Raw genomic sequence first — 57,671 nt, 5'->3', positions numbered from 1 at the left:
GTATTCAAGATAATGGCATTGGAATTCCTGAAGAAAACCAAGGGAAAATATTTATGTTAGATTATTCAACGAAAGTGCAAGGTTCAGGTGTAGGGTTGGCTTTAGCAAAATGGGTAGTTGATAATGCCAAAGGAAGTATTTGGTTTGAAACCGTTGAGAATGAAGGAACTAAGTTTTTCTTTACTTTGCCTTTAGCACTTTGAGAAGATGAAGGAATTACTTCATCTTCCCTCTTTTTACCAAATAAGCTGAAAGTATTTGCTCAAAGCCTTCAGCGATGTCTGCTTCAATAAAATCAATTTTATATTGTCCACAACGAAGTTTGAGTTCTTTATAAAACTGATGTAAGGTTTTTTGATACTCCGCTTTTACTTGTGCAGGATTCAGTTTAATACTCTCATTACTTTCTAAGTCGATAAACTCATAAGGTCGATCATCAAAATCAAAATCTGATTCTGTCTTTTTGTCTGTAACATGAAAAATCAATACTTCATGAAGATTATGCTTTAGGTGTTGTAAGGAAGAAAAAATCTTTTCAGCATTTTCAATATCATCAAACATATCGCTGAAAAGAATGACTAACGAACGTTTGTGAATATTTTCAGCAATTTGATGAATCACCGATGCCACTTCCGTTTTTTTATGTTCTTTTGGTTTTTGAAGTAAGTTTTGTAAATCCAGAAATATTTTATGAATGTGTGATGGCGTCGATTTTACCGGCGTTTGAATCTCAACTGACGATGAAAAAGTAATCAAACTAATAGCATCTTTTTGCTTTTGAAGCATATAAGCCAAAGCCGCCGCTGCCATAGTAGAGAACACAATTTTCCCATTCGTTTTTTCAGGATAATACATCGAAGACGAAGTATCAATAATTAAATGGCAACGTAAATTTGTCTCTTCTTCATAGCGTTTGGTATAAATTCTATCTGTTTTAGCAAATACTTTCCAGTCGATATGTCTAGTACTTTCGCCATTATTATATAAACGATGTTCTGCAAACTCAACTGAAAAACCATGAAATGGCGATTTATGAAGACCTGTAATAAAACCTTCTACCATTTGTTTGGCTAAGAATTCTATATTTCCATATTGGCGTATTTGAGCTAAATCCATGATTTTATAATTGTTGATTGAACTAATTATTTACTCTTTTTCGGAGGAATTATTTTTGTTTTTTGTGCCTCTTTTGCTACTTTTTTAGCTTTAATTCTTTGTTTTGAAAGTCTTCTCAAATAAGAATTTACCTTTAAACGTCGATGTTTGAGATTTGGGTATTTGCGTTTTTGCCAATTTTTTTTGAGGCGATAATAACGATGATACTTTAATTTAGTTTTTTGATAGAATTTAGGTTCAAAATGCGGAGGAGCAACCAACCTCAACGAATCATAAGGTTCAAGCATGATGTCTCCATCAAAACCAACTACTTTCAGGCGAACTTTGGTAAGACCTTTGTTCGTCATTTTTAGCCATTTTGCTGGATTTTCAGTTAAATCAATAATTCTTCCCGGTTTAAAAGGTCCTCTGTCATTGATTCTAACAATCACAAAACGCTTGTTAGCAAGATTTGTTACTTCAACCATCGTTCCGAAGGGCAAAGTCATGTGCGCAGCAGTATATTGATTTCTTTGAAGTATTTCTCCTGTTGAAGTAGGTTTTTGATAGAAATACTGAGCATAGAAAGAGGAAATTCCATAAGATTCATCTCCTAATTTTTGTGCATGGCTAACAGAACAGAAAAGGCAGAAAATTATAATAATTCCTAGAAGTGGTTTTGACATTTTGTGTGATTTAGTGGATTAAATTTAGGGGCTTTCTACACATTATCTACCAAAACTGGAATACAAAACTAGCCTTTTTCGGGAGAAATAAAAATATAAATTTTAGTGCTTATAATTTTGAAATACAGTAATTAAGCACAAAAAATAAAGTATTTTACTTTAAATGGATTCAGATAAAAGGCTTTTAAAGCTAATCTGTTATAAATCTTCAAAACTTAGTATAGAAAGGATAAACGATGAAGCAGAAATTATTTTTTATGATTAACTTTTGAAACATTCAGAAAATTTATATTTTTACCAATCCGTAAACCCTAAATTGTCATAGCACAGTGGAAGAAAGAGAAAGAGAAGAATTGTTTTCGAAACGTATCAGAGCAGGAAAGCGAACGTATTTTTTTGATGTGAAATCGACCCGCTCAAACGACTACTACATTACTATTACTGAAAGTCGCCGTTATCAAAAGGATGATGGATTTGCTTACGAAAAACATAAAATGTTCTTGTACAAAGAAGATTTTGATAAATTTGTTGAAGGGCTACAAGAAGCTGTTGATCATGTGAAGCATGAATTATTGCCAGATGTAGATTTTACGCAATTTAATCGTGAAGATGAAGATGCTGTAGGTGGTTTTGGTAGCGATTTGAAATGGGAATAAACTAATTGAAGAATTGTATAAGCCTCTGAATTTTCAGAGGCTTTTTTGTTGTTGTAGGATTAAACTTGTAACTTTGCTCACATAGAAAAGCTCAAACAGACCTTATAATCTGCAAAAAATAGTTAAAATGTAAAAATCCCCATAAGTCTTCCTTTTTGAATGAAAATTCAAATTTAGCTGCATTGTCAGATTCATTATTCCCAAATTTTCAAGAAATGAATTGATAAACTTAGAAGTAGAATCTTCGATTTCTAAAGTTTAACACACAATAATAAGCAAGAGTTATGTTATATTCTATTTGCATGTTTAGTCTTGAGGTATACTTGATATTATAAATCTTTGAAATTAATAAGTAGATAAATGGGTCTTCAATGTGGAATCGTAGGTTTGCCTAATGTTGGTAAATCTACTTTATTTAGTGCAATTTCTTCAAATAAGGCGGAAGCCGCTAATTATCCTTTCTGTACAATCGAGCCTAATGTTGGCATTGTAACAGTTCCTGACGAACGTCTTAATATTTTAGAACAATTGGTAAACCCTCAAAGAGTTTTACCAACGGTTATTGAATTTATGGATATTGCGGGTTTGGTAAAAGGTGCATCGCAAGGTGCGGGTTTGGGAAACAAATTCTTGGCAAACATTCGTGAAGTAGATGCTATCTTGCACGTTGTTCGTTGTTTTTCTGATGATAACATCGTTCACGTAGAAGGAAGAGTAAATCCTGTTTCGGATAAAGAAATTATCGATTATGAATTACAATTAAAAGATTTAGAATCTGTCGATAAAAAAATTCAAAAAGTAGAACGTGCAGCCAAAGCTGGCGATGCAAAATCTAGAGCACAATTAGCCATTCTTCAACAATATAAAGCTACTTTAGAAGCTGGTAAATCTGCAAGAACTGTTCAAGGTTTAGAGCCTGATGCTAAATTTGAAGCAATCGGTGATTTATGTTTATTGACCGATAAACCAGTAATTTATGTTGCTAACGTAGATGAAGCTTCTATTGCAAAAGGTACAAACGAGTATGTAGAGCAATTGAAAGCTGCTGTAGCTGAAGAAGGAGCAGAGGTTGTAGTAATCTGTGCTGCTTTAGAAGCACAAATTGCTGAAATGGAAGATGAAGACGACCGTCAAATGTTTTTGGAAGAGTATAATTTGACTGAATCTGGTTTAGATAAACTAATCCGTAGCTCATATTATTTATTGAACTTGATTACTTATTTCACGGCAGGTGTGAAAGAAGTGCGTGCTTGGACAATCCAAAAAGGTTGGAAAGCTCCAGCCGCTGCGGGTGTTATTCACTCAGACTTTGAACGTGGTTTTATCCGTGCGGAAGTAATTAAATTTGCTGATTACCAGCAATATAAATCTGAAAGTGCTTGTAAAGAAGCAGGTAAATTATCAGTAGAAGGAAAAGAATACGTTGTAATAGATGGTGATATTATGCACTTCCGTTTTAACGTGTAGTAACAATATTTAGTGATAGAAAAAGCCTTCCAACATTCATTGGAAGGCTTTTTTTTATTGATTCTTAATCAAAGTATAACCTACTAAAGCATCGGCTCTTGTTCCAATTGAACGATGGTATATTAAAATTTCATACACATTTTCAGTTTGTGAATGTGTGCCTTCTAATTCGGCTTCGCTGATATTTCCTTCATTATCTTTAGTCACGTACAAATAATTGTACACTCCTTGTTTTAACTGAATAAAGGCTTCATAAGCGCCACTTTCTGGTACATAGTGCATTTGGTTTACTTCGGTTAATTTCCAATCATTAAAAGCTCCGTTAATGAATACTTTTTTGTTTTCTAGGGAATCTGTTTTCAATAAAAAACTTACTCTTACATAATCCGATTCTGTATCGCCACGATTGGTTTCATAATTATCTATGACGTACATTCCGTTGAAATCATTTGTTGCTACATAAGCCAAACCATTTTGTGGTTTTTCTGGACGAACCTCTATAATACTTTCTTTTTCTGCCTGAACAATTCTAGCAATATTGACTAATTTTTGTTGCGTGCTTCTTCCATCAAACATTCTAAATTCATTACTGCCTTCTAGTTGATTTTCTCCTTCAAAAAACTGATAATCCATTTTACGATTGTAAGCGTCAATCATAAACGGTTTTAGATTTGTTAAAGTCTTGTTGTCTCTAAAATTCTGACGGATTACAATTTTCAAATCTTGCTTAGGGTCAATGATTTCGTAGCCACTATAATTTACACTGAAATTTACTTGTTGATGAGTACGTCTTTTCTGAACATTGTTCGGGAAAGTAACATTGCCAGCAACACCCACACGATTCTGGAAAACCATAAATCTACGAGTAAGCACGATGTCGTCTTCATTTCTATTTTTGTAAACCATTACTAAGTAGTTACCTGCTAATTTGGTCTTAGGAATTTCTACAGCAAAATGGGTGTATGGAATTTTAGTAGCAAATGAATTTCTATAATCGTTAATTGGAAAATCGTTGAATTCCGTCAAGTACTCAATGTCATTCAAAACAGAAGGTGTCCAATCTGCATTACAATGAAATACCTTTACTCTGAAACTCTGAAATTCAGGGGCTAGACAATCAAATTCTAGTTTTAAAATTTGATTTTCCTGTAAATTGATTACAGGTGGGTTTAAGGTTTCTTGAGGTGTTTTTGTAGCACTTAAAGAAGGATATAATTGAACAGTACGAATGTAAGGTTCATAAGTATGATTATCGTAAATAATCTTTTTAGACTCGTATTGTAGAGCTTTCTTTCTTTGCGCAAAAAAGGTAAATGGAATCAATAATAAGAATAAGATGGTTGAAATTTTCATAAAGAATAGCGAATGGATTGAGCGTCTAAGTGATAAAGCAAGATGTTTCTAATAACGAAAGGGGGATAAAATTATTCTGAAAGTAAATGAACAAAGGTTTAAAATCAAAAACGCAAATAAAGCAGTGGTTACCGTTTATTTGCGTTTTTAGAAAATTATTACTCAAAGCTTGAAGTCAATAATTAAACTTTACTGAAGTACACTTTCTGTTTCTTCAATCTCTAACATTACAGCTTCCCAAGTATCGCTTGCTTCTTCTAAAGAATTGAGAATCTTTTGGTATGCAATGTTCTCTTTTTTCAAAGTATCGGCATTGTTAAAAGTAATTGGGTCGGCAAGGGTTTTCTCTTTTTCGACTTTCTCTGCTTCTAATTTTGCGATTAAGCTTTCTGCATCAGTCAATTTCTGATTTAACTTCTTTAGGTTCTTTTGGGCTTCCTTTTTGGCAAAATCATCTAAAACGGGCTTTTTCTCTACAACTTTCTCAACAGTCTTTTTCGGAGAACCTTCTTTTGGAAGTGTTCCATCTATTCTACGTTGTTCCATCCAAGTTTCATATTCATCATAAGTGCCTGGATATACTTTAATCTCTTCGTCTTCAATATACCAAATCTTATTAGCAATTTCAGAAACGAAGAACCTATCGTGAGAAACCACTACATAAGTACCTTCGTACTGTTGTAAAGCTTGAATCAAGATGTTCACAGACATCATGTCCAAGTGGTTAGTAGGCTCATCGAGTAGCAAAAAGTTAGCCTCCGAGATTAATACTTTAGCCAAGGCTACTCTTGATTTTTCACCCCCTGAAAGTACTTTAATCTTCTTGAAAGCATCATCGCCTGAGAACAAGAAACAGCCCAAGATACTTCTTAATTCTGTTTCTAACTTCCCTGTTCCTGTCATTTTCAATTCATCCAACAGGGTATTGTTTACGTCTAAGCTTTCTAACTGATGCTGTGCATAAAATGAGTCGATAACATTATGCCCCAATTTACGTTCGCCTTCAAATTGCTCTGAACCATCAATGATTCTCAACACCGTAGATTTACCTTTACCATTGGCACCAATCAAGGCAATTTTATCTCCTCTTTCGATAACCGCATTGGTGCTAGTAAGAATCCTTTTTGGTCCATAAGCCTTTGTAATATCTTCCAAGTGCATGATAAAGCGACCTGGCTGAGTACCAAAGTTGAACTTGAAGTTTACTTTCGCATTTTCATCCAAAACGTCATCAATCAATTCTAATCTTTCTAAGGCTTTTACCCTTGATTGTACCTGACGAGCTTTAGTAGCTTTTGCTTTGAAGCGAGTAATAAACTTTTCAGTTTGCTTTATTGCTTGTTGTTGGTTCTCGTAAGCACCTTTCTGTACTTCATTTCTCAAAGCTTTTTCTTCCATATAGTAAGAATAGTTGCCAGAATAAGAAACCAACTTCGAACCCGTTACTTCAACAATTGTAGTAACGGTGTTATCTAAGAAAAATCTATCGTGAGAAACAACAATAATTGCTCCCTCATAAGTATTGATATAGTTTTCTACCCATTGAATAGACGGTAAGTCCAAGTGGTTGGTAGGCTCATCTAGCATCAATAGCGAAGGACGTTGTAAAAGCAATTTTGCTAACATTACACGCATTCTCCAACCTCCAGAAAACTTCTGTAAAGGCTGTGCTAATTCCTCGGTGCTGAATCCTAAACCTTCCAGAATTGCTTCTGCTTCAGATTGGATGGTATATCCGCCTAAAGCATCAAATTCATCTTGAAAACGAGCCAGTTTATTGACATCATCATCTTCAAAATTGGTTTCCATCTTATGTAAAACCTTATCGATTTCAGCTTGTAAGAAGTTCTGTCTTTCAAAAGCTTGCATCGCCACTGAAAGAATAGAATCGTCACTCTGATATGAAAGTAAGTCTTGATTTAAAAAACCAATAGTACAGTCGCCTGACTTAGAAATACTACCACCATCGGGTAAGTATTCACCATCTATTATACGAAGTAAAGTAGATTTACCAGTACCATTTGCCCCGATAAGACCGATTTTGTCTTTAGGCTTAATATGTAAGTTCGCCCCATCATACATTGGGCGAGAACCGAAATAAAACGAAAGATTATTGATAGATAACATACTACAAAGATAATGAAAATTGCCGAAAGAGCCGTCAATTGAGGTTATGGAAAGATGAATGAACGATATTTATCGAATTATCTCGAAAATTCACATCGTCTTTTTTAATGTTTTGTAATGTATTTTATTAATTCTGGGAGTCGTGTTGGCAATTCAAGCAGTCGGGTCGTTAATTCTAAGAGTCATGTTGGTAATTCAAGCAGTCGGGTCGTTAATTCTAAGAGTCGTGCTGGCAATTCAAGCAGTCGGGTCGTTAATTCTAAGAGTCATGTTGGCAATTCAAGCAATCGGGTCGTTAATTCTAAGAGTCATGTTGGCAATTCAAGCAGTCGGGTCGTCAATTCAAACAGTCATGCTACCAATTCACAGCTTGCAGTCGATAATTCAAACAGTCAGGTTGCCAATATAAATTTGTTTTTTTACCAATAAAAAAGGATGGCTTTAAACCATCCTTTTTACAATTATTAATTAAGCTTTGCTTTTCCACCACCTAAATAAGGGCTTTGCAATAATTTCTCTACACTTTCAAAGGGTACTTTAGTTTTATTGTATCCAAAGGTTGTTGCTAGTGATTGTGTTTTGTTATTATCGCCCATTACCATATCAACATCTTGCATTGTCATCTGACTAGGGTGTTCATAACCACAAGCATGAGTAATCTCCAGAATTTCTTTGTTCAATGTCTTTACATAATTGTAAAAACGCTCGCTTTTAAGCGCTGGGTCGATTCCACCTTGTAACCAAGGACTTGAAGTAGCCACACCCGCTGGACAACGATTGGTATGACAAACCTGTGCCTGAATACAACCGATAGACATCATTGCTTCACGGGCTACATTGATTACATCACAACCCATAGCAAATGCCATCATTGCTTTTTCAGGAAAACCTAATTTACCAGAACCAATAAATACAATTTTATCTGCCAATTCATACTTCTGGAAAATCTTATAAACCCTTGTAAAACCATAATTAAAGGGTAAAGAAACGTGATCTGCAAAAGCATGAGGTGCAGCACCCGTTCCACCTTCGCCACCATCAATTGTAATAAAGTCTGGACCTTTTCCAGTTTTCACCATATACTGTGCAAGTTCTTCCCACATCTCTAATTTCCCTACTGCCGACTTAATTCCTACAGGCAAACCCGTTTTACTAGCCATTAATTCAATGAAATTAACCATTTCAGGAATGCTAGAGAACTCTGAATGAAATGCAGGAGAAAGAGCATCTTTACCCATCGGGATATGTCTGATTTCAGAGATTTCCTTTGTGATTTTAGCAGCAGGTAACATTCCACCTTTGCCCGGTTTTGCACCTTGAGAAAGCTTTAGTTCCAATGCTCTGATGAATTGATTTTCTGAAGTCATTTTAATTAATTTCTCCATTGAAAAATTACCATCATCATCTCTTACACCAAAGTAAGCAGTACCAATATTTACTACCACATCAGCTCCATATTTATGATATGGCGAAAGTGAACCTTCGCCAGTGTTGTGATAACAGCCAAATTTTAAAGCTCCTTTATTTAACGATTCAATGGCTTTAGCAGACAAAGAGCCATAACTCATTCCTGAAATATTTACTACAGAATATGGTTTATAAGGACGCTTACGTTTATGGTATTCACCAATAGTTTTTGAACAAGGCACCGCACTTGGGTCTTTTTGATTGGGATGATTTGCCGAAACTTTATGCCCAAGCATGGCATGTTTAATAAAAATATAGCCTGCTGCATTAAAATCTTGGTCAGAACCAAAACCTTGTAAATTGTTTTCTTTCTTAGAAGAAGCATACACCCAAGCTCTTTCACCTCTGTTAAAAGGAAGTTCTTCACGGTTGTTGGCAACGATGTATTGTCTGAGTTCAGGACCAATTTTTTCGAGCATATATCGAATATGACCGACCACTGGAAAGTTATGTTGAATGGTATGGCGATTTTGAAGAATGTCACGAAGTGCCAAAACGAGTAAGGCAATTGGAATAATGAACCACCAAGAAAAATTGGAAAAAATACTTATGAGAACCATAAATGATGAGCGTAAATTAGAATGTTAGAATTTTGTAAGAAAGCAAAATTAATCAATAGCAAAGCGCATTAACTTTTAAGGAGAATTACGCTTTGCAATCATTTAACTAAATAAGAAGATTAATGTTGTATAGAAATACCCAAAAAAAATTAAGGAGCGCTTGATAAAGAAACGCCACCTGAAACAATCATTTTCATGGCATCGGAAGCAGGAATATTCAATAAAGTAACATTGGCACTTGGAACAACAAAGATTTCACCAGAGAAAGCATAAGAATGTGGGCAGTAAACTAGCACAGCATCTTGAATATCTAAAAAACCTAAATCTGTTTGTGTGATGAAACCTAATTTTTGGATGCCATTTTCTTTGTTCAAAATAAATTTTACGGGTTGGTTAAACTTCTTTTTATCGCCAACAAAAGCACCGATGAGGTCTTTTAAAGAAAAGTAAATTAAACCCACCAAAGGAAGTTTAGAAACTCCTTCTTCCAGAATTTGAATCAATGGCAAAGAAATGAACGTTGAACCTAAAAAGCCAACAATCATGATGATTGCCACCATAATGACTAAGCCAGTTCCACGGAAGTAAAAGTAAAATTCTTGGTCTAATGAATTCAGCAGGTTGAAAATGATGTAACCTGTTATGTAAACAGGGGCGAGTAAAAATAAACCTTTTACGAAATAGCCAAAAAGGCTGGCACTAATACGTTTGAATCTGAAAGACATTTTATTAAAATTTATATGCTCAATGGATGCTTGGTTAACGTTTTACTAGATAGCTGGGTTCTTTGATTGAAAAGAAACAGAGACAATATTTTTCAATTTCTCACAAAAGTAAGTATTGATTGAGATTCTACTACAGGAAAGTATTTATTTCATAAGGAATATACAAAATCTTCATTTATTAATCATCCTGAATTCAGTAAGTTTGGAGAGATTTAGGGGATAAATCTAGTGATATTTCTGCTTTTTACTCGAAAAAAGACTTTCATCGAACAATTATTCGTAATTTTGCCGACCTTGAATTAGTATAAATTCATTCAATTTTTAGAAAATAATCTCCAATTCATTTATGATTTACGAATATAGCTACCTGCAAAACTTTATTAAAAATGTATTTCTTTCGATAGGTTGCTCTGAAACAGATGCCGATTTAGCTTCGAAAGTATTAATTTCTGCTGATTTAAGAGGAGTAGATTCTCATGGAACAGCAAGACTAAGTGGCTATGTTCGTTTGTATGATAATGGAAGATTAAACCCAACACCGAACATTAAAATTATACATCAAACTCCTTCAACAGCGGTAATTGATGGCGACAAAGGCTTAGGTTTGGTTGTAGCACCTTATGCGATGAAAATTGCAATGGAAAAAGCGACTAATGTAGGTTCAGGTTGGATTTCAGTACAAAACTCAAATCATTTTGGTATTGCAGGTTATCATGCAATGATGGCTTCAGACAATGATATGATTGGTTGGGCGATGACCAACGCCGCTCCATTGGTAACACCTACTTTTTCAAAAGAAAAGCTTTTAGGAACTAATCCCATTGCGGTAGCAGTTCCAGCAAAGAATAATCCTGCTTTCGTAGCTGACTTTGCCAGTACAGCAGTAGCTTATGGGAAAATGGAGATTTTACAAAGAAAAGGTTCACCTGCACCAATTGGTTGGGTACAAGATAAAGAAGGAAATCCTACAGACGATTCAAATGCCGTAAAAAATGGCGGCGCATTATTACCACTCGGTGGCGACCGTGAACATGGTTCGCACAAAGGTTATGGATTAGGTGCTATTGTAGATATTTTTTCAGGCGTATTATCTGGTGCAAACTTTGGCCCTTGGGTTCCTCCATTTGCAACCGCAGGTTTTATGACAGCAGGTGAACAAGTAGGAAAAGGAACAGGGCATTTCTTGGGAGCAATGAGGATTGATGCTTTCCGTCCAGCAGAAGAATTTAAAGCAGATATGGATAAATGGATTGACCGTTTCCATGCAGCCGAAGCTGTAGAAGGCAAAAAAGTATTAGTGCCGGGTGATCCAGAAAGAGAAATTGAAGCAGAACGCAAAGCCAATGGCATTAATCTTTTAGAACCAGTCGTAAAAGATTTACAAGCTTTAGCAGACAGATTTGGAATAGCGTTTTAAGGATAGCGGTAAAATGTTTTATCTTTAATGGTGATTTTAGGGATTCATTAACAATAATTATTGTATTGTAACTTTATTGAAAACAACATTATTTATTTAAGAAATATGAACACAATCATCATTGAACCAAGTTCTCAGGCAGATTATCAGCTTTTTATAGATTTGGCTAAAAGGTTGAAAGCTAAATTTAGAATTAGTGCTAGTGAAATAGACATAACAGATAATGTTTCGGATGAAAAGGCTTTTTATGCGTTAGCAGGAAGCTTTGATTTACCAGAGACAAGCGATGAATTGATAAAAATAATTGAAGAATCAAGGACAAATAAAGATATTGATACTTCATGGGCAGAATAAAGTATTTATTAGACTCAAATATTTGTATTCATTTTATCAAAAATGATTTCAATATTCCTGCTAAAATTTCTTCTGTAGGGGTAGAAAATTGTTTTATCTCAGAGTTGACTATCCTTGAGTTAATGTATGGAATAGCCAATAGCACTTCCACAAAGAAAGAAGAAAATCGACTTAAATTAAAGCAGTTTACAGAAAGTTTTCAAAATAGAGTTTTACCTATTAGACCTGTATTTGAACTCTTTGCAGAACAAAAAACTAGATTAAGAAGAATAGGAACTCCCATCAGTGATTTTGATTTGTTGATTGGTTGCACAGCAATATTAGAAGATTGTGTACTTGTAAGTCGAAATGTAAAAGAGATGATGAGGATTGAAGGACTAGTCTATGAAAATTGGATAGATTAAAAAGTACTATAATTCTAAAAACAAATCATTAAAATAAAAACAATCATTTTAAAAGAACGCTTGCGTTTATTTCATTATCATCACAATGCAACAAAACAATAAATTATTACGCTACTTCTTTCTCGCATTCGCTTTATTTGCGACAATGTTTTCATATTATATTTGGCAAATCACCAAAACGCCTAATTATGAAGTAGATGAAAAAAAAGGCTTTGCCCTTTTGATTCCAAAAGGAGCAACTTTTGAAACCGTTTGGGATTCTTTGAGTAAACATAAAATTGTTAAAGACGAATTGTCATTCAAGTTTTTAGCAAAATTATTGAAGTATAAAGACAATGTTCGTGAAGGACGTTACGTCATTAAAGCAGATATGGGGAATTATGAAGTAATCAAAAAACTTCGTTCTGGAAACCAAGATGCCATTAAGCTTACTTTCAATAATATTCGTTTAAAGAAAGATTTAGTTCATAAAATCGGTAATCGTTTTGAATTTGATTCTACCGCTTTGGCAACAATGTTAGAAGACACTGCCGTTGCTAGAAAGTACGGATTTACCAAAGAAACAATTATGTGTATGTTCTTGCCAAATACTTATGAAGTATATTGGAATACAAGTCCCGATGAGTTAATGAATACCATGAAAACTTGGTATGATAAGTTTTGGACAGAAGAACGCAAGAGAAAAGCTACAGAAATTGGTTTAGACCCAATCAGAGCGCAAATCATGGCTTCGATTGTAGAGGCTGAAACGAAAAAAGCAGATGAAAAGCCAAGAGTAGCAGGTGTTTACATGAATCGCTTGAATACCAATATGCCTTTAGGAGCAGACCCAACCGTTATTTTTGCTCATCAAGATTTTTCTATTAAAAGAGTAACGAAGGCATTGTTACAAATTAATTCACCATATAATACTTATCGTGTTGTTGGTTTGCCTCCTGGCCCAATCAACTTGCCAGATTTAGCATCTATTGATGCCGTTTTAAATTATGAACACCACAAGTACTTGTATTTCTGTGCGAAAGAAGATTTCTCAGGCTATCATAATTTTGCAGAAACCTTTGCTGATCATCTTAACAATGCCCGTATTTATCAAGAAGCATTGAATAAATTGAATATTAGGAAATAGCTTTTAGCTGTGAGCTTTGAGAGCTAAGCTATTTAACTCAAAGCTCGTTGCTCACAGCTAACTCACAGCTAATAAAAAAATTAAGCAATGTATCAACACGATTATCAGTACAGAGTAAGATATGCCGATACCGACCAAATGGGTTATGTATATTATGGAAATTATGCAAGACTTTATGAAATAGGTAGGGTAGAGGCATTGAGAAGTTTGGGCTTTAGTTATAAAGCAATGGAAGATTCTGGCGTGATGATGCCCGTTTATGAAAATACTTCAAAGTTTATTGCTCCTGCTTTGTATGATGATTTGCTGACTATTCGTACTACCATTAAAAACCTTCCTGCCGCTAGGGTAGTTTTCTTTTACGAAATTCTCAATAGCAAAGGCACGTTGGTACACAAAGGTGAAACTACTTTGGTCTTTGTAAAGATGGAAAACAATAGACTTACAACGGCCCCGAAAGAATTGTTAGACCGATTGAGTACATTTTTTACTTAATCGGTCATATAAAATTGGAAATGCTAGAAAAAATAAAACATACAGAACTCTATTACCGTTTTCGCCTTTTCTTGAAGACCTATCATTTAGAAAATGCAGCAAAAACTGTATATCAAGTATTAGAAGTATTAATCAATAAAATTCTTCAGTTTGATATTGATGTTCGTGCGGCGGCTGTGGCTTATAATTTTACTTTAGCGATATTCCCTACGATAATTTTCCTTTTCTCACTCATTCCATACATTCCTGTTAATCATCTTGATTTAAAAATTATTGCGTTACTTTCAGAAGTATTGCCCAAAGGAATTTTCCACGAAGCACAAGAAACCATTATTGAAATCGTAAGTAAACCACGTGGAGGAGTACTTTCATTGGGTTTTATCTTTGCTTTATATGCTTCTACAAGTGGAATGATGGCTTTGATGAGAGCTTTTAACCTAACGTATAAAACCTCTGAACAACGTGGTTTTATTAAAGCAAGGCTGATTGCAGTGATGTTAAATTTCCTACTCACTTTTGTGTTGATTGTAGCGATAGGTTTCTTGATTGTGGGTCGATTGATTGTAGATTTCTTGTTTGATGAAGGAATCATGAATCGAGATTTTACTTTTTACGCCTTACAGTTACTTACTTATTTGGTAATATTTTTAGTGTTTTTTATTACCATTTCCATCATTTATTATTGGGCGCCAGCCATTCATAAAAAATGGAAATTTATCAATGCAGGTTCTATCACGGCTTCAATTCTTACGATTCTTCTCTCAAATTTGTTTTCTTATTACCTCTCAAATTTTGCAACGTACAATAAACTTTATGGTGCAATCGGTACTTTTATCGCCTTAATGGTTTGGCTTTATTTGGTTGCTTTAGTTTTGATTTTAGGTTTTGAAATCAATGCAAGTATTGCTGAAACTTTATACGGGTCAACCGAATCTAAAAAAGCGATTGAAACTGAAACATAATTAAACAAGTATTTCTACAATATGAAAAATCCTGAAAACCTACCTATTGTTACTGTCATAGCCCTTTGTTACAATCATTCAGCATTTCTGATAGAATCTCTTTCTTCAGTACTTCATCAAACTTATAAGGCAATTCAATTAATAGTTGTTGATGATGCGAGTGAAGATGATAGTCAACAAAAAATACTAGCTTTACTTCAAGATTTTCCAGCAGTTCAATGGTTTTTTAATGAAAAGAATATTGGAAATTGTAAATCATTCAATCAAGCACTTTTATTGGCTAAAGGGAAATATATCATTGATTTAGCGACAGATGATGTCTTAGAAAATACCAGAATAGAAAAGCAAGTAAAGTATTTTGAATCATTGAGTGATTCGTGTGGAGTAGTTTTTTCAAATGCCATTTTTATAGATGAGCAAGGAAATACTTTGAGAACTTTATATGATGATGAAAACCAAAGTATTCCTGAAGGAAATATTTATTCAAAATTAATAGAGCAATCTTTTATTCTGCCTTCTACAATGATGATAAAAAAAGAAGTATTGGATAGTTTGAATGGCTATGATGAAACATTAGCGTATGAAGATTTCGATTTTTGGATTCGTTCATCAAGAAATTGGGAATATGCTTACTTGCCAGAAATGTTGACTTTTCAAAGAAAAGTATCATCGTCACTTTCTTCCAGATTTATTCAAAAAAAGAATCAATTAGTTGTTTCAACGGTAAAAGTTTGTGCCAAAGTACAAAGTTTAAATCGTAACGAAACTGAAAATGAAGCCCTAGCTAAAAGGCTTTATTTAGTGTTAAAACAATGTGCTTTTACTGAGAATTTTGAAGCAGGTGAAGAAGTAATTAAAATGCTAAACCAGCTAAAAGGACATACTTTTAAGAGTAAATTACTTTGTATTATCATTAGATTTAGTATTCCATTGAACTTTGTTTATCTGAAATTTAATACATTTAGACTTTAATCAGCCAATACTTTCTGATAAAACGCTATTAATTTTTTAGCTTCACTTTCCCAATTATATTGTTTTTGAATGGCTTCTTTTCCTAAATTTCCCATTTCTTTCGCTTCTTTTGGGTTTTGAATAAACCAATTAATAACTTCAAAAATCTCTTGAACACTTTCAGGGTTTACTCCAAACCCAGCTTTTGTGGAATTAATTACCGATAAACAATGTTTAAAATTTGAAGTAATTACAGGCAAACCAGACGCCATATATTCAAACATTTTGGTAGGATACGAGATTTTATAATCACCAATATCTTTGAGTAAAGCGATTCCAACAAAAGCATTTTTAGCAATTTCGGCTGCTTCTTTAAAAGACGTCATCCCATATTTTAAAACATTTTCTTCTAAATCATATTCTTTTATTAATACTTCTAGTTTTCTTGGGAAATCATTACTTGAAAAATATCCAAATAAATGCAATTTGATGTTTGGATAAAGCTCTTTTAATAGATAGATTGCCTCCAAGAGTTTTTCAATACATCGATTATTTGAGATTTGTCCGATATAAAAAACTTCAGGGTTTGTAATGTTGAAATGGAAATAAATAGTTTCAAAGTCGGCTTTTCGAGGAAAATTTAAAATGACTTCGTGATTTTTTATAATGTTGGGATAACTCGTCAGATAAGTATTTTCAGCAAAAATTAGGTTGAAATGTTTTGAAGAAAGTTTGTCGAAATACGAAAACAATGATAAAAGAATGTTGTTTTTCTGCTTTGTTGGAAGTTTTTTATGAAAATCTTCGTAGATGTCAAAAACAACTTTTGTCTTGAGTAAAGAAAATAGATAGGCAATCGGGATTAACTCAATCACATGGATATGAACGACTTTGGGCTGAATTTTAAAATACCAAAATAGGATTTTTGGAAAATTAAAACAGATTCTTTTCCAAAGTTGTGGGTAATAATTGATGTGATAAAAATGAGCTTTAGATTCACTGTCTTTTAATCTAACAGCTTGAATTACATAGACTTCGTAATGTTCAACTAAAGTACTTACTTCTTTTATTACCCTTGGTGAATAATTACCAGTAGCAATATGCAGAATTTTTGTTTTTTTATTTGAAGGTTTAGTGACGAACATTTTATTATTTTAGGTACAACAAATTAAACAATCTGATAAAACTGATGGCTGAATTTATAAAATTATACGAAAAAGGCACCGATATGAAAAAAATAAATCATATTGTTGATTGCCTAAAAAACGGAGGAGTAATTATTTATCCAACCGATACAGTTTATGGAATGGGTTGCGATATTCATAATACTCGTGCTGTGGAAAGGGTTTGTCAAATCAAAGGAATAAAACCTAGTAAGAACAATTTTTCATTTATTTGTAATGATTTAAGCCATATTGCAGATTATGCAAAAGTATCAAATACTTGCTTTAAATTAATGAAAAAAGCTTTGCCAGGTCCTTTTACTTTTGTTTTGGAAGGGAATAATAAAGTGCCAAAAGTGTTATCACAAAGTAAAAAAACAGTTGGTGTCAGAATTCCTGATAATGAAATTCCGAGATTAATCGTAGAAGAACTTGGAAACCCAATTGTTACTACTTCAATTTATGATGATGATAGTATCGTGGAGTATTCAACCGACCCAGAATTGATTTTCGAGAAATTCCAAAATCAGGTAGATATTGTTATTGATGGAGGTTATGGAAATAATATGCCTTCAACCATTGTAGATGCCACCAATGATGATTTTGAAATTATTCGTCAGGGATTAGGAGATTTATCTATTTACTTATAAAATGTTGGCAATTGAAGACTTGCCAACATTTTTGTTTTTTAAAGCTTTAAAAACTAGTTTAAGCTTCTTCTGAGACACTTCTTTTATGTTTCCATCTTCTGTGCGACCATAAGTAAGAAGATGGATTTTGTTTTATTGAAGCGTCTAATGTTTGAACAAAACGCTCAAGAATTTCATTAGGACTGAGATTTTCGTAAGGAGGACTTGCTATTTCTGAAAGATTCATATCATAATATCCTCTCTTTTTTCTGACAAATTCCATGAAAATAACAGGATAATCAAATTTTCGTGCAATACGCTCTGGTCCAGTAAAAAAAGCAGAATCTTGATTCAAAAAGTTTGTCCAATAGGCAGATTTCAAATGACTAGGAATTTGGTCAGCCGCCAAACAAATAGCTCTGACTTTGTCTTTTCTTTCAATTGTTACTTTTATAGTATCTTTTCTTTCAATTAAAAAAGCACCAAAACGATTTCTGATTTGATAAGTAAGATTATCAAAAAATGGACTACTGAGTTTTTGATAGACAACATCTAAATCAACACCATTTAAACTAACAGAATGAATAGCCCATTCCCAATTTCCTTGATGCCCGCCAACAAAAATGATTGGAATGTTATTGTCTAAATACTTTTTCACAACTTCTATATTATTTACTTGCACTCGTTGTGTTACTTCTTCTGCCGAAATACTTAAACCTTTAAAGAATTCGATAAATACATCAGCTAAGTGATGATAAAAACCTTTAGCAATTTCATTGATTTCCTTTTCTGATTTTTCGGGAAAGGAATTTCGAAGGTTTTCTAAAACGACTTTTTTGCGATATTTAATTACTCTAAAAAGCAAAAAGTAAGCAAAGTCAGAAATGCGATAAAGCATCCAAAATGGTAAAGCCGCAAGAATCTTGAAGAAAAGCATATTAACTTTTGGTAATTTGTATTTTTTCTTGAAAAATAGAATGATTTTGGTATAAAAATTTGAAATTAAATCATTCTGCTGTATTTTAGGGAAATGATAATTGATTTACAATATTTACCCAGTCTCGAATATTTTGTGTGTTTACTTCAGCACGACACAATTGTTATTGAAGCACACGAATATTACGAAAAGCAAAGTTACCGAAATCGTTGTATAATTCAGACAACTAATAAGATTGATACGCTGTCTATCCCAGTAAAAAATGGAAATTCAAAAGTATTAATTCGAGATTTAAAGATAGAGTATCATCAAGATTGGATTCGCCGACATTGGGGTGCTATTCATTCTGCATACGGAAAATCACCTTTTTTTGAATATTATTCAGAATATTTTAAAAATATTATTGAAAAAAAGCCTGACTTTTTGTTCGATTTGAATTTAGAATTGCTGTCAATTTGTCTGAAACTTTTACGTCTCGAAAAAAAGATTATATTTACAGAAAAATATGAAAAAAATGTGGAGAGCGATTTTAGGAGTAAAATTCATCCCAAAACAGATTTTTCATTGAATGGTATTTATAATCCAATCGCATATCGCCAGAACTTTGGCAACGAATTTGTACCTAATTTATCTATCCTAGATTTGCTATTTTGTCAGGGAAGCCAATCTTTAAAGATACTTCAAAGCTCATTAGTAAATGAACAAACAACAATAAATTAGTGTTTAGTATATAATCTGGAAGAGATTTACAGAAAGTAATTTTAAAGAAAAACAGAGATTACCTTCAGCCTCAGTGTAAAGAAAATTGGATTATTCCATCATTCTTACCAACTGAACTCTGAGGTTTTATAACGCTATAACTCAAAAACTCTAAGCATGGAGGCAAAATTTTCAAACAGAGTAAAAGAGGTTATCTCACTCGCACGTGAGGAGGCAATCAGGCTTGGGCATGATTACATCGGGACGGAACATCTTATTTTAGGTATGATCAGAGAAGGCGAAGGCATTGCTCTTGATTTGATTAAAAAATGTGGCACTAGCCTTGATGATTTGCGTGTTACTATAGAACAAGCTACAAAGAGTACGGTTAGATCTACGTACACTATCAAAAACAAACAAGATATTCCACTTTCAAGACAATGCGAAAAAGTGTTGAGAGTCACCTACTTGGAGGCAAGAATTTTTAAAACTAACCTTGTCGGAACGGAACATTTACTAATGGCAATCCTTAGAGATGAGGATAATTTGGCCAAACAAATTCTTGAGAAGTTCCAGATACATTATGAATTAATTAAGGATATGGTGGAATATCAATCAAACCCTAATATCAAATCAGGCCCGTCTGACACAGACGATAATGATGATGATGCAAGAATGTTTGCAAGTGGAAATGCAGCTGGAGGAAGTTCTACCGCCAATAAAGGAACGGAAAAATCTAAAACTCCTGTATTAGATAATTTCGGTAGGGATTTAACAAAAGTTGCAGAAGCGGGTAAACTTGACCCAATTGTTGGGCGTGAAAAAGAAATAGAAAGAGTTGCTCAAATTCTTTCACGTAGAAAGAAAAACAATCCTATTTTGATTGGTGAGCCTGGTGTGGGTAAAACAGCCATCGCTGAAGGTTTAGCATTAAGAATTGTTCAGAAAAAAGTATCTCGTGTTTTATTCGGTAAAAGAGTTGTTACACTAGATTTGGCTTCATTAGTGGCTGGTACAAAATACCGTGGTCAGTTTGAAGAAAGAATGAAAGCTGTAATGAACGAATTGGAAAAATCACCAGATGTGATTTTGTTCATCGATGAATTGCATACCATTGTTGGTGCTGGTGGAGCTTCTGGTTCTTTAGATGCTTCAAATATGTTCAAACCAGCTTTAGCTCGTGGTGATATCCAAGTTATCGGGGCAACTACTTTAGATGAGTATCGTCAGTACATTGAAAAAGACGGAGCTTTGGCTCGTCGTTTCCAAACAGTAATGGTTGATGCAACTTCTATCGAAGAAACAATTGAAATTTTGAACAACATCAAAGATAAGTACGAAGATCATCACCACGTAACTTATACAGATGAGGCAATCGAGCAAGCAGTAAAATTATCAGAACGTTATATTTCTGACAGATTCTTACCAGACAAAGCGATTGACGTAATGGATGAAGTAGGAGCAAGAGTTCATATTTCAAATATTACTGTTCCTGAAGATATTGTTCGTTTGGAAGAAGCTATCGAAAATATCAAGAAAGAGAAAAATGCAGTAGTTAAATCGCAGAAATACGAAGAGGCTGCTCAGCTACGTGACCGTGAAAAACGTTTGTTAGACCAATTAGACCGTGCAAAACGTGATTGGGAAGAAGATACCAAACGTCGTCGTTATACAGTTTCAGAAGAAAGTGTTGCTGAAGTAATTGCACAAATGACTGGTATTCCAGTGAATCGTGTAGCTGCTACAGAAGGACAAAAACTTCTGAATATGAATGAAGAATTGCAAGGTAAAGTAATAGGGCAAAATCCAGCCATTGCTAAACTTGTTAAAGCTATTCAACGTACAAGAGTTGGCTTGAAAGATCCTAAAAAACCAATCGGTTCGTTTATTTTCTTAGGACCAACTGGTGTAGGTAAAACAGAATTAGCGAAAGTTTTAGCGACATATTTATTCGATAAAGATGATGCTTTAGTAAGAATCGACATGAGTGAGTACATGGAGAAATTCAGTGTATCTCGTTTAGTCGGAGCTCCTCCGGGATATGTTGGTTACGAAGAAGGTGGACAGTTAACTGAAAAGATTCGCCGTAAACCTTATGCCGTAGTATTGTTGGATGAAATAGAGAAAGCTCACCCAGATGTATTCAATATCTTATTGCAAGTATTGGACGATGGTATTTTAACGGATGGTTTAGGTAGAAGAGTAGATTTCAGAAATACTATTATCATCATGACTTCAAATATCGGAGCAAGAGATTTGAAAGATTTTGGAACAGGTATAGGTTTCTCTACAAAAACTAAAGTTGATGGTTTAGATGATGCGATGAAAGGAACTATTCAGAATGCTTTGAAAAAGGCTTTCTCTCCAGAGTTCTTAAATCGTTTGGATGATGTAATCGTGTTTAATTCATTAGAACGTGAGCACATTCACCAAATCATTGATTTGATGTTGAATAAATTATTCATCAGAATTACAAATCTTGGTTATACCGTTGAATTGACAGAAAAAGCAAAAGACTTTATTGCTGAAAAAGGATATGATTCGCAATACGGTGCAAGACCTTTAAATCGTGCAATTCAACGTTATTTAGAAGACCCAGTTGCCGAAGAAATTTTAAAAGGTGATTTAGCTAATGGCGATGTTATCTTGGCAGATTACTCAGGCGAAGGAGATTCATTAACACTTTCAAGAATTCTAGCAACTACTGCAACAGAAGAATAGAGAGTAATTTTAAATAGAAAAAGGTCGATTCATTAAATTGAATCGACCTTTTTTGTTGAAGTGTTATCAAAAATAAGGTTTTACTTACTTTTTAAATTAATTTTCTGTACGCTGTAAAATATCTTTGATTACTTCTTGATCTTTGGCAATTTGGGCTTTTAGAGCATCTAAACCACTGAATTTTTGTTCGTTTCGGACTTTCGTAATAAATTCTACACTGAGATTTTCTCCATAAATTTCTCGATTGAAATCGAAAATATTTACTTCAATTGTCTGATAAGTACCATCTACTGTTGGACGATTACCAATGTTTAGCATTCCTCCAAAAGTTTCATCATTATAATGCACTTTTACTGCATAAACGCCATCAGAAGGAATTAGTTTAGCTACTTCTCTTACTTGAATATTAGCAGTAGGGAAGCCAATAGTTCTACCTAGTTGTTTGCCTTTTACGATAAGTCCTGAGATAGAATAGTTTCTACCCAAGAGGTGGTCGGCAGACTGAACATTTCCTTCTAATAATGCTTTTCTGATTTTTGAAGAACTTACACCTACATTATCAATATCTTGACGGGCGATTTCTTCAATTGAAAATCCATATCTTGAAGCATTAGTTTTCAAGTAATCGAATCCTCCTTCACGATTTCTTCCAAAACGATGGTCATAGCCAATGACAAGCGTTTTAGTGCCGATGATTTCGATAAGAATCTTTTGAATAAATTCTTCGGATGAAAGCTCTGAAAACTCTCTGGTAAATGGAATAATCAAAAGATGTTGTACGCCATTTTGTTCTAAGAGTTCAATCTTTTCATCGAGTGTGGAAAGTAACTTGATGGTCTGATTATCAGAAGAAATAACGCTTCGTGGATGTGGATAAAAAGTAATTACAACACTTTCTCCTTGCGTCTGTAAAGCTACTTCATTCAAGCGATTTAATATTTTTTGATGTCCAAGATGTACACCATCAAATGTTCCACTAGTGACTACCGCATGGTCTAATTTTTTGAATTCCTGTATTCCGTGGTAAACTTGCATTTTTATATTAGCTCTGTTCAAGATCTTTTATGAGTTGGACGATAACAGAGTTTTATCCTTTACATTATTACTTATTACAATAAAATTTAAAATTACTAATCCACTTTTCTTTGCTCAATAAACTCTTGAATTGTTAGTGCATTTTTAACATCAAATTCACCGATTTTTTCTCTTCTTAATGAACTTAAATAAGCGCCTGATTGGCAAGCCAAACCAAAGTCACGCACTAAACTTCTGATATAAGTCCCTTTAGAGCAAACGACTGTGAAGCTAATTTCTGGGAAATTACTGCTATCAATCTCAAATTTAGAGATTTCTACTTCTCTTGATTTGATTTCAATGTCTGCATCTGTTTTCCCCTTTCTGGCTAATTCATAAAGCCTTTTCCCATTTACTTGAATGGCAGAGTAAATCGGAGGAATCTGTAAAATTTTTCCTTGAAATTTACTTAAAGCTTCTTGAAGTATCGTTTCGTTGATATGTTCAGTCGGAAATTCTTCGTCAAATCCTGTTTCTAAGTCTATCGAAGGCGTTGTTTTGCCTAAAACGAAAGTGCCGGAATATTCTTTTTCTTGTGCTTGGAAAGAATCAATTTGCTTGGTCATTTTTCCAGTGCAAAGAATTAATAAACCTGTTGCTAAAGGGTCGAGAGTACCAGCATGACCGATTTTTTTGAATTTACCAGCAAATTTTAATTTCTTAACGACATCAAATGATGTCCAAGTAAGGGGTTTATCAATCAATAAAACCTCCCCAGGGTCTGGAGAGGTCTGATTAATATTCTTTTGTATAGTTTCTTCTTGATTCATTATTAATGTGAGCCAACCGTCAAAGCTAAAATGACGATTCCGACGATGATACGATAAATGCCAAAATATTTAAAACCATATTTGTTTAAAATAGTAATAAAAAATTTGATGGCTAAAACAGCAACGATAAATGCAACAACATTTCCGATGGCTAAAAGTTTAATTTGATCTCCTGTAATACTTCCTTCATCCGAGATGAATTTCAATAATTTATAACCAGTAGCCGCTGTCATTGTTGGAACTGCCAAAAAGAAAGAGAATTCTGCTGCCAAACTTCTACTTAATTTTTGTTGCATACCACCAATAATTGTTGCGGCACTTCTACTTAAACCCGGAAACATAATGGCTAAACATTGGTATGCTCCGATTTTAATGGCTGTTACATTATTAATATCTGGTTCTTCAGTAATCACTGGATTTTTGAACCAATTATCTACGAACAATAAAATGATACCTCCAACTAACAATACTGTAGCAATAAAAACTGGATTGCCCAAATGTTCGTCAATAAGGTCGTCAAATAGTTTGCCGAAAATTAAGGCTGGAACAACAGCTAAAGCAAGTTTTACATAAAATTGCCATTTAGAAAAATCAAAAAACTTTTTCCAGTACAACACAACAACAGCTAAAATAGCTCCAAGTTGAATACAAACTTCAAAAAGTTTGGTGAATTTGTCATTTTCAATACCCAAGTAAGAACTCATTAATACCATGTGTCCTGTAGAAGAAATTGGGAGGAATTCAGTTAAGCCTTCGATAATTGCAAGTATAATTGCTTGAATTGTTGACATTGGTTTAAGGGATATTTTATTCTAAAATAAATTTCTGACTGTAAATCTCTTGATTATTGTTGATTATCACAAGATAAAGCCCTTTTTTCAAGCCTGATAAATCCAAAGAAATTAAATCTTGATTTGAAAAAGGGAACTCAAATGCTTTATTTCCTAAAAAATCTAAGATGAATGCAAGCTTGTAGGAAAAGCTTTAGTTGAAGTTTGTGAGGAAGATGTTTTCAGTAATAAATAATAGAAAAAACGCCTCACCATTTTTTATGAAAATGAAGAGGCGTTTAAATGATTTACCAAATCAGCAATTAATCATTAGCTAATTGGTTATCAAGAATATTTTTCCAATCTTGATAAATGTCTTGATAGGTTGATGCTTTTTCTGTTTCTGGCTCAACAACACCTATTTTTTCCATATTTACAAAAGCATCTTTTGGATTAGCAAAGTATTTTACCCCAATACCTGAACCCAAAGCAGCTCCTTTTGCACCATCGGTATCATATAATTCTACAGCAACGCCAGTGACATTTACCAATGTTTGCGAGAATATATCACTTAAAAACATATTGGCTTTCCCTGCTCTGATGACTGATGGAGAAGTACCATTTTCTGCCATGATGTCCATGCCGTATTTTAAAGAATATGCAATTCCTTCTTGTGCTGCACGAATAATATGTGCATTGGCATGAGCATTCAAATTTAAACGCTGGAAAGTAGCACCAATTACTTTATTTTCAAGTACTCTTTCTGCTCCGTTGCCAAATGGTAAAATTCTTAACCCATCAGCACCTTCATTTACTTTTGAAGCAAGGGCATTCATTTCTTGATAGCTTAATCCACTTGCTACATTATCTCGTACCCAACGATTTAAAATTCCCGTTCCATTAATACATAAAAGTGTTCCTAAACGATTCAGCCCATTTAATTCATGATTTACATGGGCAAAAGTGTTTACTCTTGATTTTGGGTCGTAGCTTACTTTGTCTGAAACCGAGTAAATCACACCTGAAGTTCCTGCTGTTGCGGCTACTTCACCCGGATCTAGGACGTTCAGTGAAAGTGCATTATTAGGTTGGTCGCCTGATTTATAAGTAACAGGAATGCCAGCTTTTAAACCCAAAGCATCAGCAATTGAGCTTTTTACTTCTCCATGATTTGAAAATAGCGGACGAATTTCTGGTAAAATTGTAGCAGGGAAACCGTAACATTTCATCACATCTTCAGAAACGCTATTCGTTTGGAAATCCCAAAAAATACCTTCTGAAAGTGCTGAATTTGAAGTAGTGATGTCGCCTGTAAGTTTCATGGCAATAAAATCACCAGGAAGCATGATTTTATAAATAGAACCATAAATTTTAGGTTCGTTTTCTTTTACCCAAGCCAACTTAGAAGCTGTGAAGTTTCCAGGAGAATTTAGTAAATTACAAAGACATTTTTCATGCCCAATTTTATCAAAAGCTTTTTTGCCTATTTCAACCGCACGGCTATCGCACCAAATAATTGAAGGACGTAAAACACTTAGATTTCTATCTACAATAACTAATCCGTGCATTTGATACGCAATTCCGACCGCTTGAATATCTTTAGGATTGTATTTCCCAGATGAATTACATCTTTGAATTGCTTCTTGCACACAAGTCCACCACATTTCTGGGTCTTGTTCTGCCCAGCCATCAAAGGGAGAGGAAATGGTGTTTTCTGTATCTGGATATTGTGCGGAGGCAACTAGCTTGCCTGTTGAGCCATCTACTACAGATGCCTTGATGGAAGAAGTTCCTAAATCTAAGCCTAAAAGTAACATAATCAGAGTTTGTAAGTAATTGAGATTATTTGGTAATTTTTATTGACTACCTTGTTGCAAAAATATAGAAAAAACCGTTAATGTTCTATAGTGTTCTAGTTATATTTTATTTTAAATCATAAATTAAACCGAAACAAAAAAATGGAAGAACTCAAACCCGTTATTTCAATACGGAATCTACAAAAAAACTATGACGAAAAAAAAGTCTTAAAAGGCATTAATCTTGATATTTACAGAGGCGAAATTATCGGCTACATCGGTCCAAATGGTGCAGGTAAAAGTACTACTTTAAAAATCTTAATTGGAACTTTGGGCGATTTTTCAGGCGAAGTGTCAATTTTAGGCTATGATGTTACTAAAGATGCGATGGAAGTGAAGAAACATATCGGTTATGTGCCTGAAAATGCCATGCTTTATGAAGTACTTACGCCAATGGAATATCTTTTGTTCATCGGTCGCTTGTATCATTTAGAAGATGCCCAAATTGAAAAAAGGGCTACAGAACTACTTTCTTTGTTTGGATTGAGTGAAGTGATTGATACCAGAATGAGTACTTTTTCAAAAGGGATGCGACAAAAAGTATTATTGATTTCAGGTTTGATTCATAATCCTGAAATTATTTTCTTGGATGAACCTCTTTCTGGTTTGGATGCCAATGCTGTGATTTTGGTAAAAGAAATTCTAGCAAAATTGAAAGAAGCTGGTAAAACAATTTTGTATTCTTCACACATTATGGATGTCGTTGAAAAATTATCTGACCGCATCGTAATCATCAATAATGGAGAAATTGTTGCTAATGGTACTTTTGAAGAGCTCAAAACGCAAGGTTCTATGGCTTCGCTTGAAAGTGTTTTTGGAAGTTTGACAGGTGGGAATCAAGAAAATCAAACCCGTGCCGACGATTTTATTCAAGCTTTATCCTCTCAATAATTATGACAAAATTTATTCTTTATTTTCTAGATAAACTTCAATGGCTTTTTAAATGGCTGGCTGTAGATTATCATTCTTTGAGAGCCATTGTTGAAGTAAAATTGATGATGGAGAACCGTCGTGTTCATGGTTTACAAAGAAATCAAGTACAGAAAAAAGAGCATAGCAATACATTTTTGAAATCATTACTCTTCCAAGCACTTTTTAGTTTTATTTATGGGGTGATGATACTTTTCATCAAGCAACCAGTTTATTTAGTGATGATGTTGAGCTTCTCTTTTATCATGTTTATGGTGGCTTTCAACATGATTTCAGATTTTGCTGAAGTACTTTTTGATACAAGTGATAATGTCATTTTACTGCCTCGCCCTGTAGAAGGAAAAGTAATTTGGATGGCTCGCTTAATTCACATTATTGTATTTTTAGGAGCTTTAACCTTAGCTAACTCTTTAGGTTCTATCATTTTTGCAACTTTCAAATTTGGTTGGCAAGCAGGTTTTCTCTTCTTCATTTGTGTGATTTTACTTTGTTTGATTACTATTTTTCTGACAAGTATTCTGTATTTATTATTGACGAAAGTAGTTTCTGAAGAAAAACTAAAAGATATTATTGGTTATGCTCAAATTGCTTTTTCAGTTTTTATAGCGGTTGGCTATCAGTTTATAGCAAGAACAGATAAATTGATTGGAACAGAAACACAAGAAATTGTCATAAAATGGTGGCATTATCTAGTACCTCCTGCTTGGTTTGCAGGCGTGATGGAAGCTTTTGTGGCAAAACACTTTGAATTGCCTTACATGATTTTTAGCCTTTTGGTATTAATTGTGCCTTTTGCTTCATTGTACATTATTAATAATTACTTATCACCACTTTTTGCCAAAAGTTTATCAGGTTTAGGAACACCAGAAATTACTGAAAAAAGAGCTGTAAAAACGGCTAAGAAAAGTACTTTTTTGAATGTGCTTTCTGGAATTTTCACAAAAACAAGCTTGGAGAAATCGGCATTTGAATTGGTTTGGATTATCACCGCTCGTGACCGAAAATTTAAAGTAAGGGCTTATCCAATCTTCGGAATGTTGATTTATTTTATCTACAATTACTTTACACAAAGCCAAAAACAAGACGTAAATGTGTTGATGATTTTGTATTATGCGATGTTTCTCATTTGGATTTTTTCGCAACAAATCTACATTTCAGATGACTGGAAAGCATCTTGGGCTTATCGGGTTGCACCGTTAACAAATCCTGGAGAAGTATTATTGGGAGCTTTGAAATCAATATTAGTCAAAGTTGGGCTTCCTATTTTTATCATTATTGGGGCTATTTTAATTGGAAAAGCTGGTTTTGGAATGATTGACGATATTCTTTTTGCCATGGCAAGTACACTTTTGTTTATCAGTTTAAATGTCTTTACTGGAGAATTTGCACTGCCTTTTTCAATGGAAATGGCTAATGCTAAAATTAAAGGGAATCAATGGATGAAGTTTCTATTCTTGTTTTTGGTAGCTCCGATATTAGGTTTTGTTCATTACTTTATTGGAAAAACCTCTTATGGTTTAATTACTTTAACGCCCATTTTACTAATAATTGCTTTACTTTTGTTGAAAGAATACCGAAAAATAGGCTGGGATAGGATTAAAGAGTAATTCTAAAGCTTTATCAAATATTGAATAAATATCATTTTCGGCTTAGGATTGAAACAATCTTAAGCCGAATTTATTTAACGTCATAGATGCTTAAATTAGAAAATATTACCAAAAAGTACGAAAATAAAATAGTTGTTGATGACCTTTCCATAAAAGTATTGGCAGGAGAAATATTGGCAATAGTAGGAGAGAGTGGTTCTGGGAAAACAACTTTTTTAAATATTATTTCAGGCAATATCATGCCTGATACTGGTAAACTTTGGCTGAATGAAGAAACTATTGATTTGTTTTTTAACCGATTGATTAGAGATTTTCCTAATATAAAACTCGTTCCGCAAGATTATCGACTAAAACCTGAACATAAAATTTGGGAAAATATTGACCTTGCTCTTACTGAATATACGCATGAATATCGAAAAAAGCGAGTAAGTGAATTATTAGAACTCTGTGGAATTACTGCGATTAAAGATAAAAAACCAAGAGAAGTATCTGGCGGAGAAAAGCAAAGAACTGCTATCGCTCGTGCCATTGCTGAAGAACCACAAGCTTTATTGCTAGATGAACCTTTTAGTAATTTAGATTCTATCAATAGAAGTCATTTGCGCTCAAAAATTGTCGAGATTATCAAAAAAGAAAGTATTGCTTGTGTATTGGTAACGCATGATTTATTAGATGCTTTTTTGGTTGCAGATAAAATTGCGATTATGCGTCAAGGGAAAATATTAAAAATTGATACTCCTGAAAAGATTTTTCAAGAAAAAGAAGATGACTACGTTAAACATTTTGTAAAAAGTGCCATTGAACCTATCAAAATGTTTGAAGAACGATATTATTCTTCTTCGGCTTCCTGATACTTGGCTCTGTCAAGTACATATACATCAAGAATCGCTTTGGGACGAGCGAGATATTCTCTGAAATAAGTTTTGTATCCTGATTGCACATCTTGTGCCGCAAATGCTACAGCATCAAGTCCTAAATTATTGGCAAGAAACAAGGCTCTCGCATTGTGTGTAGGTTGAGAAATGATAGTGAATTTTCGCTGATTAAATACTTCTTTACAACGAATAATGGAATCATAAGTACGATAGCCAGCATAATCAAGAATTAGTACGTTTTCAGGAACGCCCAAACGCATCAAAGATTTTTTCATGTCATTGGGTTCGTTGTAAAAAACAGAGTCGTGATTGCCACTGAGAATCAAAAATTTTACTTTACCTTCTTTGTACAAACGAGCTGCAGCTTCCATTCTGTATTTGTAAAATAAATTCGTTTTTCCACCTAGCACAGCTTTACTTGTACCTAATACTAGGCCAACATCGTTTGAAGGTAATTTATCAAGACTATAATAATTGCGGTCATCAGTAGAATAGACAATCCAGATATTACACATTAAAATACCAATCAACGCAAAGAAAATCAATGCGATGATTCCTTTGAAGAACCATTTTACTGATGTAGTGAAATCTAATGGTTCCCTCAATGATATTTCATAGGTATTTTTCAGTGCTGATAATCATTTATTGTGGAAGTTACTGATTATAAATATATTAAGTAATTGCCAGATTTAAAAATAAGTGTTTGCTTAAAATCTGTTAAACACTCATAAAATATCTTTTGTTATCTTTTTATGTATTTATAATCAGTAATTTTTGTATTTTTCCTTGAAATGGTTTCTTCTTGTATTTTGATGAATGTTAGAATAATCCTAATTGTTCACCGGTTGTAGCTTCGCCCGACTCTGGAAATTCAATTTCTTCAGGAGGAATAAGTTTAGTTATTTGACTACCTTCTTCTTTCTCTTTTGAAAATTCTTCCTGTTCGATTACTGGAACTTCTACAATTTTCGATGCTAAAGGAGTAATTTGCTGTACTTTGAAAGTAGATAATTTACTTCCCATCGCTTTCCAACCTCTTACTTCTGCTATTTCATCAAGATTAACTTCTTCTTTAATTAGCCCAGATTGATTGTCTTTTTTATAAGTCATTTCGATGCGTGGATACACATCAATACTCGCTAGAATTAGTTTTGAACCTTTTTCGTCCGAAATAAACAAGAATTTTTTGTCAATCGTGGTTGTCTCTATCCTGAAACGTTTAACATAATAGAGTTTTGAAGCACCATCGAAATAAAGTGCTGTAATAATTCCATCAGGAATAAATTTACTTAGCGAAACAATGTCTTTGGCTTCATAACGATTAGTCAATTCAAAGTTTGTCAACTCATACTGACCATCTTTGTATATCACTAAAATGTTATCTTTTGCATCAAAATTTCCGAGATACTTTCCATGTTCATCTCGATTGAGGCGACCAACATTTTCATCGTAATAAATATCAACACCCCCTAAAGTAGAAACGCCAGCTGATTTCAAAGTAATTTTTCGGATGGGATATTTAGTCAATAAATTCCCCATTGAATCTCGTCCTTTGATGAGTAATTCTTTGAAATCGTATTCAAATTGTTTCACTCTTGCCGTACACGAAGCGGTAAGGTTAATTTGAATTGTTTCAGCTTCACCGTTTTCATTTGCTGTAAAATACAATAGTTTAGATTTCGGATTGCCAGCCGTTAAGTCATACTCACGGTCACGAGTTACGGCTGTTACTTTAAAGCGTTTTACATAAGAAATTCCTGATTTTCCATCAAAATATGCCAAATTATATACTTTTCTGTCATCGTTCTTTTTGAAAACAGAAACATAAATAATGTCTTTTCCAACAAATACTTTTTCTTGAACTTTAGTAACAACACAACGTCCATCTTGTCGGAAAACGATGATGTCATCAATATCCGAACAATCCATTACATACTCTTCTTTCTTCAAACCATAGCCAATAAAACCGCCAACACGGTCAACATAGAGTTTCTGGTTTGCAGCAGCTACAACAGCCGCAGAAATTGTATTGAAGTTTTTAATTTCAGTTTTACGCTCACGACCTTTACCGTGTTTCTTTAGAATATTTTTGAAGTAATCAATAGAATAACGAATGATGTTTGCAAGGTTATCCAATACTTCTGCCAATTCTTCTTGCAAGCGTTTCATGGCTTCTTCTGCCTTGAAACCATCATATTTTGAGATACGTTTGATTCGAATTTCTAATAATCTTAAAATATCTTCTTCAACGATTTCTCTATAAAATTCAGGTTTGTAAGGCTCTAAACCTTTATCAACCGTTTTTATTACTTCTTCAAAAGTTTCGCATTCTTCAATATCACGATAGATACGATTTTCGATAAAGATTTTTTCAAGAGAACTAAATAATAATTTCTCCATCAATTCATCTCTTCGAATCTCTAATTCTCTTTCTAGCAGTTTTACTGTTTGTTGTGTACAAACTTTTAGTACTTCAGAAACTCCAACAAAATGAGGTTTATCAGCAATAATTACACAGGCATTTGGCGAGATTGAAATTTCACAATCTGTAAAAGCATACAAAGCATCAATGGTAACATCCGGTGAAACACCCGGCGCCAATTGTACTTGTATTTCTACATCTTTAGCGGTATTATCAATTACTTTCTTGATTTTGATTTTTCCAGCATCATTTGCTTTGATGATAGATTCAATCAAATTCGTAGTTGTTGTTGAAAAAGGAATGTCTTTGATAACAAGTGTTTTCTTGTCAAATTCTTCAATTTTAGCCCTTACTCTAATTTTTCCACCACGATGCCCATCTTGATAATTAGAAACATCAATAGAACCCCCTGTTAAAAAATCTGGATATAATTCGAAAGGCTTATTTTTAAGCACAGCAATTGAAGCCTCAATTAATTCAACAAAATTATGGGGCATAATTTTAGTTGAAAGACCAACTGCAATACCTTCTACACCATGTGCTAATAATAAAGGGAATTTAACTGGAAGGGCAACAGGTTCACGTTTACGACCGTCATAAGAAAGTTGCCAGTCGGTAGTTTGTGGATTGAAAATTACATCAAGGGCAAATTTTGAAAGTCTTACCTCAATATAACGAGCTGCCGCAGCACCATCGCCAGTGCGATAATCTCCCCAGTTTCCTTGACAATCAAAAACTAAATCTTTCTGACCTAAATTAACCATTGCTTCATTGATAGAAGCATCACCATGTGGGTGATATTGCATGGTTTGTCCGATTACATTGGCAACTTTATTGAAACGGCCATCGTCCATTTCTTTTAGTGCGTGTAAAATACGACGTTGAACAGGTTTTAATCCGTCCTCAATTGCAGGTACAGCTCTTTCTAAAATTACATAAGAAGCATATTCCAAAAACCAGTTTTCATACAACCCTGCCACAGCAACTTGTTGATGTAAGGCATCATCTTGAGGATTATCGTTTGTGTTTTCTTCTAAATTTTCAGGCAGACTTTCGTTTTCCATTGACACTTATTTTACTTCTCTACGTTTTTTGTGGTATTTCAAAACCCTAATTTACACAAAAAAAGCCAAGAAAAAGCATCTCTATCTAGTATCATTCATGAATTATCATCAAGAAAACATCACTTTGAGTACAATGTTTTATCGAATTTGAATTGAAAAATCAAAGATAAAAAGATTGTTACTTGCTCTAAATTATTGAATTACAATCGTTTGTTTCGTAAAATGGCAGACGATACGATTATTTATTTTTTGGACGATGCCAATTTGATAAGTATTTTTTTCAAATGAATCTAAAAGTACTGAAGTATAAAAGCCAGCCGTAAAATATGGATTCATTTGTAGGAATTTTCTTCGTCCAGATTTTTGATGATAAACAGGATAAACGTAAGTATTCTTTGGAGATTTGAAGAGCACAAAAGCTTGCCCTTGATAGTCTAATTGCGTATTTTTTAAGAGTACTTTAGGTAAATAAATTGCTTTTTTGGCATCCAATAAGATAGAAGAGTCTTTTGAGATTTCAACCTTGTATTTATCTTCAACATCAGAATTATCTGTACTGATGACTGAAATAGGTTGATTTAGATAATTTTCTGGAAAAATACTTACCCCATTTTGAAAAGATTGAGCAAGTATCACACTAATGTTTCGATTGAATGATGCTACGTTTTCAATCGTGGTTTTATTGTGTTGATAATTATAAGCTTCACTTTGATTCAAATGCTTTTGAAAAATAATTTTATCAAAATTTTGATACCAAGCGAAGAGGTTAAATAAAAGCCCAGTCACTAAAAAAGTGTTTCCAATCAGTACTCTGAATTTTGGTAAGTAACATAACAGACCACAGTAAAATAACACAAAAATAATGTAAGAATTATGTAAATATCTGTTGGCAAAACTTGATTCTAGCCCAGACCAAGATCTACTTAATGCCACCAAAAGTGCAGTGATGCTGAAGAATAAAAAGGATGCTAATAAAAAAAGGTTTTCGTTACTTAAGTAGTTGTTAACTAATCTTTTGTCGTCTTTTTTGAACAAGTAAAGTGAATTGATGTAAATCGTTTTTACATTGAAAAATGATAATATGATAAAAACAAAAAAACCTAGTGCTATCGCTAAGTAGAAAGTCCCTAAACTATGTGAAGCCACAGAAATAAAACTTCCCCAAAATGCCCCAAAGCATAAAAGTAACCTGACTGGATTACTTAAACTACCAGCCAAATTTGAATTTTGCCCGTTTTGATAGCCCCAGAAGTAAATTACTGCAATGAAAATCATCAACGATAGCCAGATAGCTAATGCTTTAAATCTTTTTTGAAAAATTAAGATTAAGGCAACAACTGGAAAACTGAATAAACCATTGCCATGTGTAAACGTAAGAATAATGACGAGTAGAATGGAAACCCAGAAGTATTTTTTTTTGAAAAAATTAATAGTGTAAAAGAGTAACATTGCCCAAAAAATATTGCCTACTTGTTGTAAAGTAGAAATCGTCCAAAGGTAATTTTCGGTACAAGCTGGTTGGAAGATATAAAAAGCAACTGGAACTAAATACCAAATTGCCAATTTCATCTGTTGCAGAAATTTAGCGAAGATGATAAAAATGCCCAAATAATATAAAGTAGCAATGGTATTTAGTACTTTCCAGTCGATATGTCCTTGAAAATAATCTCCTATTAAAACGAAAAGTCTTGGAAAAACAATTCGATGTTCGTTATGTAAACTCCAAAGTGCTTTTAATTTATCTCCAAAACTTAACTGTGAATGATGAGTAGTATTTACGAAACAGAGTAGATGGTAATCATCCTGAAAAAAGAAGTTAAATGAATAAGAATAACAGATGAAATAAAAAAAACAGATAACCAGTATGATGGCAAAATATGATACGACAGTCGAAAATGAGTTTTTTATAATAAGGTTCATCGCTATTCTTTAAAATGTTTAGTAGCTTATACGCCTACTAAATTAGTGTAGATTGATTGATAAAGAGGTATTTTTATGTAAAATTTAATTATTACTCGACTCAAGTACTGCTACAAGTTCAGCAATCATCATGGCAGTAGCCCCCCAAACTACATGTTCTTGGATTTGGTAAAAAGGCGCATCTACTTCTACGCCACGTACATTCAATACTTTTCTACCAATAATTTCTGGATTTAAAATCTCGTCTAAAGTTACTTCTACTACTTTATCAACTTCACGTGCATCTGGATAGAATTCAGGTTTATGACTCATAAAGCCAATCACAGGTTGTACATAAAAATTGGAAGCAGGAATAAAAAGTTTAGTAAGTTTTCCAAGAATTTTAACGTCGGTTAAACGTACTCCAATTTCTTCTTGAGCTTCACGCATGGCTGTTCTGACAAGGTTCTCATCTTCTTTTTCAGCTCTTCCACCAGGGAAAGCCATTTGTCCGCCATGAACGCCATCGTATTGAGGACGTAAAATTAAGGGAATATAAATTTTGTCGTTTTGTGGATAAAATAAAATCAACACAGCACTTTCTCTGGTGCGCTCGCTAGGTGAAGGCATTTTCAATTTAAGCCTTGCATCGGATGCCATTTTTTCATGAGCAATTCTTCCCGGTAAAGGTTCTTGAAGCCGTTTTTTTATATTTTCAATAAATGGTACAAAACCTATCATAAGCTGTTGTATTGTTTGATTAAGAATGGGCTGATAAGTTTTTATGAAAATGATTCAATTAGTAAATTAACATTAATTTATCATACAAATTAACTTTTAGCATATTTTTCCACCAATTTTTCTGCACAACGTTCGCCATCCATCGCTGCCGACATGATTCCGCCCGCATATCCAGCACCTTCGCCACAAGGGAATAATCTTTTTATTTCAAGGTGTTCTAGGTTTTCTTTATCTCTCGGAATACGAACAGGAGAGGACGTTCTACTTTCAATACCAATAATTTGCGCTTGGTTTGAAGCATAATTTCTCATCTTTTTCCCAAATTGTTGTAAGCCATCCTGTAAAGGCTTTCCAATAAAATCTGGAAGTACTTCCAACATATCCATCGAAACAAGTCCTGGTTGATAAGAAGTATCAATCAAGTTTTTTGAAGTACGTTGTTTGATAAAATCATCTACCAATTGTGCGGGTGCGGTTTGTCCACCACCTGCCATTTTACAAGCTTTTTGTTCAAGTTCTTTTTGTAACTGTAATCCTGCCAAAGCACCAAATTCTTTATAAGGCAAAACGTCTATTTCATTAATGGCAACGACCATTCCTGAATTAGCAAAACGAGAATCACGACGAGAAGGAGACATGCCATTTACCACTAGTTCGCCCGGAGCTGTAGCCGATGGAACAATAAATCCGCCCGGACACATACAAAATGAAAATACACCTCTTTGCACGCCTTTATGAAAAGTTTGTGCAACCAAACTGTAAGAAGCTGCGGGCAAATATTTTCCACGTTCTTTGCAGTTGTATTGTAAAGAGTCGATTAAAGATTGTTGGTGCTCAATCCTAACGCCCATTGCATAAGGTTTTGATTCAATCAAAACATCTTTTTTCTGACATAACTCAAAAATATCTCTTGCCGAATGTCCAGTAGCTAAAACAACTCCAATACCAGAAATCTCTCTTCCATCTTCCAAAATAACTCCTTTGATTTCCTTTTGTTGCATGATAAAATCAACAACTTTGGTATCAAAATGTACTTCTCCGCCAGCATTTAAAATACTTTCTCTAAGTTCAGCAACTAATTGTGGTAATTTGTTTGTACCAATGTGCGGATGTGCATCGACTAAAATCTCTTCTGTTGCACCGTGGGCTACAAAAATTTCTAGTACCCTTCTAATATCGCCTCTTTTTTTACTTCTGGTATATAATTTCCCATCAGAATATGTTCCTGCGCCACCTTCACCAAAACAATAGTTTGATTCAGGGTTGACGATGTGTTCTTTATTGATGGCTGCTAAATCTCTTCTTCTACTTCTAACGTCTTTTCCTCTTTCTAAAAGAATTGGTTTTACGCCTAATTCTATCATGCGCAACGCAGCAAATAATCCTGCTGGTCCAGCGCCAACAATAATTGCTTGCTTTGCTTTGGAAACGTTTTGATAGTTTTTTTGAAATTCTATTCTTGGCGTTGGTGTTTCATCCAAAAATACTTCTGCTTCGATGTTTACTTTTACTTGTCGTCCACGGGCATCAATTGATCTCTTCAATGGACGTACAATCGCATCTGCATCAGCAGGAAATTGAAGTAATTTACTTAAATGATTTTTGAAGTTTTCTTGGTCGAAAGCAATTTCTGGCTCTAAAACTAATGATATATGTTTTCTCATGATTGTAAGGTTTTTATCCTTAAATGAATAATAATTTCTTTGGAAAAAGGTTTTTAGAAAGACAATTGTCGATTGTTCAACAAAAGTCAATAAAAAACCCGTAAGTTTTTTTACTAAGAAAGAAGTAAAAAAACTTACGGGATGAATAAAAGTTTACTTATTTAAAAGGAATAAATTCCATGTGAATTGGTACTGAAACCCCAGCATAAACGATATTATTTTTTAAAATCATTTTTTGCTTAGTCAGTGAAACCACTTCAAAAATACCAGTAAAACCTTGAATGTTGATGTCTAATTTTGTGTCATTTTCAACAAATTTCCATGCACCATAAGCTTGTGCTTGTTTAGAAACTTTGTCGTAAGAACGTACAGTGAATGTTTTATCGAAAACATAAGTAAGTTCACCAATTAATTTTGAGTTTCCTCCGAATAATGTTGGATCTACCACGTCTCCAGAAGTAGTTGTGAAACGGTCAATTTGCCATTCAGAAGATTGTATAACAGTAACTTTGGTATCAACTGGATTTACATTATCGTCAGAACAGGCAAAAGTGACAATTGCAAAAAGGCATAATAAGAGGAAATGATTTAGTTTCATGTTGTTGCTAGTTTAAAAACTCAAGAATCGAATTTTCTTTAACAAAGTTAAAGGTTTTCTTCCGAAATTGCCAGAAGTTATCCTTCAAACACTATTAAAATACAATCACGAAACGTGAAAAAAGCTTCTATTATTATATTTATCTTATTGTTATCAATGCAATTGGCTTTCGCACAGTCCGACTGTCAGCCTGCTTTTCGATATACTTCATCAACTCAAAATGGAGTAATTAATTGGGGACAATTTCCTGAATTTTCATTACCCTTCAAGATAGTTTATACAGGACCTCGTTTCAATGATGCAAACAGACTTCCCTTGAAACATGGATTTACGCATTTAGCTACCTTTACCGAAGCAGATGCAAGTTTGCCCAAAGAAAACAGAGCGATTTTATGGGGAGGAGTAGCTAGTTTGGTTGGTCAGCCTTGGTATGAAATTGAAAGTCCTTGGGCAAATGATTTAACCAAATACAAAGCAAAATGGGATGATGACATGCGTGGAATGGCAGGTCTGTTCAACGATACACAAGGAAAAATAATGCCCAATTTGGATATTTTGATGTTGGATATTGAAAGAGAAATTCCGACGGATGCGGGCATTCGTGCTTTGAAAACTGATACTTCTATTCCTTCACAATATCGGTCTTTGTCAGACATTGACTTTACAGAACGTTACAAAAGAGATTTATCTAAATTGTATGCTGAACCAATTACTTATCTTCAGCAAAAAAATATTCCTTCAAGTACACAATTTGCTTCCTATTCAGATGCTCCAATAAAAAATACGGAATTTCCACTCAATTATACTTGGCAAGAATGGCTGACAAGTGATAAGGTTTTGAATTATTACATGAAAGATACGATTACGAACCTAACAGGGGGTAAATTCTATCAACAAAATACTTTTTTAGCACCATCAGCTTATTTTTGCTACGAGTATGGTTCTTTGCCATATCCGAATATTGCTTATCAATTGTTTCAAGTTGAAGCAAATGTGGCTAGGAGTAATAAAGATGTAATGTTGTTCCAGTGGCTTACTTATAATAAATGTCAGGAAAGTTCTACTTATGGTTTCAACATTAATATCAAAAAATACTTAGCGGAGGCTCAGGGGATTTTTCCATTTTTTTCAGGTGCTAAAGGCCTTTGGCTTTGGGAAGGACCATATACTCCTGATAATGTAAATTATTCTATTTACGAATCTTACATTTATGGTTTGTATAGACTTTCTGAATTCAAAGATTTCTTTACAGGCAATTATCGTTTAGTGATTCCAAAAAATGCTTATGACCATTTTAAAGACCAAGATGCTATTTGGAGAGGCGTTGTAAAAGGTAATGAAATTCTAATTGCTGCTATCAACGAATTTGCTCAAGACGGTGCAACTACTGAACTGACGGTTCACTATGGAAATTGGTCTCAAAAAATTAATTTAAAGGGTAAAGAGACTTTTCTGTGTAAGTTTACTTTGCCAGATTTGCAAAATAGTTATGCACTTTATCCAAATCCGACTACAGGGAAATTTAATTTTGAATATTTTGGAGAAGGTTTTTTAAGAGGAAACTTTAAAATATATGATTTCTTGGGAAGAGAAGTGTATTCAAAAGATTATAATCCTGCCTCAAGTTATATTTCTGCAAAAATGGAATTTGATTTGAATTTACCTTCGGGCAATTATATTTTGAAATATGTAGAGGGAGAGAAAAGTGTTATTAAAAAAATTACTATCTATTAATGAACAGATTAGCCAAAGAAACATCGCCATATTTATTACAACACGCTCAAAACCCTGTAGATTGGTTTCCGTGGGGAAAAGAAGCATTAGACAAAGCCAAAGCTGAAAACAAACCCATTTTGGTAAGTATTGGTTATTCGGCTTGTCACTGGTGCCATGTGATGGAACATGAATGTTTTGAAAAAGAGGAAGTAGCAGAGCTAATGAACCGCTATTTTGTCAATATCAAAGTAGATAGAGAAGAACGACCAGACGTAGATGCCGTTTATATGGATGCTGTTCAGGCGATGGGTGTGCATGGCGGCTGGCCTTTGAATGTATTTTTGATGCCAGACGGAAAACCTTTTTACGGCGGAACATATTTCCCCAAAGTCAATTGGTTGAAATTACTCCAAGCTGTTAATACAGGTTTTACAAATAGTCAAGCAGAATTACAGAAGTCGGCAGAAGGTTTTACACAAAATATGCTTTTTAAAGATTCTGTAAAATATGGATTAGAGCCTGAAAGTCAGATTTTCACTAAAGAAGATTTGAAAATAATGGCTTCAAAATTAGCAAGTACTTTTGATGATGTTTGGGGTGGTTTTGAAAGAAGTCCAAAATTCCCAATGCCTTCTATTTGGGCTTTTTTATTGAGATATGTTCATGAAACAAAAGATGAAAAAGTACTGAATCATGTAAAATTGACGCTAAATCGTATGGCAATTGGTGGAATTTATGACCAATTGGGTGGAGGTTTTGCTCGTTATTCAGTGGATGGAGAATGGTTTTGTCCACATTTTGAAAAAATGATGTACGATAATGGACAATTAGTAAGTCTGTACTCCGAAGCTTACTCTTTAACAGGCGAAGCCTTGTATAAAGAAGTAGTCTATGAAACGATTGGTTGGCTAAAACGAGAAATGACCAGCGAAGAAGGCGGATTTTACTCAGCTTTGGATGCGGATTCGGAAGGAGTAGAAGGTAAATATTATGTTTGGACGAAAGATGAAATTGAAGCCATTTTAGGCAACGAAGCCGAAGCATTTTGTGAAAATTATCAAGTAACAAAACAAGGAAACTGGGAACATGGCGTAAATATTTTATGGAAATACGAGCCAACTTTGAATGAAAAATTTAAAGTACAAATTGCCAAATTGAATACGATTAGGAATACACGTATTCGTCCCGGATTGGATGATAAAATACTTTGTTCTTGGAATGCTTTGATGTTGAAAGGTTTAGTGGACGCTTACAGAGTATTCGACGATGAAAGTTTCTTGACTTTAGCCGTTCAGAATGCACATTTTATCAAAGATAAGTTTTTAGTTGGCGAGCAATTGATGCACAGTTATAAAAATGGAGAAACTAAAATTCAAGGATTTTTGGAAGATTATGCAACTTTAATTGACGCTTATTTGAATTTATACCAAGCTACTTTTGATGAAACTTGGCTACATTATTCCGAAAAGCTAACATTATATGCTTTTCAAAATTTCTGGGACGAAGAAGACGAATTATTTTTCTTTACCGATAAAAATGCGGAAGAATTGATTGCCCGTAAAAAGGAAATTTTTGATAATGTGGTGCCAAGTTCCAACTCAATTATGGCGAGAAATCTCTATACTTTAGGTTTGATTTTAGAAAGAGAAGATTTCTTGAGTTTATCAAAATTGATGCTTTCAAAAATGAAAAATCTATTATTGAAAAATGTAGATTATCTAACCAATTGGGCTTGTCTGGCAACACAAATGGTTTCGAAAACACCTGAAATTGCCATTGTAGGGAAAGAATTTTTAGCTTTCAGAAAGCAATTCGACCAACAGTTTTTCCCTAACAAAGTACTCTCTGGAACTGCAACTATCAGTAAATTACCATTATTAAAAAATAGAAGTGCCAAAGAAGGCGAAACCTTGGTTTTTGTTTGTTACGACAAAACTTGTCAATTGCCTGTAAAAACGGTGGAAGAGGCTTGGGAACAGATTAGACGTTAGTTATCTTTAATCAACTTAATTAAATCCTTAATTTCCTTATCATTCAAAGACGACTTTTCAGACTTATCATAGATTGATAACAAAAATACTTCAGTTTCTGCAACCAATACACAAGTAATGACCCTTGCTCCGCCAGACTTTCCTTTGTTTTTACTAGCAATTGAAAGTCTGATTTTGTAGCAATCCTCTCCCAATGAAGTACCTTGCTCAGGGTTTTTCTTGAGGCTTTCAATTAAGTCAAATAATTCTTGTCTAAGTGAAGGGAATTTTTTGATTAACCTTTTAGCCTGTTTTTGAAATGCCGAAATAGGAATTACTTCAAAGTTCATTTAAAAAATCATTTAAGTTTGGTTTAGGCATTTTTCCCACTTTTATGAGTTTCATTTCCTCAAAAGCCTCCATTAGTTCTTGACGATGTATTGCTTTAGATTCGTCAGGCAAATGTAATTTCTTACGAATGATGTCCCATTCTTGAATTGGAATATAAACACCTGTTATACTTCCTGTATTGTCAGATAAATATTGTAAACTCATTGTGCTTAATTTAAGAATTAGTCATAAGTAAAGGCAATTCAATAGAATTACATTTACAAAAATAAGCAATAATTTGAAAATTAAATTTGCGTCGTACTCCTAATTTTCAAAAGAAATTCCTTCAGATTCCTTTTTATCCGCATACAAAATTATCTCTTCTTTTTTACCATTTACGGTGAAACGTATGGCAGTTGTATTGGCTCCTTCATTTCCTGTATTATTGGCGAAAACCGTGAGAATATTTTTCTGATTTGTCTTTAATTTCAACGTCAATACTTTAGATTTTCGGGTCAATAAATGTTTTTCAAGAATATATTGTCCGTTGAAACACACTGATACAATATCGCCATCTTCATTTTCATGGTCGAAAAGTTCGATGTTTAATTCATCTTTACTTACTTTGAAATGATGCTTGATTTTTACTTTTCGCTCCATTTCGCAGTAAATTTTATCTGCTTTTCGTTCGAGGTAAGATTTTGTGATGGTTTTGATTGGTAAATGATATGAAAGTTGAAAACCGATATAAGCTCCGTTTTCCAAAGCCGAAGTAGAAGCTACTACTTGGTTATTGATAATTCCTGAATAAGTATTATCGACAAAATGCGATAAAGGAATACCAACTCTGATGCCCATATTCAATGAACGCATATCGTTGGCTGGTCGCCAAAAAGTTTTGCCAATTTCAAAGAAAACCATATTATTCGTTCTATTGATAACTTTGCTTTCAATCCTGAAACCTTGTCCATTCGCAATCCAATCTTCGCTTTCTTTAGCGGATTGACTCAAGAAATTCATCGTTCTTCCACCAACTTCCAGATAATTTCTTACTTCTCCTAAACCTCTTCTTCCTCTTGATTTTGAAGTATATGTTACACTTGCCGAAAAGCCAGAGTAATCTAAAGTATTTTGCCAAATACTTGATTCTTTCCCACTTACAAAATAATGGTATTCGTCTTTAATAGCGTAACTATTTGGAGACGAAGTATAATAAGCCCCGATTTCTGTTTTGAAAATATGATTGTTCCTTAGAAGTTTTGAATATGATATTCCCAAATCAAAAGAGCCAATTAAACCGTATAGTTCGGTTTTCCCATCTCTATTGACACTTGTATTAATCGGCAAAGCAGTAAATGGAAAAACATTATAAGAAAATGCGCCTTGTTGAAAACCATTTGTAATCGAAGTGTTTTGTGGCAAACCAAAAGTAAATAAAGTAGCCGAAGGATGAATGCTAATAGTGCTAATTCCTTCTTTATTAGATATTTGAGCCGATGAAAAATGACTTAAAAACCATAATAAGAGGAAAGAAGATAAGTTTTTGAGAAGTATAGATTTTTTCACAAAATGATTATGTTTAGATGATTAGTTAAATTACTGAAAATTAGATTAAGTATAAACAACTCTTCATTCCAAAATCGCCATTTCTCACTTATTTGATTCTATCAGGATTTTCATTTACAAAAGCTCCCCAACCTTTTTTTGTTCCTTTATTCGTTGCCATAATACTTGTACCATGAAAATGATGACAAACCGCAATCCCCAAAGCATCTGTTGCATCAAACATTTTTGAATCTAATTTCATTTTCAAAAGTTGGTCGAGCATGTGCGCTACTTGTTCTTTTGAAGCATTTCCATTACCCGTAACCGATTGTTTAACTGTTTTAGGGGAATACTCTACAATCGGAATTTCACGAGATAAAGCTGCCGCCATCACAACGCCTTGTGCTCTACCTAATTTCAACATTGACTGTACGTTTTTACCAAAAAAAGGTGCTTCAATTGCCATTTCATCAGGCATAAATTCTTCTATGACAGAAATGATTCGTTCATAAATTTTCTTTAACTTAATTTCCTGCGTGCTATATTTGCTAACGTTGATAACGCCATATTGTAAAACTTTCATTTCGTTACGTTCAACCAATATCACACCATAACCCATAAAACGAGTGCCTGGGTCAACGCCTAAAATTATTTTCTCTGTATTATTTACCATTTTTTAGCACAAAAATTTCCGTCCCTGCCTTTATCTTTTCATGCAAAATACCAACGAAACAAATCCTAAAACAAGCATTTTATCTGAAAAACTATTTTCGTTATTCAAAACTTTGCTTTTTGTACTCATCGTTTGGATGCTTTACAAAACATTCAAAGATAAACAGCAAAATATCGGAGATTTGATTGTAGAATGCCAGAAAGCTTTGGTTTGGAAAAATCTATGGAAAGGCATTTTATTAATACTCTTAATTTTTTTCAATTGGGGATTTGAAGCCAAAAAATGGCAACAATTAGCCCTAAAAGTTGAAGATATTTCTTTCCAAGAAGCCTTCAAAGGCGTTTTAATGGGCTTGTCTTTGGGCTTTATCACGCCAGCCAATTTAGGTGATTATGCAGGAAGAATGTGGAAGTTTCAACATCAAAAAAGAGCTGAAAGTATTGGCGCCATTCTGTTGGGAAATGGCATTCAGTTTTATATTTCACTGTTATTTGGCACTTTATCTTTTGTTTATTTCTTAGTAACTCAACATCAGTTGCTTCTTGGTTTCAATGTCGTCGTTGTGATTGTCTTGACAATAAGTTTGTTTTTAGGCTTTTTTGCTTATCAAAAAAGACATCTTTTTTATCTTTTAATCTTAAAAATTCCATTTTTAAAGAGATTTGCTCACACGATAAAAATCTTAGAACATTTTACGAATCAAGAAGTAAAAAAGGTATTTTTCTGGGGTTTGATGCGTTATTTGACGATTTCCTTACAGTTTGTATTGGTTTTATTAATTTTTCAAATCAAGTTAAATATCTTAGATTTATGGACTATCTCTTGTTTGATTTTTCTGATAAAAACCATTGTGCCTGCCATTAATTTTCTGGGCGATTTAGGCATCAGAGAATTTTCAGCGATTTATTTTTTTAGTTTTTATCAAGTAAATACTGCTGCTGTGATTGCGGCTACTTTTGTATTGTGGTTAATCAATATTCTATTTCCAGTATTGTTAGGAAGTATTTTAGTGCTAAAAACAAAGGTTTCAATTTGAAAATGTGAGTCTTCTAATTTGATGATTTGAAAATTTGAAGATGAGTTTTTTGATTTGAAGATTTGAAAGTTAGTTTATAAGCTTTTCAATTCTAAGTTCATAAATCATCAAATTTAAGTTTTAATAGCTACATCCACATTTTCAAATTCACACATCTTCAAATTTTCAAATTCAAAAAATCATGCTCTTTATCATCTTAATAATCACAAGTTTTTACTTTATTTTCAATCTGTTATTAATAGCAGTTTGGAAAGAATTGAAAGCGAAACATAAAGTATTTCCAAGTGATAAAGACACAAAACTGACGGTAATCATTCCTGTTCGAAACGAAGAAAGTAATATTTTACAATTACTCCAAGACCTAAACCAACAAAATTATCCTGCTGAGAATTTTGAAGTAATCGTAGCCAACGATGGTTCGACTGACAATACTGAAAATATTGTTTTAGCATTTCAAGAAGAAGCAAAGTACTCACTGAAAATCTTAAATTTATTAAACGATGCCAGTACTTCGCCCAAGAAAAGAGCGATTCAAAAAAGTATTGAAATTTCTTCAGGCGAATTATTGATAACTACCGATGGCGACTGTACGGTTTCACCGAATTGGCTTAGTTCCATCCAACAATTGTATAAATCAAAGCATGCCAAATTAATCAGTTCGCCAGTAACATTTACGGAAAAGCATAGTTTGTGGAATACGATTCAAATCATAGAATTTGCCAGTTTGATAGGTTCAGGTGCTTGTGCGATGTATTTACAAAAGCCAAATATGTGCAACGGAGCCAATTTGGCTTATACTCGTGAAGTATTTGAAGAAGTAAATGGTTTTGCTGGAAATGAAAATGTAGCTTCGGGTGATGACGAATTTTTAATGCACAAAATCGCCCAGAAGTATCCAGAAAAGGTATTTTTCAACCCAGATTTTGACGCCATCGTCAGAACAGAATCGCAAGCGGATTTAGCTCATTTTTACCAACAAAGGCGACGTTGGGCAAGTAAATGGAAACATTATGATAATTGGCAAGTAACAGCTTTAGCCATCTTTATTTTCTTAGTAAATTTGAGTGTTTTAGCAGCTTACTGTTTGATAAACGGATATTTTGGGATAGGAATTTTGTTTTTAAAATTCACGGCAGAATTCTTCTTTTTGTATGCAGTAATCAAGTTTTTAGGCTATAAAAGCAAAGTAATTTACATTCCAATCGTTCAAATTATTTATCCATTTTATGTAGTGTTTTTTGGTTTATTGGCACAGGGGAAAGGTTATTCTTGGAAGGGGAGGAGGTTGGAGTAAAGAAGCAATTTTATTGAGCAAGAATAAATTTTGATTTTTCACTCAGCTAATTCAAAGGATAAAAATTAACTTGCACTCATATATTTTTTGTTTGTAATAAGTTATTTCTCATGTTTATCCACAAAACCAATTTCCTGATGCGGGCTTTATATCCAGATTTTGTCTGGAATATCAAGCGTGATGAAAAAGTAATTTACTTGACTTTTGACGATGGCCCAATTCCTGAAATTACCGAATTTGTGTTAGAAGAATTGGCAAAATTTCAAGCCAAAGCTACTTTTTTTTGTATTGGCGATAATGTCAGAAAATATCCTGATGTATTTCAAAAAGTACTCGAACAAGGACACGCAGTTGGGAATCATACTTTTAATCATTTAAAAGGTTGGATAACTGAAGATGAACATTATTTGAAGAATTTTAAAGAATGTGAGTCAATTTTGGAGAATGATTTTCAAATAAAATATGATTCTTTATTCACTAAAAAGAAGTTCCGTCCTCCTTATGGGAGGATTAAAAAAAGTCAGGCGAAAGCGATTTTGCCGAGTCACGAAATTATTATGTGGGATGTACTTTCTGGGGATTTCTCGCAAGAATTATCGCCCGAAAAAGTATTAAAGAAAACAATACAACATACAGAAAACGGTTCAATCGTTTTATTTCATGACAGTATCAAGGCAAATACAAATATGTCTTATGCTTTGCCAAGGGTATTGTCACATTTCTCGGAAAAAGGTTTTACTTTTAAGGCATTGTAAACCTAAATGGATTGAATGAATACTTCACAACAGCCTAATATTACCATCTGGATTGCTGCCAGAAATGAAGAAGATACAATTTTAAATTGCCTTCGTTCTATCGATAAAGTCCATTATCCCAAAGAAAAGCTACAAGTATTAATTGGAAATGATCAGTCAGAAGACCAAACAAAAGCTTTGGTTGAAGATTTTATAAAAGACAAATCTTATTTTCAACTTATTGATATTCAGAATGTAATCAATAATCAACGTGGGAAAGCCAATGTGTTAGCAAACCTTTATGAATATTCTACGGGAAAATATTTTTTGATTTGTGATGCTGATGTAACAGTAAATCCTGATTGGATTGAAGGAATGATTGCCAATTTTGAAGCTGACGAAAACATTGGTCATCAAGTAGGCATTACGGATATTAAAGGCACAAATATTTGGCATCATTTTCAGTCAATCGACTGGCTTCATGCGCTTACTTTATTGAAAATTGCCGCAGATTTAAAAATTCCTTTGACGGGTCTGGGCAATAATTCAGCCATTACTCGCAAGGCTTATGAAGCTACGGGTGGCTATGCTAAAATACCTTTTTCGATTACGGAAGATTTTGCACTTTTCCATGAAGTAGTCAAAAACGGATTTGGTTTCAAAAATACCATTAATCGTAAAGTATTCAACCAAACTTTACCGATGATGAATTTAAAAGAATTCTTACATCAAAGAAAACGCTGGATGGTTGGCGCATTACAATGTCCGTGGTGGATTGTTACTTTACTTTTCTTGCAAGCTTTATTGTTACCGATTTTAATAGTGATAGGTTTTACTTTTTCTTGGCAGCTGGCTGGTACTTTATGGTTTATTAAATGGTTGAACCAAAGTATTACAGTCTTGCCAACAATTTTAAAATTAAGGCGATTTCACTTAATAAAACATTTACTTTTGTACGAAATCTATGCCAATTGCTGGCAATTAACGATGATACTTTTCTATTATTCGCCCGTAGCGGTGGATTGGAAAGGAAGAATCTATCGTTGAAAAGATTTGGTAGATTTGACTACTTTTTGAATTTTCAAATCTGTACTTTCAGTTTATTTCTTTAAAAATCAAAAGCTTATAGCCTAAATCCTACCGCTTAAAGCCAAATAAAAAATATCAAATGAATCATTCATCCTTACAAATTATTGAAACTCACGCCCATATTTATGATGAAACTTATGTAGAAGACCGTGATGAAATGCTGGAAAAAGCTTTTTCATCTGGTGTTTCGCAAATTTGGATGCCAAATTGTGCCTCAGAAACCATCGAAGGTATGATGGCTTTGGCAGAAAAATATCCAAATAAATGTTTTCCGATGATGGGTTTACATCCTTGTTATGTAAAAGAAGATTTTGAAAAAGAATTAGCCATCGTTGAAGATTGGTTAAATAAGTACAAATTTATTGCTATCGGTGAGATTGGGATGGATTTATATTGGGATAAAACCTTTGTAAAGCAGCAAGAAGAAGCCTTTTTATATCAATGTCAATTAGCTAAAAAGCATAATTTATGGATTGATATTCATTCAAGAAATGCTTTTTGGGAAACAGTAAATTTGATAGAAAAGAATGCAGACCCAAATTTAAAAGGTATTTTTCATTGCTTTACAGGTACTTTAGAGGAAGCACAAAAAGCCATAGAATTAGATTTTTTGTTGGGAATTGGTGGCGTGGTTACTTTCAAAAATGGGGGATTGGATAAAATTCTTCCGCATATTGATTTAACATCAATTGTCTTAGAAACGGATGCCCCTTATTTAGCGCCAGTTCCGTACAGAGGAAAAAGAAATGAGCCATCGTATCTTTCTATTATTGCTCAAAAAGTAGCCGATTTAATGCAAATTCCCGTAGAAAAAGTAATTGAACAAAGTACACAAAATGCGCTTAACTTATGTCAATAAATTAAGTTTATAAATGCTATTCATCATTCACAACAACTAAATTATACTATGTATAATATTATAAAAATTAATACGAAATCAGATAGTAAAGACGATGTAAAAGTACTCGTAATTTACACTGGAGGAACTTTAGGAATGGTTTATGATGCCAAATCGGATGGTTTAGTACCTTTTGATTTTGCTCAAATTCCTGAAAATTTACCAGAAATGGCTCGTTTAGATTTTGATATTTCAGTACTTACTTTTGAAACACTATTGGATTCTTCCAATATGAATCCTTCTGTTTGGGTTACTTTAGCAAAAATCATTGGTGAAAAATATCATGAGTATGACTCTTTCGTCATTCTTCATGGTACAGATACTATGGCTTACACGGCTTCTGCTTTGAGTTATTTATTAGAAAATTTGAACAAGCCAGTTATTTTGACCGGTGCGCAATTGCCAATTGGAGTAGCTAGAACAGATGCTAAAGAAAATTTTATTACTGCACTTGAAATTGCGGCGGCGAGGCTGAATAACCAACCAATTATTTCAGAAGTTTGTATTTATTTTAATTCTGTTTTATTGCGTGGAAATCGTGCAAGAAAAAGTGAAAGTGTTCAATTCAATGCTTTTGAATCGGAAAATTATCCAGTTTTAGCAGAAGCTGGTGTGAAAATAGAGTATAACAAACCTTATATCAAGCATCATCATCCCAATGCAAAATTGATTGTGCATGAGAAATTGGATGAAAATGTGGTAATTCTAAAAATTTTTCCAGGAATTTCGGAAAAAGTTGTGAGAAGTATTTTAGGAATAGAAGGATTAAAAGGCGTTGTTATGGAAACTTTTGGTTCGGGAAATGCCCCAACAGTTCAATGGTTTTTGGATTTAATGAAAGAATTCATCGACAAAGGAATTATCATTTATAATGTTTCACAATGTAACGGCGGAAGAGTAATCCAAGGTCATTACCAGACAAGCCAATACTTGCAAGAAATTGGAGTAGTAAGTGGAGCAGATTTAACGACTGAAGCAGCGATTACCAAATTGATGTACGTACTTGGTCAAGATACTTATTTTGCTGAGAAAAAGAAGAATTTGAGATATTCAATTGCTGGAGAAATGTCTTAGTCAGCAAAATTTCAATCACCAAGTATTTTCTTATTAGCTGGAGAATTAATTCTCCAGCTAATAAGAAAATCATAAATTTTAAACGGACTCGCTATCAATGTGTAATGTTAGAATAAATAGTATCAAGAATTTTTACAAAATTTTTATAATCTTCTTCCGATAAATCTCCCCAGCCTTTTCTTCTTACTTCTACAACAATTGGGTAAGCCTGCTCAAATTTCTCTCTTCCTGCATTTGTAAGTGTAATCATAAATCGGCGACGGTCGATTGTTGCCATTTTCCTTTCAGCAAACCCTTTTTTTACTAATAAATCAATGATTCTAGTAACGGTAGGGGCGTCCTTAACAGTCATTTCAGCTAATTCATTCTGACTAATCCCAAATTCTTCGTGTCTTTTAATATGGTCAAGTAAAACCCATTGGTCAACAGTCAGGTCAATATTGGCATCATCTAATTTTTTTTGGAGGATGAGCCTTATTTTTTTCATTGTTGTGTCAATTTTGAAAAAATAAGCTCTGTTATCTGCTGGATTGGTAGTCATATTTTTATTAAATGAATTGAAAAGGTTTAAGCAATTAGATTATAATTTAATGAGAATTTAACTCAAATTTATCTTAATCACATTCTTTTTTAATTTGGCTAATTCGGCTTGGTAATAGCGATACATAAAATCATAAATAATTAATTCATGAAAACGCTGATTGTCAGCAATTACACGATTGACCGTCATGTGAATGGTATCGGATAAGTATTTTTTGAGCGTATTGTCTGATTTTAATACTTTTATCTGAGCAATATTTTCTTTGATTTGCTCGCTTTTATGTTGAATTGACTCAAAAAATGCCACATATTCCTCACTTGCTTCAGACGATAAAATACTTTCTATCTTTTTCCGATATTCTCTAAAACGCTTGTCCATTTGTAGTTTCATCGGTTTATCTACGTTGAATTCTTGGGCAAAATTGTCTTTTGCTAAGTTCATCAAATCTAGCTTTTGGTTGATAGAAAGCCCAAAATCATCCAAATAAATATCAATTAGTTTCATCGCAAATTGCCAACGAATTTGCTCTCTTTCATCGCCCCAAGTTTGTGTTAATAGATTTACGATGGCTTCGCTATCGTGAAAAAAGATATTTTCTGTTAAAATCATGACATCAGAACCATATCTTTCTATTTCTCTTTGGTAAGTATCATATTGAATTTTCCAGATAATTCCTTCTTTTTCTAAAACGGCTAAAGTTTCTTTCAGACTAAGAATTACTTCTCCCAAATGCTTTAAATCTGTAAAATGAAGTCGTAAACGAATATGATTATCAGGATCGGTATATCGAATAAAAAACCATTTGTCAATCAATTGTTTTTCCAGAAATTGCTCAACCAAAGGCTTGATATTTTGTGCTAAAATATCGTCTGCAGCTTTTACGCCTGAATAAATTTTAAGATAAAGCCATTCTGAACCCAAAGAAAAAGTACGTTGTGTTTCATCAATCAGAGGTTTTTGAAGTTGAATTTTCTCAAAAACAGTTTTTTTGTTGACTAATGAAGCAATAAATTGATTTGCAAAAAGTGCTCCAGATTCGTCAACGACATGCCCATTGTTGGGTATAAATAAAAATTCCTTTAGCTCAATCTTTTCACGATTCTTGATGGTATCAAGCCAAGTCTGAATACTCAATAAATTTTCAGCATTGACCAACAATTCATTGTCAAAATCAACTAATACAAATCGTTTTGGCAATTGCCACTTTGTGCTAAATTCATGGAAAATGGCTAATAAATTTTCAGATGAATTGATGAGTAAATGTTCAAAATCTTCTTTTTTAAATTGCCAAGTAGCAGCTTCAAGAATGATATTTTTATAAGTAAGTCGAGGTGAAAATTTCGTATTTAATGTCGCTTTTTTCCAGCCAGTATCAAAAGAAACGACTAGATTAGCACTTTGTAAATCACATAAAAAATGATAAATAGGCAAAGCATTCATTGAATAATTATGAGCATTACTAAGCCTCGGAATTACTTCTTTGTTTAATCTTTTTGATTTTAACCTGATTTTTTGTTGACTAATATCCACAGAAACCAATAAATCTTCCAGTAAAATTTGCTGATTTTCTGGTAAAGACGATTTGGCTAAGTATGGAATTTCATAAGTCCAGAAAGCAGGATGAAGTAAAATGTTACCAATTCTATTTTCGGGTAAATGTACAATTTCAGCAAAGACAACTTCTGGATTTAATGCTTGTTCTTTTTCAGTAATTTCTTGAATAATATCCAAAATTGCTTCGTCGGTATGAGCGAATCTTCCTAATAAATTTACTGCACTTGTACCTCCAAATTTTTCCAGATAAATTGGTAATTGCTCATCGCCAGTCAATCTAAAAATCATCGAAGTAGAACTTGGCATTCTTTGTTTTTTTTTCAGAAAAGGTTTTAAATCACCTTCTTCCAAATTTACTTGTAAAGCATTTTCTTTAAGTGCATTCAAGTATTTTCTGAACAGATATTGCTGAAAAGGATTTAGCTTAACGGAAAGTTCCTCTTTTTCTTCTTGATTTAATTCAAAACCATTGGCAATGGGTGTAAAATTACTTTTGCCAGATTGTCCATAACCAATGCCTGTTTCAGTATCCATTACTATGAGTAAAGGAATTTCTTGGTTTTCGTAACGTTCATAAAACTTCTTGATAAAATCACTTTGCGTTGGATTCTCTCTTTTTTCACTTACTTGAATCAAAAGCTCAGCAATTTCACTTAGTACTTCTTGATAAACAGCCGAAAGTTTGTTCTCTTGAAATAGATTGACCAAATCTGTTTGAAACAACTTTCCTTCTTCAAAAGGAACGCCAATTTTCTTGATAAGCGATGTGATTTCTTGATAAGCACTTATGTCATTCGTTTGCTTGTTATCAATTGCTTTTAATTGATTTTCAATGCTTTGTAAAGTTTCAAGATAATGTTCATCGACATTGTTTTTTTGAAGTACTTTAATGATTTGTTGGGTTAAACCTTCACCAGTAATGGCTGGTTCTAATTCATTAATTAAGAGTTGAGCATCAATTAACTGTTCGATAAAACCCAAAGCGTCTTCTTCCGAAATATCATCGTCTATCAAAAGTGGTGCAATTTCCGACATTTTTGCTCCTTTTTTACAAGCATCTAACACCAAAGCAATGTATTCAGACCATTCAAAAGCAGAAATTTGATGTGTTCTTTTTCCATCAACATATTTATATTCTACATAGCGAATTTCTTGACCAATTTGATAAATACTTGAGTTTGGAAAATACAATAAATGACTTTTGATAAGAGGAATTTCTGATAAACTTTGTGCTAAAGCACCAGCATAGTGCATGTCTAAACGAGTACTTCTCTTTTTTTCTGAAGCGATAGTCAAAGCCGTTTCATCACTCCATTCAATCACCGAACAACCTGCAAAAAGTCCAAAAGGAGTACATCGATTACACATTCTGGAATAATATTTACTGAGCGAAAAAACTATTTTTTGAGCTTTTTTGACATCAGTAATATTACCATCTTTCCAAAGTTGCGCTTCATTGAAAAGTACCGGGGATGCCAAATAAAGTGCTTCTAAGAAAGGCGGATGGTTGAGTAATGTTTTAAGAAAATCTTCAGAAATATCATCTGCAAATCGAAGCGTGGGCGTTCTTAGAATGATTTTTTTAAGAAATTGATATGAATTCGACATTAAAAGCTAACGATTGGTTTGACGGTATCATCAAATTTAATGCTTAATGCCTAAAATTGTACGAATTGATAATTTTTATTATTGTTTAAAAGAATGCTTACAGGGAAAATTATCGCCTCAATCATTATTTTCAATAATATATATCACTAAAAACCCTTTAGAAAAATCATTGATAAAGCCTCACTATTTCCCCAATTTTCGGAAAGAATTCATTTATTAAGGCAGAAAGAGATAAAGTTTAAAGCAAGAATTGGCAGAAATTTCCATGAATTTTGTATGTTTGTTTATACAGAAAACTTCATCATTCAATAAAATCAAATATGAAAAAAGTTATTTTACTGCTTTTTCTTCCTTTCTCTATTTTCGCTCAAAAATTTTCTAGTGCTGAAATCAATCGTTTTAAGCAACAGGCTCAACGAGTAAATATCATTCGGGACAATTGGGGTATTCCGCATATTTATGGTAAATCTGATGCAGATGCTGTTTTTGGTTTACTTTATGCGCAATGCGAAGACGATTTCAAGCGGGTAGAAATGAATTATATTGAAAAATTAGGACGAATTTCTGAGCTAAAAGGTGAATCTGAATTATATAATGATTTACAAATTCGTTTGTTGATTGATACAACGGAAGCCAAAGCTGATTATCAAAAAGCAGCACCTTGGTTAAAGAAATTATTGAATGCTTATGCGGATGGAATAAATTATTATTTGCACACGCATCCTGCTGTAAAACCAGCGATGTTGAATCGTTTTCAACCTTGGTATCCTTTATTATGGACGGATGGAAGTATTGGTGCCATCAGTACGGCAGATTTAAGTATTGCCGATTTAAAGAATTTTTATTCAGGCAATTTAGTGTCGGCTGTGGCTGTTCCAAAGCTTTCAGACCATCAAACGGGCTCAAATGGTTTTGCTTTTTCTCCGAAAATTACGGCTTCGGGCAATGCCATTTTGTACATAAATCCACACGTTACTTTTTACTTTAGACCAGAAGTACAAGTAGTTAGTGAAGAAGGATTAAATGCTTACGGAGCGGTTACTTGGGGGCAAATGTTTGTTTATCAGGGTTTTAATCCTTACTGTGGTTGGATGCACACTTCTAGCAATGTAGATGTTGCAGATGTTTATACAGAGAAAATTATCAAAAAAGGTGAAAAGTATTTTTATGAATATGAAGGAGCTTTGAAGCCCGTAACAGAAAAGAAAATTACGATTAGTTATCAATCAGGAAATGAATTAAAGCAAAAAACATTTACGACTTACTTTACGCATCACGGACCAATCATGGCGAAAAGAGATGACAAATGGTTGAGTTTAAAGTCTTACAACCGTTCAATTATTAGCTTGATTCAGAGTTGGAAACGAACCAAAGCCAAAGGTTTTGAAGAATACAAGCAAGTAATGGCTTTGAAGGCGAATACTTCAAACAATACAGTTTTTGCAGATAATAAAGGGAATATTGCTTACTGGCATGGCAATTATATCCCGAAAAGGGATAATCAATACAATTGGGCAAAACCAGTTGACGGTTCAATTGCGGCAACAGAATGGAAAGGTTTACATGCCGTTGATGAAACCGTTCATTTGTATAATCCAGTGAATGGTTGGTTACAAAATTGTAACTCAACGCCTTTTTCGGTAGCAGGAGTGAATAGCCCGAAAAGAGAAAATTATCCACCTTATATGGCACCAGATGGCGAAAACTTTAGAGGAGTAAATGCTGTAAGAGTATTAGACCGTGAGAAAAAATACACGATTGATAAAGTAATTGAAGCGGGCTACGATACTTATTTATCAGCTTTTGAAATATTGATTCCTGCTTTGATAAAAACATTTGAACATGAAGTAAAACCCAACGATTCACTTTATAATCAATTAAAAGCACCGATTGAAGTATTGAAAAAATGGGATTATCATTCGTCTGAACATTCTGTCGCTACTACTTTAGCGGTTGAGTGGGCTCAAAAACTAAGTCCTGTCATTCAAAGATTGTATATTGACCAAGGAGAAACAGATCAAGTAGAGAATACGAAAAGGTTTGCTGCAAATGCTACGGTTGCTCAATTGATGCCACCTTTGGTGACAGTAGTAAATGATTTGACTAAAAAGTTTGGTTCTTGGGAAGTCGCTTGGGGAGAAATCAATCGTTTTCAACGATTAAATGGAGATTTGCAAGCCAAGTATAACGACAACGAACCAAGTGTTCCAGTAGGTTTTGCTTCTGCTTTATGGGGCTCTTTGCCTTCTTATAATAGTCGATATTATCAAGGAACGAACAAAAGATACGGAGTAGGAGGAAACAGTTTTATTTGTGCGGTTGAATTTGGAAAGAAAATTAAAGCAAAATCGCTTTTAGCAGGTGGCGAAAGTGGTGACCCATCTTCTAAACATTTTAATGACCAATTGTTGATGTACACAAAAGGAAAATTCAAAGATGTCCTTTTTTATAAAGAAGATGTCTTGAAAAATGCAGAAAAAACATATCATCCAGGCGAATAAGTGTAAATATTGTGAAACAAATTGATAAAACGTTTGGTTCGCAGTATATTTGAAAGATTTTTAAATAGAATTTAAACAGTAATTTCAATAACGAATTAAATTAACATTAAATGGCGTATCAACAAGATTTTACTCATGTTACAGGTTCTGAACCTCACCGCTTGCGTACAAGGCAGATTTTAAAGGCTCACCCAGAGGTTAAGAAGTTAATCACTAAAAATCCGATGACGATGGTTTGGATTTTGGCTTGTGTGTCACTTCAAATCCTGATGACTTATTTGGTGAAAGACCAAGCATGGTACATTATTTTGGCAGCAGCTTGGTGTATTGGCGCTTTCCCTTCACATACTTTGTTTATTTGTATTCATGAGGCTTCACATAACCTTGTTTTCAAAAAGCCTTCTTGGAATGTTTACGCTGGTATCATCGCTAATTTTCCTTCTTTAGTGCCAACAGCTATTTCTTTCAAAAATTACCATTTGAAGCACCATGCTTTTCAGGGAGTTCATGAGTTAGATGCCGATTTACCAGATTATTGGGAAGCTAAACTTATCAATAACTATTTTATCGGTAAAGCCGTTTGGTTATTGTTATTTCCTATTTTCCAAGTAATTCGTACACTTCGTTGTTTAGAATTAGCAGTAATTGACCGTTGGGTAATGATGAATATCATCGCTCAGATTGCCTTTGATGCTGTAATTTGGTATTTCTGGGGATGGTCAGCATTAGGATATATGGGCGCAAGCTTTATGTTCTCTGTAGGGTTACATCCACTTGGTGCAAGATGGATTCAAGAACATTACTTAGTATTAGATAAAGACCAAGAAACTTATAGTTATTATGG

General features: G+C 33.6%; 51 protein-coding genes (2 of these 51 cut by a window edge). 26 read left to right on the top strand and 25 right to left on the bottom strand.

Features of this window, described 5'->3' with window-relative positions; translation table 11 throughout:
• Window positions 1-203, top strand: partial view of an ATP-binding protein gene (locus tag ABID42_RS19290; protein WP_367285053.1) — the final stretch only. It extends 3,544 nt beyond the left edge of the window; only the last 203 of its 3,747 coding nucleotides appear in the window; its start codon lies off the left edge, out of view; the stop codon is at window positions 201-203.
• Between the two features lie 13 nt (window positions 204-216).
• Here the strand turns inward: ABID42_RS19290 and ABID42_RS19285 are convergent, their stop codons facing one another.
• Both ABID42_RS19285 and ABID42_RS19280 read right to left on the bottom strand, forming a co-directional pair.
• Window positions 217-1,116, bottom strand: coding sequence for a DUF58 domain-containing protein (locus ABID42_RS19285; protein ID WP_367285052.1), 900 nt, complete (start codon window positions 1,114-1,116; stop codon window positions 217-219).
• Window positions 1,117-1,142: 26 nt separating this feature from the next.
• A complete protein-coding gene (locus ABID42_RS19280) occupies window positions 1,143-1,781 on the bottom strand; it encodes a septal ring lytic transglycosylase RlpA family protein (protein WP_323689149.1) in 639 nt (212 codons plus the stop codon).
• A gap of 329 nt (window positions 1,782-2,110) precedes the next feature.
• On the opposite strand from ABID42_RS19280, the gene ABID42_RS19275 reads away from it, so the two are divergent.
• Together ABID42_RS19275 and ychF are read left to right on the top strand one after the other, a co-directional pair.
• Window positions 2,111-2,437, top strand: a complete 327-nt coding sequence (locus ABID42_RS19275) for a DUF3276 family protein (protein WP_323689150.1) — start codon at window positions 2,111-2,113, stop codon at window positions 2,435-2,437.
• Between the two features lie 360 nt (window positions 2,438-2,797).
• Window positions 2,798-3,904, top strand: coding sequence for a redox-regulated ATPase YchF (gene ychF / locus ABID42_RS19270; protein ID WP_323325340.1), 1,107 nt, complete (start codon window positions 2,798-2,800; stop codon window positions 3,902-3,904).
• Window positions 3,905-3,958: 54 nt separating this feature from the next.
• Here ychF and ABID42_RS19265 read toward each other — a convergent pair whose 3' ends face one another.
• The 4 genes from ABID42_RS19265 to ABID42_RS19250 all read right to left on the bottom strand — a co-directional run bounded on the left by ABID42_RS19265 (window position 3,959) and on the right by ABID42_RS19250 (window position 10,136).
• The gene (locus ABID42_RS19265) at window positions 3,959-5,257 is read right to left on the bottom strand and encodes a type IX secretion system plug protein (RefSeq protein WP_367285051.1); all 1,299 of its coding nucleotides are present in this window, start codon (window positions 5,255-5,257) and stop codon (window positions 3,959-3,961) included.
• Window positions 5,258-5,446: 189 nt separating this feature from the next.
• Window positions 5,447-7,339 carry an ABC-F family ATP-binding cassette domain-containing protein gene (locus ABID42_RS19260; protein WP_407654179.1) on the bottom strand — a complete coding sequence of 631 codons (1,893 nt, stop codon included), beginning with the start codon at window positions 7,337-7,339 and terminating at the stop codon, window positions 5,447-5,449.
• Window positions 7,340-7,848: 509 nt separating this feature from the next.
• Complete coding sequence (locus tag ABID42_RS19255; RefSeq protein ID WP_367285050.1) at window positions 7,849-9,411, bottom strand: FMN-binding glutamate synthase family protein; 1,563 nt, start codon at window positions 9,409-9,411, stop codon at window positions 7,849-7,851.
• A gap of 149 nt (window positions 9,412-9,560) precedes the next feature.
• A complete protein-coding gene (locus tag ABID42_RS19250) occupies window positions 9,561-10,136 on the bottom strand; it encodes a DUF502 domain-containing protein (protein WP_323689155.1) in 576 nt (191 codons plus the stop codon).
• 346 nt (window positions 10,137-10,482) lie between these two features.
• Between ABID42_RS19250 and ABID42_RS19245 the strand changes: the two genes are divergently transcribed.
• The 7 genes from ABID42_RS19245 to ABID42_RS19215 all read left to right on the top strand — a co-directional run bounded on the left by ABID42_RS19245 (window position 10,483) and on the right by ABID42_RS19215 (window position 15,866).
• Entirely contained in the window at window positions 10,483-11,553 is a 1,071-nt protein-coding gene (locus tag ABID42_RS19245; protein WP_367285049.1) for an Ldh family oxidoreductase, read from the top strand.
• A 105-nt stretch (window positions 11,554-11,658) separates the two neighbouring features.
• Window positions 11,659-11,907, top strand: a complete 249-nt coding sequence (locus tag ABID42_RS19240) for a hypothetical protein (RefSeq protein ID WP_367285048.1) — start codon at window positions 11,659-11,661, stop codon at window positions 11,905-11,907.
• Window positions 11,895-12,311: a PIN domain-containing protein gene (locus tag ABID42_RS19235; RefSeq protein ID WP_367285047.1), complete on the top strand. Its 417-nt coding sequence runs from the start codon at window positions 11,895-11,897 to the stop codon at window positions 12,309-12,311. Before ABID42_RS19240 ends, ABID42_RS19235 begins: the two co-directional genes overlap by 13 nt.
• An 85-nt stretch (window positions 12,312-12,396) precedes the next feature.
• A complete protein-coding gene (mltG, locus tag ABID42_RS19230) occupies window positions 12,397-13,437 on the top strand; it encodes an endolytic transglycosylase MltG (RefSeq protein ID WP_323689159.1) in 1,041 nt (346 codons plus the stop codon).
• Between the two features lie 87 nt (window positions 13,438-13,524).
• On the top strand, window positions 13,525-13,932 hold the full coding sequence (locus tag ABID42_RS19225) for an acyl-CoA thioesterase (RefSeq protein WP_323689160.1): 408 nt from the start codon (window positions 13,525-13,527) through the stop codon (window positions 13,930-13,932).
• Window positions 13,933-13,952: 20 nt separating this feature from the next.
• The gene (locus ABID42_RS19220; RefSeq protein ID WP_367285046.1) at window positions 13,953-14,894 is read left to right on the top strand and encodes a YihY/virulence factor BrkB family protein; all 942 of its coding nucleotides are present in this window, start codon (window positions 13,953-13,955) and stop codon (window positions 14,892-14,894) included.
• A gap of 21 nt (window positions 14,895-14,915) precedes the next feature.
• Window positions 14,916-15,866: a glycosyltransferase family 2 protein gene (locus ABID42_RS19215; protein WP_367285045.1), complete on the top strand. Its 951-nt coding sequence runs from the start codon at window positions 14,916-14,918 to the stop codon at window positions 15,864-15,866.
• On the opposite strand, the gene ABID42_RS19210 is transcribed toward ABID42_RS19215, so the two are convergent.
• Window positions 15,863-16,990 (bottom strand): glycosyltransferase, encoded by a 1,128-nt coding sequence (locus ABID42_RS19210; protein ID WP_367285044.1) that lies wholly within the window; start codon window positions 16,988-16,990, stop codon window positions 15,863-15,865. The two genes, ABID42_RS19215 and ABID42_RS19210, sit on opposite strands and share 4 nt — an antisense overlap.
• A gap of 41 nt (window positions 16,991-17,031) precedes the next feature.
• Between ABID42_RS19210 and ABID42_RS19205 the strand changes: the two genes are divergently transcribed.
• Entirely contained in the window at window positions 17,032-17,658 is a 627-nt protein-coding gene (locus tag ABID42_RS19205; protein WP_323689241.1) for an L-threonylcarbamoyladenylate synthase, read from the top strand.
• Window positions 17,659-17,716: 58 nt separating this feature from the next.
• On the opposite strand, the gene ABID42_RS19200 is transcribed toward ABID42_RS19205, so the two are convergent.
• Window positions 17,717-18,574 carry a lysophospholipid acyltransferase family protein gene (locus tag ABID42_RS19200; RefSeq protein WP_367285043.1) on the bottom strand — a complete coding sequence of 286 codons (858 nt, stop codon included), beginning with the start codon at window positions 18,572-18,574 and terminating at the stop codon, window positions 17,717-17,719.
• Window positions 18,575-18,667: 93 nt separating this feature from the next.
• Here ABID42_RS19200 and ABID42_RS19195 point away from each other — a divergent pair, with 93 nt between their 5' ends.
• Complete coding sequence (locus tag ABID42_RS19195) at window positions 18,668-19,294, top strand: WbqC family protein (protein ID WP_323689165.1); 627 nt, start codon at window positions 18,668-18,670, stop codon at window positions 19,292-19,294.
• A 156-nt stretch (window positions 19,295-19,450) separates the two neighbouring features.
• Window positions 19,451-21,994, top strand: a complete 2,544-nt coding sequence (locus tag ABID42_RS19190) for an ATP-dependent Clp protease ATP-binding subunit (RefSeq protein WP_323689166.1) — start codon at window positions 19,451-19,453, stop codon at window positions 21,992-21,994.
• A gap of 96 nt (window positions 21,995-22,090) precedes the next feature.
• Here ABID42_RS19190 and ABID42_RS19185 read toward each other — a convergent pair whose 3' ends face one another.
• The 5 genes from ABID42_RS19185 to ABID42_RS19165 all read right to left on the bottom strand — a co-directional run bounded on the left by ABID42_RS19185 (window position 22,091) and on the right by ABID42_RS19165 (window position 26,425).
• Complete coding sequence (locus ABID42_RS19185; protein WP_367285042.1) at window positions 22,091-23,029, bottom strand: bifunctional riboflavin kinase/FAD synthetase; 939 nt, start codon at window positions 23,027-23,029, stop codon at window positions 22,091-22,093.
• 95 nt (window positions 23,030-23,124) lie between these two features.
• Entirely contained in the window at window positions 23,125-23,838 is a 714-nt protein-coding gene (gene truB / locus ABID42_RS19180; RefSeq protein WP_367285041.1) for a tRNA pseudouridine(55) synthase TruB, read from the bottom strand.
• A 2-nt stretch (window positions 23,839-23,840) separates the two neighbouring features.
• Entirely contained in the window at window positions 23,841-24,629 is a 789-nt protein-coding gene (locus ABID42_RS19175; RefSeq protein WP_323689169.1) for an undecaprenyl-diphosphate phosphatase, read from the bottom strand.
• Between the two features lie 16 nt (window positions 24,630-24,645).
• The gene (locus ABID42_RS19170; protein ID WP_367285092.1) at window positions 24,646-24,798 is read right to left on the bottom strand and encodes a T9SS type A sorting domain-containing protein; all 153 of its coding nucleotides are present in this window, start codon (window positions 24,796-24,798) and stop codon (window positions 24,646-24,648) included.
• A 133-nt stretch (window positions 24,799-24,931) separates the two neighbouring features.
• Window positions 24,932-26,425, bottom strand: coding sequence for a xylulokinase (locus ABID42_RS19165; protein WP_367285040.1), 1,494 nt, complete (start codon window positions 26,423-26,425; stop codon window positions 24,932-24,934).
• 141 nt (window positions 26,426-26,566) lie between these two features.
• Between ABID42_RS19165 and ABID42_RS19160 the strand changes: the two genes are divergently transcribed.
• The 3 genes from ABID42_RS19160 (at window position 26,567) to ABID42_RS19150 (ending at window position 29,852) form a co-directional block, all read left to right on the top strand.
• Window positions 26,567-27,355 carry an ABC transporter ATP-binding protein gene (locus ABID42_RS19160; protein ID WP_367285039.1) on the top strand — a complete coding sequence of 263 codons (789 nt, stop codon included), beginning with the start codon at window positions 26,567-26,569 and terminating at the stop codon, window positions 27,353-27,355.
• Window positions 27,356-27,357: 2 nt separating this feature from the next.
• Window positions 27,358-29,001 (top strand): hypothetical protein, encoded by a 1,644-nt coding sequence (locus tag ABID42_RS19155; RefSeq protein WP_367285038.1) that lies wholly within the window; start codon window positions 27,358-27,360, stop codon window positions 28,999-29,001.
• A gap of 86 nt (window positions 29,002-29,087) precedes the next feature.
• A complete protein-coding gene (locus tag ABID42_RS19150) occupies window positions 29,088-29,852 on the top strand; it encodes an ABC transporter ATP-binding protein (RefSeq protein WP_367285037.1) in 765 nt (254 codons plus the stop codon).
• Here the strand turns inward: ABID42_RS19150 and ABID42_RS19145 are convergent.
• From ABID42_RS19145 to ABID42_RS19120, 6 genes are all read right to left on the bottom strand, one after another.
• Window positions 29,831-30,481, bottom strand: a complete 651-nt coding sequence (locus tag ABID42_RS19145; protein ID WP_367285036.1) for a SanA/YdcF family protein — start codon at window positions 30,479-30,481, stop codon at window positions 29,831-29,833. The genes ABID42_RS19150 and ABID42_RS19145 overlap by 22 nt on opposite strands.
• 214 nt (window positions 30,482-30,695) lie before the next feature.
• A complete protein-coding gene (locus ABID42_RS19140; protein WP_367285035.1) occupies window positions 30,696-33,362 on the bottom strand; it encodes a DNA gyrase/topoisomerase IV subunit A in 2,667 nt (888 codons plus the stop codon).
• 192 nt (window positions 33,363-33,554) lie between these two features.
• Window positions 33,555-35,282 carry a hypothetical protein gene (locus ABID42_RS19135; RefSeq protein WP_367285034.1) on the bottom strand — a complete coding sequence of 576 codons (1,728 nt, stop codon included), beginning with the start codon at window positions 35,280-35,282 and terminating at the stop codon, window positions 33,555-33,557.
• A gap of 84 nt (window positions 35,283-35,366) precedes the next feature.
• Window positions 35,367-36,002 carry an NUDIX hydrolase gene (locus ABID42_RS19130; RefSeq protein ID WP_323689177.1) on the bottom strand — a complete coding sequence of 212 codons (636 nt, stop codon included), beginning with the start codon at window positions 36,000-36,002 and terminating at the stop codon, window positions 35,367-35,369.
• Window positions 36,003-36,091: 89 nt separating this feature from the next.
• On the bottom strand, window positions 36,092-37,666 hold the full coding sequence (locus ABID42_RS19125; protein WP_367285033.1) for an NAD(P)/FAD-dependent oxidoreductase: 1,575 nt from the start codon (window positions 37,664-37,666) through the stop codon (window positions 36,092-36,094).
• 157 nt (window positions 37,667-37,823) lie between these two features.
• The gene (locus ABID42_RS19120; protein WP_323689179.1) at window positions 37,824-38,264 is read right to left on the bottom strand and encodes a hypothetical protein; all 441 of its coding nucleotides are present in this window, start codon (window positions 38,262-38,264) and stop codon (window positions 37,824-37,826) included.
• A 114-nt stretch (window positions 38,265-38,378) separates the two neighbouring features.
• Here ABID42_RS19120 and ABID42_RS19115 point away from each other — a divergent pair, with 114 nt between their 5' ends.
• Together ABID42_RS19115 and ABID42_RS19110 are read left to right on the top strand one after the other, a co-directional pair.
• Window positions 38,379-39,998 carry a T9SS type A sorting domain-containing protein gene (locus ABID42_RS19115; RefSeq protein ID WP_367285032.1) on the top strand — a complete coding sequence of 540 codons (1,620 nt, stop codon included), beginning with the start codon at window positions 38,379-38,381 and terminating at the stop codon, window positions 39,996-39,998.
• On the top strand, window positions 39,998-41,971 hold the full coding sequence (locus ABID42_RS19110) for a thioredoxin domain-containing protein (protein WP_367285031.1): 1,974 nt from the start codon (window positions 39,998-40,000) through the stop codon (window positions 41,969-41,971). The genes ABID42_RS19115 and ABID42_RS19110 overlap by 1 nt, the downstream gene beginning before the upstream one ends.
• Here the strand turns inward: ABID42_RS19110 and ABID42_RS19105 are convergent.
• The 4 genes from ABID42_RS19105 to ruvC all read right to left on the bottom strand — a co-directional run bounded on the left by ABID42_RS19105 (window position 41,968) and on the right by ruvC (window position 44,498).
• On the bottom strand, window positions 41,968-42,300 hold the full coding sequence (locus ABID42_RS19105; protein WP_367285030.1) for a type II toxin-antitoxin system RelE/ParE family toxin: 333 nt from the start codon (window positions 42,298-42,300) through the stop codon (window positions 41,968-41,970). The genes ABID42_RS19110 and ABID42_RS19105 overlap by 4 nt on opposite strands.
• Window positions 42,290-42,505: a hypothetical protein gene (locus ABID42_RS19100; RefSeq protein WP_367285029.1), complete on the bottom strand. Its 216-nt coding sequence runs from the start codon at window positions 42,503-42,505 to the stop codon at window positions 42,290-42,292. Before ABID42_RS19100 ends, ABID42_RS19105 begins: the two co-directional genes overlap by 11 nt.
• Window positions 42,506-42,604: 99 nt before the next feature.
• Window positions 42,605-43,846 (bottom strand): hypothetical protein, encoded by a 1,242-nt coding sequence (locus ABID42_RS19095; protein ID WP_367285028.1) that lies wholly within the window; start codon window positions 43,844-43,846, stop codon window positions 42,605-42,607.
• Between the two features lie 88 nt (window positions 43,847-43,934).
• Window positions 43,935-44,498, bottom strand: coding sequence for a crossover junction endodeoxyribonuclease RuvC (gene ruvC, locus ABID42_RS19090; protein ID WP_367285027.1), 564 nt, complete (start codon window positions 44,496-44,498; stop codon window positions 43,935-43,937).
• 40 nt (window positions 44,499-44,538) lie between these two features.
• On the opposite strand from ruvC, the gene ABID42_RS19085 reads away from it, so the two are divergent.
• From ABID42_RS19085 to ABID42_RS19060, 6 genes are all read left to right on the top strand, one after another.
• The gene (locus tag ABID42_RS19085) at window positions 44,539-45,534 is read left to right on the top strand and encodes a lysylphosphatidylglycerol synthase domain-containing protein (RefSeq protein WP_367285026.1); all 996 of its coding nucleotides are present in this window, start codon (window positions 44,539-44,541) and stop codon (window positions 45,532-45,534) included.
• Between the two features lie 181 nt (window positions 45,535-45,715).
• On the top strand, window positions 45,716-46,828 hold the full coding sequence (locus tag ABID42_RS19080; protein WP_367285025.1) for a glycosyltransferase: 1,113 nt from the start codon (window positions 45,716-45,718) through the stop codon (window positions 46,826-46,828).
• A 110-nt stretch (window positions 46,829-46,938) separates the two neighbouring features.
• A complete protein-coding gene (locus ABID42_RS19075; RefSeq protein ID WP_435521486.1) occupies window positions 46,939-47,583 on the top strand; it encodes a polysaccharide deacetylase family protein in 645 nt (214 codons plus the stop codon).
• Window positions 47,584-47,598: 15 nt separating this feature from the next.
• Window positions 47,599-48,609, top strand: coding sequence for a glycosyltransferase (locus ABID42_RS19070; protein ID WP_367285023.1), 1,011 nt, complete (start codon window positions 47,599-47,601; stop codon window positions 48,607-48,609).
• 121 nt (window positions 48,610-48,730) lie between these two features.
• On the top strand, window positions 48,731-49,510 hold the full coding sequence (locus tag ABID42_RS19065; RefSeq protein WP_367285022.1) for a TatD family hydrolase: 780 nt from the start codon (window positions 48,731-48,733) through the stop codon (window positions 49,508-49,510).
• A 48-nt stretch (window positions 49,511-49,558) separates the two neighbouring features.
• Window positions 49,559-50,623, top strand: coding sequence for an asparaginase (locus ABID42_RS19060; RefSeq protein WP_323689195.1), 1,065 nt, complete (start codon window positions 49,559-49,561; stop codon window positions 50,621-50,623).
• 94 nt (window positions 50,624-50,717) lie between these two features.
• Here the strand turns inward: ABID42_RS19060 and ABID42_RS19055 are convergent, their stop codons facing one another.
• Complete coding sequence (locus tag ABID42_RS19055; protein WP_323689196.1) at window positions 50,718-51,110, bottom strand: MarR family winged helix-turn-helix transcriptional regulator; 393 nt, start codon at window positions 51,108-51,110, stop codon at window positions 50,718-50,720.
• 111 nt (window positions 51,111-51,221) lie between these two features.
• Complete coding sequence (locus ABID42_RS19050; protein WP_367285021.1) at window positions 51,222-54,326, bottom strand: lantibiotic dehydratase; 3,105 nt, start codon at window positions 54,324-54,326, stop codon at window positions 51,222-51,224.
• A gap of 320 nt (window positions 54,327-54,646) precedes the next feature.
• Between ABID42_RS19050 and ABID42_RS19045 the strand changes: the two genes are divergently transcribed.
• Entirely contained in the window at window positions 54,647-56,827 is a 2,181-nt protein-coding gene (locus ABID42_RS19045; RefSeq protein WP_367285020.1) for a penicillin acylase family protein, read from the top strand.
• Window positions 56,828-56,937: 110 nt separating this feature from the next.
• Window positions 56,938-57,671: the 5' portion of a fatty acid desaturase gene (locus ABID42_RS19040; RefSeq protein ID WP_367285019.1), read on the top strand. Its footprint extends 274 nt past the window's final position; only the first 734 of its 1,008 coding nucleotides appear in the window; its start codon is at window positions 56,938-56,940; its stop codon lies beyond the right edge, outside the window.

It is taken from the genome of Arcicella rosea (assembly GCF_040543805.1).
Taxonomy (GTDB): Bacteria; Bacteroidota; Bacteroidia; order Cytophagales; family Spirosomataceae; genus Arcicella; species Arcicella rosea.
The sequence above is the reverse complement of the archived record's forward strand: the minus strand, read 5'-3'. Positions and strand labels throughout refer to the sequence as shown.

What these genes read in the sequence shown, in the direction of transcription:
- ABID42_RS19285 (WP_367285052.1), bottom strand. Translation starts at nt 1,116, where the DNA reads ATGGATTTAGCTCAAATACGCCAATATGGAAATATAGAATTCTTAGCC.
- ABID42_RS19280 (WP_323689149.1), bottom strand. Translation starts at nt 1,781, where the DNA reads ATGTCAAAACCACTTCTAGGAATTATTATAATTTTCTGCCTTTTCTGT.
- ychF (WP_323325340.1), top strand. Translation starts at nt 2,798, where the DNA reads ATGGGTCTTCAATGTGGAATCGTAGGTTTGCCTAATGTTGGTAAATCT.
- ABID42_RS19265 (WP_367285051.1), bottom strand. Translation starts at nt 5,257, where the DNA reads ATGAAAATTTCAACCATCTTATTCTTATTATTGATTCCATTTACCTTT.
- ABID42_RS19260 (WP_407654179.1), bottom strand. Translation starts at nt 7,339, where the DNA reads ATGTATGATGGGGCGAACTTACATATTAAGCCTAAAGACAAAATCGGT.
- ABID42_RS19255 (WP_367285050.1), bottom strand. Translation starts at nt 9,411, where the DNA reads ATGGTTCTCATAAGTATTTTTTCCAATTTTTCTTGGTGGTTCATTATT.
- ABID42_RS19250 (WP_323689155.1), bottom strand. Translation starts at nt 10,136, where the DNA reads ATGTCTTTCAGATTCAAACGTATTAGTGCCAGCCTTTTTGGCTATTTC.
- ABID42_RS19245 (WP_367285049.1), top strand. Translation starts at nt 10,483, where the DNA reads ATGATTTACGAATATAGCTACCTGCAAAACTTTATTAAAAATGTATTT.
- ABID42_RS19240 (WP_367285048.1), top strand. Translation starts at nt 11,659, where the DNA reads ATGAACACAATCATCATTGAACCAAGTTCTCAGGCAGATTATCAGCTT.
- ABID42_RS19235 (WP_367285047.1), top strand. Translation starts at nt 11,895, where the DNA reads ATGGGCAGAATAAAGTATTTATTAGACTCAAATATTTGTATTCATTTT.
- mltG (WP_323689159.1), top strand. Translation starts at nt 12,397, where the DNA reads ATGCAACAAAACAATAAATTATTACGCTACTTCTTTCTCGCATTCGCT.
- ABID42_RS19225 (WP_323689160.1), top strand. Translation starts at nt 13,525, where the DNA reads ATGTATCAACACGATTATCAGTACAGAGTAAGATATGCCGATACCGAC.
- ABID42_RS19220 (WP_367285046.1), top strand. Translation starts at nt 13,953, where the DNA reads ATGCTAGAAAAAATAAAACATACAGAACTCTATTACCGTTTTCGCCTT.
- ABID42_RS19215 (WP_367285045.1), top strand. Translation starts at nt 14,916, where the DNA reads ATGAAAAATCCTGAAAACCTACCTATTGTTACTGTCATAGCCCTTTGT.
- ABID42_RS19210 (WP_367285044.1), bottom strand. Translation starts at nt 16,990, where the DNA reads ATGTTCGTCACTAAACCTTCAAATAAAAAAACAAAAATTCTGCATATT.
- ABID42_RS19200 (WP_367285043.1), bottom strand. Translation starts at nt 18,574, where the DNA reads ATGCTTTTCTTCAAGATTCTTGCGGCTTTACCATTTTGGATGCTTTAT.
- ABID42_RS19195 (WP_323689165.1), top strand. Translation starts at nt 18,668, where the DNA reads ATGATAATTGATTTACAATATTTACCCAGTCTCGAATATTTTGTGTGT.
- ABID42_RS19190 (WP_323689166.1), top strand. Translation starts at nt 19,451, where the DNA reads ATGGAGGCAAAATTTTCAAACAGAGTAAAAGAGGTTATCTCACTCGCA.
- ABID42_RS19185 (WP_367285042.1), bottom strand. Translation starts at nt 23,029, where the DNA reads ATGCAAGTTTACCACGGAATACAGGAATTCAAAAAATTAGACCATGCG.
- truB (WP_367285041.1), bottom strand. Translation starts at nt 23,838, where the DNA reads ATGAATCAAGAAGAAACTATACAAAAGAATATTAATCAGACCTCTCCA.
- ABID42_RS19175 (WP_323689169.1), bottom strand. Translation starts at nt 24,629, where the DNA reads ATGTCAACAATTCAAGCAATTATACTTGCAATTATCGAAGGCTTAACT.
- ABID42_RS19165 (WP_367285040.1), bottom strand. Translation starts at nt 26,425, where the DNA reads ATGTTACTTTTAGGCTTAGATTTAGGAACTTCTTCCATCAAGGCATCT.
- ABID42_RS19160 (WP_367285039.1), top strand. Translation starts at nt 26,567, where the DNA reads ATGGAAGAACTCAAACCCGTTATTTCAATACGGAATCTACAAAAAAAC.
- ABID42_RS19155 (WP_367285038.1), top strand. Translation starts at nt 27,358, where the DNA reads ATGACAAAATTTATTCTTTATTTTCTAGATAAACTTCAATGGCTTTTT.
- ABID42_RS19150 (WP_367285037.1), top strand. Translation starts at nt 29,088, where the DNA reads ATGCTTAAATTAGAAAATATTACCAAAAAGTACGAAAATAAAATAGTT.
- ABID42_RS19140 (WP_367285035.1), bottom strand. Translation starts at nt 33,362, where the DNA reads ATGGAAAACGAAAGTCTGCCTGAAAATTTAGAAGAAAACACAAACGAT.
- ABID42_RS19135 (WP_367285034.1), bottom strand. Translation starts at nt 35,282, where the DNA reads ATGAACCTTATTATAAAAAACTCATTTTCGACTGTCGTATCATATTTT.
- ABID42_RS19130 (WP_323689177.1), bottom strand. Translation starts at nt 36,002, where the DNA reads ATGATAGGTTTTGTACCATTTATTGAAAATATAAAAAAACGGCTTCAA.
- ABID42_RS19125 (WP_367285033.1), bottom strand. Translation starts at nt 37,666, where the DNA reads ATGAGAAAACATATATCATTAGTTTTAGAGCCAGAAATTGCTTTCGAC.
- ABID42_RS19120 (WP_323689179.1), bottom strand. Translation starts at nt 38,264, where the DNA reads ATGAAACTAAATCATTTCCTCTTATTATGCCTTTTTGCAATTGTCACT.
- ABID42_RS19110 (WP_367285031.1), top strand. Translation starts at nt 39,998, where the DNA reads ATGAACAGATTAGCCAAAGAAACATCGCCATATTTATTACAACACGCT.
- ABID42_RS19105 (WP_367285030.1), bottom strand. Translation starts at nt 42,300, where the DNA reads ATGAACTTTGAAGTAATTCCTATTTCGGCATTTCAAAAACAGGCTAAA.
- ABID42_RS19100 (WP_367285029.1), bottom strand. Translation starts at nt 42,505, where the DNA reads ATGAGTTTACAATATTTATCTGACAATACAGGAAGTATAACAGGTGTT.
- ruvC (WP_367285027.1), bottom strand. Translation starts at nt 44,498, where the DNA reads ATGGTAAATAATACAGAGAAAATAATTTTAGGCGTTGACCCAGGCACT.
- ABID42_RS19085 (WP_367285026.1), top strand. Translation starts at nt 44,539, where the DNA reads ATGCAAAATACCAACGAAACAAATCCTAAAACAAGCATTTTATCTGAA.
- ABID42_RS19080 (WP_367285025.1), top strand. Translation starts at nt 45,716, where the DNA reads ATGCTCTTTATCATCTTAATAATCACAAGTTTTTACTTTATTTTCAAT.
- ABID42_RS19075 (WP_435521486.1), top strand. Translation starts at nt 46,939, where the DNA reads ATGTTTATCCACAAAACCAATTTCCTGATGCGGGCTTTATATCCAGAT.
- ABID42_RS19070 (WP_367285023.1), top strand. Translation starts at nt 47,599, where the DNA reads ATGAATACTTCACAACAGCCTAATATTACCATCTGGATTGCTGCCAGA.
- ABID42_RS19065 (WP_367285022.1), top strand. Translation starts at nt 48,731, where the DNA reads ATGAATCATTCATCCTTACAAATTATTGAAACTCACGCCCATATTTAT.
- ABID42_RS19060 (WP_323689195.1), top strand. Translation starts at nt 49,559, where the DNA reads ATGTATAATATTATAAAAATTAATACGAAATCAGATAGTAAAGACGAT.
- ABID42_RS19055 (WP_323689196.1), bottom strand. Translation starts at nt 51,110, where the DNA reads ATGAAAAAAATAAGGCTCATCCTCCAAAAAAAATTAGATGATGCCAAT.
- ABID42_RS19050 (WP_367285021.1), bottom strand. Translation starts at nt 54,326, where the DNA reads ATGTCGAATTCATATCAATTTCTTAAAAAAATCATTCTAAGAACGCCC.
- ABID42_RS19045 (WP_367285020.1), top strand. Translation starts at nt 54,647, where the DNA reads ATGAAAAAAGTTATTTTACTGCTTTTTCTTCCTTTCTCTATTTTCGCT.